Genomic DNA, 54,997 nt, shown 5'->3' on the forward strand with positions numbered 1-54,997 from the left:
TCTTGCCGATCCTGGTTCCCAGCATCTGCAGATAGAAGCTGTAGAGCGGGCTGCCGCGGAACAGCACGACTGGGGCGGTGCGGATCAAGGTCTTGACCACCCAGAAGCGGTAGTAGCGCAGGCCCCAGATTGGGAAGGCTTCCGCCTTCCAGCGGCCGACGAGTACCCATTTCGCCAGGACGGCAAAGCCCGTCATGCCGAAGAACACGCCGGCCGAGAGCGCGACGCACCTGATATAGAGCTGCAGCGGATCGTCGAGCGTGTCATACATCCAGTTGAGGCCGATGTTGAGCGCCCACAGGCCCGCATAGCTGTAGACCCCGTAAAACAGCAACTGCGCCATTCCGCAGGTCCAGTAGGCAAAATTCGATGCCTGGCGGGTGAGAACAGGCTCGTTGGTGGCGGTCGTCACCTCTTCCGAGACGCTCAGGTGCTTGGCCAGGCGCGCCACCGTCGGATGGAGATAAATGTCGCGCATGGACGTCGTCGCCCATTCCTTGCGGGTGCGCACACGGGCGCAGAAATGCGCCATCAGCAGCGAGTTGGCGCCGAGATCGTCGAAGAAATTGTCCTCGACCGAGACCTCGTCGAATTTAAGCACCGCGGCCAGCGCCTCGGCCAGGAAGCGTTCGTCGTCATTGCCGGGCGCAACCATCTCGCGGTCGGCGGAAAGCCGCACGCTGGTCGGCTTCGGCAGCTGGCGAAGGTCCACCTTGTTGGAGACCGTCATCGGGATCGCCGGCAGCTCCTCGAGATAGGAAGGCACCATGTAGTCCGGCAGGCGACGCTTCATCGTCTGGGCGAGATCGGCGCGCGAGAGCGCCGGCTGGCCGGCCTTGGGCGCGTAATAGGCGACGAGTTCGACGCGGCCGGGCTCGATCTCCCAGGTGGTGACGGCAGCCTGCGCGATCTCGGGCTGGTCCAGCAGTACCGCCTCGATCTCGCCGAGCTCGATGCGATAGCCGCGGATCTTCACCTGGGTGTCGATGCGCCCGGCATATTCGATCTCGCCGTCGCCGTTGATCCGGCCAAGGTCGCCCGTGCGGTAGATGCGCTGCGAGGGGTTGTTCGGCAGGCCGATGAAATCGGCGATGAACTTCTGTTCCGTCAGGTCTTGCCTGTTGAGGTAGCCGACCGCGAGCCCGATGCCGGCAATGCCGATCTCGCCCAGTTCGCTGGGCTCGGCCAGTTCCGGCAGCGACGGGTCGAGGATGACGATGGAATAGGTGGGCAGCGGCGCGCCGATGGTGACGGGCTTGTCCGGCGTCAGCGCACCCATCGTTGCGGTGACGGTCGCTTCCGTCGGGCCATAGGTGTTGAGGATCTGCCGCCCCGGCTTCGACCAGCGCACAACCAGATTGTGCGGGCAGGCCTCGCCGCCGACCAGGAGCGTGCGCAGGCTGGGCACATCCGATGTCATCGACGACAGCAGTGTCGGGCTGCAGGCCATGCAGGTGATTTCATGATGGCGCAGGAAATCCGCCAGTTCCTCGCCGACGAGCGGCATCTGGCCGGGCGCTGGCACCACGGTCGCGCCGGCGACGAACGGCACCCAGATCTCCTCGGAGGAAAAGTCGAAGGCAATCGTCATGCCCTGGTAGACGCGATCGCCCGGCCTGTAGCCGTAGGATGCGGCGGCGACGCGGATGAAGTTGACGAAGCTCTGATGCCGGATGGCCACGCCCTTCGGCCTGCCGGTCGTGCCCGACGTGTAGAGGATGTAGCAGATGTCTTCCGCCGGCGCCTCTTGCGGCTTCAGCGGCGCGCTGGACTGTTTGGCGATCTCGGCGGCGGCGCCGTCGATCAGCACGTGGGGAACCGGCAGTTGGTCGGCCCGCGACGCATAGGTGGCGATGGTGACGATCAGGCTGACGCTGGCGTCTTCGATGATGAGCGCCATGCGCTCCTGTGGAAAGGCGGTGGCCAGCGGCACGAAGGCAGCGCCTGCCTTCACCACGGCGAGCAAGGCGACATAGGTCTCCGCCGAGCGGTCGAGAATGAGCCCGACCCGGTGGCCCGGCCGCACGCCGCGCTTGATCAGCACACGGGCGAACTGGTTGGCGCGGCTGTCCAGCTCCTGATAGGTCCAGACATTTCCGTCGGAGATCACTGCCGGCAAGGTGGCGAACGTTGCGGCGAGCTCTTCGAAGACCGTGTCGAGCCGCTCGCCGGGTTGGCCTGCCCGCGCGAAATCGGCGCCGGTCAGAATCTGGCCATGCGCGGTCAGGGTCCGCTGAGCGCCCCTTACAAGGGTATCGACGCCTGCCAGCCCATTCTGGGCCAGCCCAGTTTCGGGCTGCGCGCCTGGTCTTGCCGTGTCCCTGTCCAGGGCAGCAATGTCGATACCGTAATCCATTTCCATACTTTCTCGTCCTGGCCGCGTATCGCCCGGCTGTTCATGCCGCTGTTCGAGCAGGCATTTTCGGCTGTGCCGCTGCTGCAATTTGACCCTTGTCGATGGCGGACCGAAGCTTCCGAAAAGGAAATCCGCGCAGTCCCCCGCGGGATGGTTATGCCATGCGATCTTTTCGCCAGTTTTTCCGAATTGTTGAAACTTGTTTCTGAATTGTGTCTGGGCGCTCCTCCTGCCTTGCCCCTGATGGTCTTTTCCTGAGGTGATGCCGCCGCCTTTCACCCAGGCTCTGCCAGGCCGCGATCCCTCAAATCCGCCCCTTCCAAAAAATCTCACTGCCCTCGGGAATAAAGCACCGCCTTGCCGGGTCTTCCCTTCAGCGGGGCCAATCCGGCCCGCGACGCGAAGAAACGAAACAAGGATTTACCTGAAATGACCAAGCTCGCTCTCAGCGTGGCTGCGATGTTGCTTGCCTCGAGTGCTGCCTTTGCCGGCAGCGACCATGGTGCCAACAACTCCAACCAGCCTGTCGCTTCCGTCGACACCAATGCCACCGCCTCGATCCCTTACACGGCCTATGTCGATGCCAAGACGACCGGACCGAGCCGGCCGGCGACCAAAACTGATGCGGACGAACCCGGCCAGGGCATCTGGGGCCGCTGAGTTCAGGGGCGGGACAGCCTCGAGGTCCCGACCCGATCCGCGATCAGGACGGGGGGCCATGTGGCGTGGCCCTCCGTCGACCGCGATCTTTTGCCGCCACCGCAACCCACAGGAGACCACAATGTTCAGCATGACACGCCGCACAGTGCTTCAATCCGCCGCCGCCGCTGCCGCTTTCGGCCTTGCCGGCAAGCTTGAATTCACCCGCCCCGCATTCGCCGAGACGTCCGTCGAGCCGACCGTCGGCTTCTACAAATACACGGTCGGCGATATCGAGGTCACCGCCATCTATGACGGCATCTGGAAGAAGCCGCACGACCCGGCCTTCATCAAGAATGTTTCCGTCGACGACACCAAGGCGGCGCTTGCCAAGGCAGGGCTGACCACCGACTTCATGCCCATCCCGCTCACCGTCGTCGTGCTCAAGATGGGCGGCAAGCTGATCATGATGGATGCGGGCTCCGGCGTCGGCCAGTGGCAGGCCAACGCCACGCATCTGCCGGCCAACATGGCCGCCGCCGGCATCGACTACAAGGCGATCGACACCATCATGATCTCGCATTTCCACCCCGACCATGTCTGGGGCTTGATGGAGAAGGGCACCAACACGCCGGTGTTCCCCAATTCCGAGCTGATCGTCAACGCCACGGAATACAATTGGTGGACCGATCCGAGCCGGCTGGCCAAGCTGCCCGAAGGCCGCAAGCCGGCGGGCAAGCGCATCGCCGAGAACTTCCCGAAATGGAAGAACTGGAAGCTGGTCGAGGACGGCGCGGAAGTGGCGCCCGGCATCCAGATCATCGCCGCCCCCGGCCACACGCCGGGACATTCGGTGTACCTCGCCAATTCCGGCAAGGAGCAGCTGATGATCTCGGCCGACACCATGTATGTGCCGGCCCTGCTGGCGCCGCATCCGGAATGGCAGGGCAGCTACGACCAGGATGGGCCGACCGCGATCACCACGCGCCACAAGATCATCGACCGGGTGATCGCGGACAATATCCGCATTTCCGGTTCGCACTTCCCGTTCCCCGGCACCGGCGTCTTCGTCAAGGACGGCAGTGCCTATGGCTTCACGCCCGTTCAGATATGAGACCGTTTGGAAACTCTACTCTGGCGGCCATCTGAAGGCGTTTTCCGCGCTTCCCCGCTCTACTGCGTCGACGCAGTAGAGCTGAGCTCACGGACCCGAACGTCCGCGGCGCTCCGGTTCTCGAACCCACCATCCTATGACTCGCCAGAGCGAATTTCGAAACGGTCTCTCAACGCTAACGCACAAACCAAGCGAGAAAGACAATGAAACAGCTTCTTTTGGGCAGAAACGCCCTGTTCGGTCTGCTCGGCGCCATCGCCGTGCTGACCGTCGTTCCCGTCGCAACGATCATGCCCGCCTATGCGGTGGATGATATCGAGGGCGCCGACGCACCCGATCTCACCGCCGTCCAGGCCAAGATCGCCGCCAAGGATTACAAGGGCGCGCTGGCCGATCTGCGCGACCTCGCACAGGACAACCAGCAGGCCGACGTCTACAATCTGCTCGGCTTCACGCTGCGCAAGACCGGCGACGTCACCACCGCGCTGACCTATTACAACAAGGCGCTGGAGCTGAAGCCCGACCACAAGGCCGCCCGCGAATATCTGGGCGAGCTCTATGTCGAGACCGGCGACATGAACAAGGCCAAGGAGCAGCTGGCCTCGCTGCAGAAACTCTGCCCCGCCGGCTGCGAGGAGCTTTCCGACCTGCAAAAGGCCATCGACACCAAGGTGACGCAGTAAGCGGTGACCCGTTCCAACTCCCCCACGGACGTGGCTACGGCATGAGCTTGGCCGTGCGTTGGGGGAACCACGTGGCAATCAAGCCTCGAGCTGATCAGTCGCGGACGGGGGAGAGGTGGCCGCCAAGCGGCCGAGTTGGGGACTGGCACTGACCGATCCAGTCCCCACCACTGTTTGGGCGCTCGTGGCTGGCGCCCATTGCCGGAGCCGGCGCCTCTCCCTCGAGCCGGCTCCGGCCTTTTCGAACATCACATCCGGCAGGCGCCGTTTTCGCGCGTCGCACGGCGCGCGGCGCTTGCCTGTGCTCAAAGATTGGAGGCTGACCATGACACCGAACGAAATCGCCGCGAAGCTCACCGGCCTCGCCACGAAATACCACATCAGGGACGTGACCCTGCTTGCCGGCCGCCTGCTCATGTCCTTCATCTTCCTGCATGAGGGCGTGACGCTGGCCACCCATTTCGACGGCGCCGCCAAGGCGATGGCCGCGCAAGGCGTCGGGCTGCCGTTGTTCGTCGCCACCATCGCGCTGCAACTGGGGGCAGGGCTATCGGTGGCTTCAGGGCTGCTGACGCGGCTGGGCGGCATCGGGCTCGGCCTGTTCTGCCTGGCCACGGCCTTGCTGTTCCACGTCAACTTCGCCAGCCAGAACGAGCTGCTGCATTTCGAAAAGGACCTGGCCATATCAGGCGGCATGTTCGTGCTGGCCGCCGTCGGCGCCGGCCGGATCTCGCTGGACTGGCTGCTGGCCCGCCACCTGCAAAAGCGCCAGCGCGACAGGGAAATGGTCAAGGCATTGCTGGCCGTGGAGAGCGAGTTCTCCATGGACGTGCGGCTGCCGGTTTGAGGCAGCAAGGGCTGCCGCCTTGCGCCTCGCCAGCCGCTCCAGTGCCGACCCCTGCAACACGCTCGCCCGCTGGAACCAGTCCCGGTGCTCCGCATTCTATTAGCGGGGACGCAAGGAGTGTGTGATGAAAGCGGTTCTGGCACTGGTCGCAGGCTTCGTCCTCACCCTTGCGGTCTTCGCCAGCGGGCTGGCTTTCGCCGCCTGGCTGATTCTGGCCAAGCCCGTGCATCAGGCCAGGCCCACCGACAGTGTCTCGCAACTGTGGACCAAGGACGCACAGCCCGTGGACAAGGCCGCGCCGGCCCTGGAGCGCGTGGCCGCCGCGCAGCCTCCCGCACCCGACGCCGCCGCCAGGGTGCAGTCGGTCGACCCGACCAAGACAGCCGCGGTGGCGCCCGGGGCAGACGAGCAGCAGGCCAGGCTGCCGGCTGCCCATGTCAGCTGGTGCGCGGACCGCTACCGCTCCTACAACCCCGACGACAACAGCTACATGTCCTACAGCGGACAGCAGCGCCCCTGCGTCTCGCCCTATCTCGACAACAGTGCCGACGCCGGCCAGGCCGCGCAGCAGCCCGACGAAGTCAGCTATGACGAGGGCGGCGCGGCGCCGCTGGTGGCGACAGCGGACCTTTCGGACGACCACGTCCAATCCTGCTTCAACCGCTACCGCTCCTACCGTCCCGACGACAACAGCTACCAGCCCTATTCCGGTGGTCCGAGGCGCCAGTGCGAATAGGCGACGCGCGCCGCTTGCCATGGAAGGTGCGGGCAGAACTTCGCTTCACGGTTTAGGCGGAGGCTCCCGATTTAGGGCGCGCAGCGCTTTGCGGCCGCATTCCACGCAAAATTCCACTCTTTGAGCGGTTCTTACCACGCCCTTTCCCACGCCCGCACAAACACCACACCCCTACAAGACGCCCCAACAGCGCAACAATGAACCGAGTGCGCTGAAACCTGCAGCCGCAGGGATCCTGTGGGGGTCGCGGTTGGCCGGTTTCGCCCGAGACCATGAACACACAGCCTCACGAACGCGATGCGGGCGGCGCGTCGAGGCCGATGTCAACTTGTAGAGATGGAGACTTGAAATGAAGAAGATCATTCTGACTGCTGCTGCGTTCCTGTTCGCCTCCGGCATGGCTTTCGCCGGCTCCGACCATTTCGGCTCGGACTTCGTCCCGGCCGCCGGCAGCTACCCGACCACCCATTCGATGATGTCCTCCAAGGCGGTCGACCCGAGCGTCACCAAGAGCATCACCGGCAGCGCGGCGGGACAGTCGATCCTCGACATGCCGGCCGAATACGGCCAGGGCATCTGGGGCCACTGATATCAAGGCTGCCCAGTACGGCCTGTATCCAGGTGGCCGGCTTGCCCCGCCGCCTGGATCATTTTGCGTCCTGCCCGGCGCCTCGCGCCCTCCCACCGATCCGGCAGTTCCACCCGGACCAGCGATCACGCAGATTTTTTGGATCAATCCCATCACCGCGGCGTTCATCCCTGACACGAAGGAGGAACGACAATGGGCGACGAAAGGCACGAGAAGATCCAGAAGCGCGCATACCAGATCTGGGAGCGTGAAGGCGGCGGCGATCCCGAGCATCATTGGCACCGGGCCGAGGCCGAGATCGACAGGGAAGCGGCTCTGCCGCTGACGGCCGACGACGCCTTGCCGCAGACCCGTGAGATAGCCAGCACCGACGTTCTGGAGGTCGAGGAACTGGCCATGCGCACCGGCATATCCGGCGACGAGGCGCAGGCGCTGCTCGACCGCCTCGGCACCGACCGCGCCGCAATCGAGCAGGCGGCGCGCGGGCTGAAGGCCAGGAAGGGCGCCAAATCCTGATCGGGGAGAGCGAAGATGATCCGCAAACTCAAGGATGGCAAATATCGGCTCTATTCACGCAAGAAGGATGAGAAGACCGGCAAGCGGCGGAACCTGGGGACATTCGAGACGCGCGAGGCGGCGGAGAAGCATGAGCGCGAGGTGCAGTATTTCAAGCGGCATTGAGGGGGCGCCTGGCCTCTGCAGCGCCGGGTGTCCACCTCATCCCTTGGCCGGCTCTTCGTAGATGCCAATGATGAGGAGCCATGCGCCTGAAATCAGGAAGGCGAACAGGACGATGGTTCCAAGGGCCGCGATGTAAAGGCCCACGCCGCGCCCGAGAATGAGGAAAATCGCGCCTGCAACCTCGGCCAGGTAACACATCGTGCCGCCCGCCAACCGCGGCCCGGTCAACCCGATGGTGCTCATCCCCGCCTTGATGGCCACGACATATCCCCTGACGAAGATGAATGTCGCTATGCCCCAGAGCAAAAGCCATTCGAGGCCGAGTGCCGGAAGATATTGACCACCCAGAAGCGCAAGGCTGCATGCCATGAAAATCGCGCTGAAGCCCGACAGCATGTTGATTGCCCGGTTCTTGTGCGTCGTGTTGCGGACAATGCGTTCGGGATTGATCGAGATCGCAACGAAGATCAACCCGGCAAGCCCCGCGGCGCCGCCGCCCACCATGACGAAGAAATCAGTCCATTGATCCAACATGACTTGCCCCCGAGCTTCAGCCGGCTCGATGGAAGCTAGCATGGCTGCGTTCCCGAACTCCACGGGCGGGATAACTGATCGCGGGGTTTGTCGTTCCCACGTTCGGACCGGCGCGGCGTTCACCCCGACGGAGCAGGCAGCGCTCGGGCTGAAGGCCAGGACGGGCGCCAAATCCTGATCAGGGAGAGCGAGATGATCCGCCAACTCAAGGACGGCAAATGCCGGCTTTATTCAAGCAAGACGGATGAGAAGACCGGCAAGCGGCGGAACCTGGGGGCGTTTGAGACGTGTGAGGCGGCGGAGAAGCATGAGCGGGAGGTGCAGTATTCAAGCGGCATTGAGGGAGGGCTGTTCGGTGCGTACCTCTGGCGACCGCGATGGCGACACGCTGCAAGCTTGCGTGACCGATTTACTCTTAATTCCGCTAAAGCACACGGCAGCTTTGCGTCTCATGCCGTCATTCGGGCCGACTTGGCGCTTGTCTGGACATAGGGATCGACGTGAAAGCGAGACGGGCGCATGCATGTATCGCGTCGAGCGCTGCCATCGGATTGGGCATGCCAATCATTGAACTGGCCGCGGACGAAGCGGAGTCGCTCCGCCCGTCACGCCAGATTACGTCAGCTCATAGTAGAAATCACAAATCAGGTCCGCGACCTTGACGGCCTCGAAATCCGTCATGTGTGCGGCGGTCTCAACAGCGACCGTTTCCATATCGTCTTGATCGATAGCAAGCAGATCCAGTATTTTCGCAAACTTGAACTTGAGTTCCGGGTCACCATCGAACTCATCGATCGTAACGTCCAGAATGTTCGTATTTGCGTCGATCAGGCGCGTTTGAACACTGTCGGAAGAGGCTGCTAGCGTCCTGATCGCCGCAAAAAAGTGCTCGCGCGCGTTGGCATATTTGTCGTCCATTTTTGATACCTTTATGGGTGAAGCGCTGCGCCTTGGACGTGAGACGCGCACCGCGACTTACGCTTTTGGCATGGCCTGAGTCAACGACACAGACGCGGCCCGTCGCGCGCCGATATCCGTGAGCGGCCGGACTGCAGGCGACCATTCAGACAACGCTTCACCGCATGTTCGAGCTTCAAAGGACGGCAAGCGCCTCGACCAAAACTGGATTGCAAAGACTGGGGACGGTGCTGATGGAGATGCCGGACGATGATGAAGACACACGGCCGTGCATTGCAGCCGGAACGCTGGGCACTTCAGGAAATAGGCGGCGTTTGCAGGGCCATCTTCAAAAGCAGGGCGGAAGGCCTGCGTTTGCGAACCCGCTGCGAACCGGCGCAGCGGGTTGCTATGTGCCTTTTCGCTAACGAGCGCTCAGTCAGGCATAGGCCGGCTCGCGATTGGCCATCACATACGCGCCACTTTGCCCGCCACCTGGCACGCGCGGCGCGACGGCGGCGGGGCAAGGCGGCGGATCATCATCATCGTCCCTGCCGGTAAAGCGCCGTCTGCGCGGCGATCCATTGATGCGCCGGTCATGGCGATCGAACGCCACGGTCCACGGCATTGCCCGACGCGAAAGAACCTTGCCGGCGGGGCCGACTTGATTCAGCGCCTTCAGGCATCGCAAGATATCGTCGACGGGAACGATCTTGCCATTGTCCAGTTTGCGTAGGGTGGGGCGATTTTCGACGGCATGCGCATCCGATGCCCATGATGCGAGCAAGGCGCGCTTTTCGTCCAAGGTCATGCGTGGATGCTTGAGCACATCGCCCGGGCTGTCGAGAAGGCAAAAAAGACCCTCGAAACGCCCGGTGCGCCGGGTTGGGGCACGGAATGTTTCAGTCTGCTGATTCATCTCCAATCTCCGCAATCGAGGCCTCCCGACCGAAGCCGGGAGGCGACCGCAGTGTTCGTGTTGAAATATCGGCGTCAGGCAACCTTACGCGGTTTCTCGACGTCCTGGCTGATCTGCTTGTTGACCGCCATAGCGTCGCCAGAGCCGATGTTGATGCGGCGAGGTTTCAGTTCCTCGGGGATTTCCCGCACGATCTCGACGCTGAGCAGGCCATTCTCCAGGGACGCAGCGACGACCTTCATGTGGTCGGCCAGCTTGAACACGTGTCTGAAGTTGCGCAAGGCAAGGCCCTGGTGCAGCACCTGACGCCCCTCCGTGTCGGTGGATTTCTGGCCGACAACCACGAGTTCCGGGCCATTCTGCGTCAACTCCACCTCTTCGGAACTGAAGCCGGCAATAGCCATGGCGATACGGTAGTCGTTTTCACCGGTCTTCTCGATATTGTAAGGCGGCCAGTCGGTCCTGGCGTTGTTTTCGAGCATGTCGAAAAGACGATCGAATCCGACGGTGGTTCGATAAAGCGAGTCAAACGTTCTCATAGCCACATTCTCCTTGAAGCAACATGGGTACAAGGTGCGCCGCCCAACGGCGCCGCCCGTCGTCGAGCCATACAGCCTCGACGGCGAACGATTTGGGAAGCGCCGAAAAACGCTTCAAGGCCCCTGCGCAAAAAAATTTGAGCCTCTTGATGGTACGAAAAACCGCTGCCGGGAGGAGAGCGGCGAGACGACCTCGCCAGCTTGACCATATGCCTTCTTCAGCAGCATCGCACGACCTCACATCCACGCGAGGGTACTGCCTCATGTGGTCCGGAGAATCGCTCAAACCAGCGATTCAAATCTTGCAGCGTCGACCGGTCGACCGAGCAGAAATCCCTGCCCGAAATCACAGTCCATGTCGCGCAACAGCGTGCGTTCCACCTCTGTCTCTATTCCCTCGGCGACGACATGAAAGCCGAGTTCCCTGGAAATCCTGATGATGGACTCGATGATGACCCGCTTGGAACGGCTTTGCGCTAGTCCTTTGACAAAACCGCGATCGATCTTGATCTCCGTAAGGGGGAAATCTTCGAGGTAGCGCAGATTGGCGTAGCCGGTTCCGAAGTCGTCGATGGACAGGCCGACGCCCAGTTCGCGCAGATGTCTCATGATCAACAGCATTTCCGCGGAACTTTCGACCATCAAGCTCTCGGTGAGCTCTAGCTTGATCCATGCAGCATCGGCGCCGCTGGCGGTGAGCACATCGGAGACAAATTTCGGCATGTCGCGAAGCTTGAACTCGAGCGGCGAGACATTGAACGAGAAGACTATCGGCACTTGTCGGCCCCGGTTCACGCGCGCGGCAAAGTCCGCGACGGTGCGAAGTCCTCGGGCGCCGATATCGAGTATAAGACCCGTATCTTCGGCATGGCCGATGAACTTGTCCGGCGACTGCATCCCAAACAGCCCATGGTGCCATCGCAACAGGGCTTCAGCACCGACAACCGTTCCCGTGGCGAGGTCGACCTGCGGCTGGTAGTGAAAATCGAACTCGTCATGTTCCAAGGCCTGCTGCATTTCGCTGGTCATGCGCAGTCGGTTTCGCGCACGCTTATCGTCCTCGGAACTGAATGCGCAGATATCGAGGAACGCCGACGACTTCGACCGATGCAAAGCGGCACCGGCACGACGAACCAGCGTTATGGCGTCCGTCGTCTGGTTGCCAACGACATAGCCCATCGCGAAACGGATCCTTATCGTTGCGCCCGCAACGAGATAGCGCGGCGCCAGGGACTGCCGGATCATTTCGATTGCCGCTTGGGCCTCGTCGGCATGGCCAAGCGGCTGAGCGAGCGCAAACTCATTGGATCCCGTGCGGCAGATCAGTGCAGCGCCTGTGTTGGTCAGGCGTCGCGCAATCTGCATCAGCACCTGGTCGCCAACGTCATATCCGTACCCTTCGTTGATGTCATGGAAACGAGCCATGTCGATCTTGACAAGCAAGATCCGCCGTTCCCCTTGACGCAGCAGGATGTCGACGTCCTCGACGAAGGCGTATCTGTTGAGAACACCGGTGAGCATGTCGGCGCGGGTGCTCTGGGCAATTTGCGCGGCGGCGACCCTGCTCGCCGTCACGTCCCGCATCAGTCCGATATAGTGCGTCGGCTCGCCACCAGCGATGCTCATAGGTGCGAGGCGGAGTTCGTTCCAGAACCAGCTACCGTCCTTGCGGTAGTTCTTCAGCGTGACGGCAACATCCTCACGCCGGGCGATGGCTTCACGAATGGACTGGATTTCGGGTTGAAGGCGATCACTGCCTTGCAGGAAGCGGCAGTTTCTCCCGATCAGTTCGTCGCTGGAATAGCCGGTGATGTCCTGGAACGCGCGGTTCACGTAGACCAGCGCCATACCCTTTTCACGCAGATCGCTGATGGCCAAACCATCCCTCGATAGATCGGGCAGCCGGGCCGCGATCTCTTGCGGCACGCCATAGCGGCGCGGGTTCGCGACCGCAGTACTGCGGATCAGATTGCCGAACCCGGCCTTGAAAATCTCTGTCATGTTGGGGCGACGGCTGATAGTGTCCGGAGATGCATGCCCCCATAGATGGCCAGCTATAGCGCATATTCTACTGGCACGATCAACAGGTTCCGTAGCGGAATGGCCGACGTGGCGTGGGCCGCCGTCGGCTGCGACTGATTTAGCGGCTCAGTGACGTACTCGTGCACCGGAAAGCGGCATCGACATGAACGATGAGCCTGCCCACGCGCTCCGCAAGTCCGGCATCCGCGTCATGGGCGAGATGTGCTGGGGCACACACATCTGCGTCTTCTACGAAGCGGAACAGGACCTGCTTGCCACAAACGCTTCCTATTTCGCGGCCGGGCTGGAGAACAACGAGTTCTGCATCTGGGCGGTCTCCGATCCGATCGACGCAGAGACGGCGAAGGATGCGCTACGGCAATCCATCCCCGACATCGATGCGCGCCTGGTGGCCGGCCAGATGGAAATCATTGCTGCTACGGACTGGTACCTACCTGGCGGCGAGTTCGACATACAGCGCATCACCGGCGGCTGGAACGAGAAGCTGCGCGCAGCGTTGGAACGGGGGTATGCCGGGATCAGAATCAGCGGCAACGCATTCTGGATCGGGACCAGCCACTGGCAGGAGTTTTGCCAATACGAGCATGAACTCGACCACTCGCTGGCGGGTCAGAAGATGCTCGTTTTGTGCACTTATTCCCTGTCGGAAAGCAGGGCAGTGGACCTGCTCGATGTCGCACGAGCACATCAATTCACCATCACCCGGCGAAACGGAGAATGGGAATTTCTCGAGACGCCGGAGCTCCAGGCTGCCAAGCAGGAAATCAGGAAGCTGAATGGCGCATTGAATATCCTGGCGGACACCAGCCGCGCCACTTTCACGGCTCGCGAGCGTATCGTGCTCGCCCAAATCGTCAGGGGCTATTCGAGCAAGGAGATTGCTCGCACCTTGAAAATTGCCCCACGAACGGTCGAGTTCCATAGAGCCAACCTTCTCAAGAAAACCAACGCGCGGAGCACGGTCCAGCTCTTGCACATGGTTCTTGGCGAGTAGCACAAGTCCGGGGTTGCTTCTGCGATGGAAGCTGGACCGGAGCCTGCGCTCCAACGCGGCCTGCGAGTGCTGTTTTGCCCGGTGATGAAAACTGCGATATGCGATGCGTTTCCGGGCAGGCTCTGCGGGTCTAACGTCCGCTGTCACTTCTCGGCAGCCACAAGTCGCCAGTCCGCTTCCGGCCCCTATCAAGACATTCAGGGTGTTGGGGGTAGCGGCCGCAACTGGCGTTTGGCCCGACCTTCCAATTTCTCGAAGACTGCCAAGTCGCACCCCCTCGTTAACCATTCGTTAACCATTCCCTCGCTAGCGTTTACCTCTCAGTAAGGATTCGCCAGCCGTGACCTTTGCCGCTCCCCTCGAGGCCAAATCCATTCGCTTTCGTGCCCGTTCTTTCGTCGCTTTCACATTGACCCCGGAAGCGCCCATGGTGGAGTGGCTGCAGGGGCTGGATCATTGGATCGGCAACTCGCCGGGCTATTTTGCCGGGCGGCCGGTGCTGCTCGATCTGAACACGCTGAAGCCGCAGACGAGCGAGATCGCGGCACTGGTGGCGGAGCTGGGGACGCGCGGCATCCGCATCTATGCCATCGAATTGGAAGGGGCCGCGCTCGGGCCCGACCTGCCGCCTCTGCTGGTCGGCGCCAAGGAGGCGACGACGGAGGGGCTGCTGCCTGGCCGCAAGGGCGGGCAAGAGGCTTCCGGCAAGGAAGGCAAGGCCGCCGAGGGCAGGGCGCCGGACCACCGCGTCGATGCTGGCGGCGTTGCCAAGCGAAAGGCTGGCGCAAGCAAGACTGAGGAAAGCGTGCCGCAGGTTTCGCATTACGATTCGGGCACGCTGATGATCAAGACGCCGATCCGTTCCGGCCAGGCGATCATGCATGCGCATGGCGATGTCATCGTGCTGGGCTCGGTCGCGTCCGGTTCGGAGATCGTCGCCGCCGGCTCGATCCATGTCTACGGCACGCTGCGCGGGCGCGCTTCGGCGGGCGCGTTGGGCAACACCGCCGCGCGCATCTTCTGCCGCCGCAACGAGGCCGAGCTTCTGTCGGTCGACGGCTGGTACATCACCGCCGAGGAGATGGAAGGCGTGTCGCGCGGCAAGCCGGTGCAGGCCTTCCTCGACGGCGACGGCCTGCGCGTCGAGACTTTGAGTTGAAGCGGCTTGGGAGCTGACGACCGCTGACTGAATAAAGGTCGGCGAGCCGGCCCGAGACAACAAACTGATAACAACGGAGGCTTTTTTCATGGGCAAGGTAGTGGTGGTCACATCGGGCAAGGGGGGCGTCGGCAAGACCACCTCGACGGCGGCGCTCGGTGCCGCCGTGGCCAAGACCGGCAAGAAGGTGGCGCTCGTCGATTTCGACGTCGGCCTGCGCAACCTCGACCTGATCATGGGCGCCGAACGCCGCGTGGTGTTCGACCTCGTCAACGTCATCCAGGGCACGGCCAAGCTGTCGCAGGCGCTGATCCGCGACAAGCGGGTCGACACGCTGTTCCTGCTGCCGGCCTCGCAGACGCGCGACAAGGACTCGCTGACGGAAGAGGGCGTCGGCGAGGTTATCGACAAGCTGCGCTCGGTGTTCGACTATGTCTTCTGCGACAGCCCGGCCGGCATCGAGCGCGGCGCGCAGCTCGCCATGCGCTTTGCCGACGAGGCGGTCATCGTCACCAATCCGGAAGTGTCGTCGGTGCGCGATTCCGACCGCATCATCGGCCTGCTCGACGCCCGCACCATGCGCGCCGAACAGGGCGAGCAGATCGCCAAGCACGTGCTGGTCACCCGCTATGACGCGGGGCGGGCCGCACGGGGTGAAATGCTCAGCATCGACGATGTGCTGGAAATCCTGTCGGTGCCGCTGCTCGGCATCATCCCGGAGAGCCAGGACGTGCTGCGCGCCTCCAACCTCGGTGCGCCGGTGACGCTGTCGGAGCCGCTCAACACCGCGGCCAAGGCCTATATCGACGCCGCAAGGCGGCTGGAAGGCGAGGATCTGCCGGTCGTCGTCCCCTTCGAGCGCAAAGGTTTCCTCGACCGTCTGTTGGGAAGGAGGGCGGCATGATGAACGTGTTCGACCTTTTCAAGCGGCGCTCCAGCGCGCCGGTGGCGCGCGAGCGGCTGCAAGTGCTGCTCGCCTATGAGCGCCGCAACCGCAGCCAGCCCGACCTCGTCTCCATCCTGCGCGAGGAGATCATGGCGGTGATCGCCAAGCACGTGCAGATCGACCAGGACTACCTGCAGGTCTCGATGGACCGCGGCGAGACCATGTCGACGCTGGAGATCGATATCCAGATCCCCAACAAGAGCGCCGTGCCGATGGCGATCGCGGGCTAGCGCCGACGCCATTTCCTCGCCCCCGCAAAGCGGGGGGTCCGAAGGACGGGCGAGACCCGTGGCTCGCCCCGGCAAGGTGGCCGCGAAGCGGTCGGAGAGGGGGCAGCGCGGCGCTCGCCGGTTCCCTCTGAATTCATTGAGGCCGAGCCATTCCCCCGCTCCGTCTCGGGCTTCGCCCGAGCCACCTCTCCCCCACATTCGTGGGGGCGAGGAACCCAGATTCTGCGAGGCCAGCGCAGCCCCGCACCCTCACGCCGCCGTCTGCGCGAGGCAGCGGATGACCAGAGCGAGGGGAGGCCGGCGCCGCATCTGGAGAGTAAGCGATGGGCACCGGCCCGGGCGGATCGACAGGTCCGCCGCGAAGGAACGGTAGCGAGTCCGGGCACCGCATGGCATTGGTGCGATCGCGCAGGGTGCCAGCGGCACGTCATGGGCCCTTGATTCGGATGGCCGAGCGGCGCACCAGGAATCGCGGTCCCGGCCCTTGTCAGTCCTGCGGTTCATGCTGGTAGAGCTCGTCCATCGAGAGTGATGCCAGGGCGCCGAAGGGGGCCTGCTTCTTCACCCGGCCGCCGCTCAGGATCACCACGTCGTCGCAGAACGAGATGGTGCTGTAATGGTGGCTGATGACGATGGTCGTGCGCCGTCCCGCTCTCGACTTCAGCGTCTCGACGATGGCCGCTTCCGACAGTCCGTCGACCGCATTGGTGGCTTCGTCGAGGATGAGCAGATCGGGGTCGCGCACCAGCGCCCTGGCCAGTGCGATCCGCTGCCTCTGTCCCGCCGACAGATTGACGCCCCTGTAGCCGACCAGCGTCTCGTAGCCCTGGGGCAGCCGCTCGATGAATTCATGCGCCTCGGCCAGCCTCGCGGCGCGCTCGGCGTCTGCGAGCGTCGCCGCGTCCTGCCCGTAGCTTATGTTCTCGAAGATCGTGCCGTCGACCAGCTCCAGCTCCTGGCTGGCCAGCGCGATGTGGCGCCGCCACTGGTTGGCGTCGATGCGGTCCAGTGGCGATCCATCGACGAGGATCCTGCCCGTGTCCGGTTCCACGAAGCGGCACAGAAGATTGACGATCGTCGTCTTGCCGGCGCCGGAGCGGCCGATCAGCGCCGTCGAGCGGCCACTGTTGATTTCGAACGTCGCCGCATGCAGCACCACTTCACGCTGGTCCGTGCCGGAATAGGTGAATGTCACGTCATCGAACTTGATGCCCCGGCGCAAACCGTGGAACGGCCCGTCGCCTTGCGGCGGCTTGGGCTTGCCCGTGGGATCCAGCATCCATGTCACCTCTTCCAGCGATCCGCTCAGGCCCTGCAGCTGGCTCCACGATCCCTGCAGGGCCCGCATATGCGGCTGCAGCCTGTAGAGCAGGATGACGAAGGCGATGATCAGCGGGAAACTCACCTGCGCCAGCCAGGCGCCGATCACCACCGCCAGGAACAGCATGGCGTGGAGAACCTCCGTCAGCGGCGGCAATGCGCCCTGGCGGACCTGCAGGACGAAGGAGGCGCGGCGAACCGCATCGGACGCGGTGTCGAAGATCGCCTTCTCCCGGCCCTCCTGGCCGAAGATGCGGATCAGCCGCCCGGCATGCACCAGATGCAGCATCTGCGAGGCGAGATGGCTGTTGCGCGAAGCGACGCTGCGGCTGGGCTCCTTCAGATTGGCCGAGAGGATGGCGTGCGCGATCTGGACGAGCGCCAGTCCGAACGTGACCAGCAGCGTCATGCGCCAGGACAACAGCAGCAGGAAGGCCAGGAGGATGATGGCGGCCGATGCGCTGACGATCGACGACAGCATGATCTGGATGGCATCGGACGCCCGCCAGGATTCGTTTGAGATGATGTTGAGCAGCCGTCCGGGGCTCTGCCGCAGGAAGAAGGGATAGCCGACCCGCAGCAGCTGCTCCGACAGTGCGCTGCGGATCGAATGGCTGGCCTTGCCGGAGATGAAGGTCGTCAGCAGCGTGTTGGCGAAGCCGAAGATGTTCTTCAGGACGATCGAGCCGAGGATGGCGGCCGAAATGACGACGAGCCGGTCGCGATCGCTGAAGCCCGATCCGACTTGCTGGAGAACAGCGGAGAAGCCCGCCATTCCCGTCGCATCGCCATGTCCCATGATGATGCCCAGCAGGGGGATGATCAGGCCGATGCCGAACCCTTCGAGGGCAGCGCCGACCAGGCCGAGGACGACCACGGCCGGAACCAGGCGCAGTTGCCGCGTCCCGAAGGCGCGGAACAGCATCGGCAGGCTAGGCGGGAGCAATGGCATCAGGCCTCGGCATTGGCTTGTTGGTCCTGCCGCACCGGCTCGGCCTGCGGTCGTCTCGCCAGCAGTGCGTATCTGGCCGCGCCGAGCACATTCATGCCGACGATCGGCCAGTGCGACAGATCGAGTTCGCGATCGAAGGCGGGCCCGCCCGCCAATTCCCGCAAGGCGCCTCTTGCGGCCCAGTAGAAATGGCGAAGCAGCCAGGGCGCATGGCGGGCATGTTTCAGGCAGAGCCCGCCATTGCCCAGGCTGTAGTCGCGGTGGAGCTTTTCGATGGCTTTGCGATCGCGCCGGCCATGGTGGTGGAATATCGTCATGTCAGGCACATACTCGACCGGGATGCCGAGCAGCACCGCCCGCACGAGGTAGTCGGTATCCTCCGCCGACCGCAATGGCCCGCCCGCGCCGAAGCGCTCGTCGAAATCGCCGATGCGGGCCGCGACGTCGCGGTGCATGGTCATGTTGCAGCCCAACACGAAGCCGCCGGGATGAATATCGGGCGTCAGCCGCTCGCGCACCCGCGATCGCTTGATCGTGAAAGGCAGGTCCCTGGGATCGCCAAGCTCGACACGGCCTCCCCGGATGAGCCCCTGTTCCCCGGAAGAATAATGTCGCTCCAGATCGCGCAGATAGTCGCAATGCACGGCGCAATCATCATCGACGAAGACCAGCACGCGCCCCCTGGCGCGCCTCAACCCGGCGTTACGGGCCGCCGCCAGCCCGGGGCGTGGCTCGTTAACGGGCGTGAATGGAATGTCCGACTTGGCGGCGATGCTGGCCAGCCGTTCCGCCGTGCGGTCGCTCGAGCCATTGTCGACGACCACGAGCTCGGCCGCGAAGCCGGCATGCGCACGGCACGCGGCCTGCACCGACTTGATGCAAGCCTCGAGCACCGCGACGCGGTTGCGCGTACAGATGATGAAGCTGACTTCCGGCGCCGATCGGTCCGGGCGCGGGCCGGCCGGGGCGCCGCCCAGCGCGGTCGATCGCTCGCGCCGCAGAGGCTGGTGGGCTTTGATCGTCATTCCTCTAGCCCACCTGATGAGATGCCAGAACCGCCGCGGCGGGCGCGGATTTGAAGAAATATTCCACGGCGTCCGCTTGCTTGCCGGCCGACAGCGAGGCGAGGCTCAGCCAGGGTGCCAAGGCGCCCGGCCGCAGCGCATATTTCTCGCGCCGCCGGATGGCGTTCCACTTCGCGGTCCGCGTCAGCAATTCATGCGTCAGGGGCGGCTGCCTTTCGTCGGTCACGAGCTGGTAGAGGAAATAGAACAGGTTGAGAGCGCCGGCCTCGAAGCTCGGCCGCGTCTCGGCCGGCAGGGAGCGGATCTGCTGCTCCAGCGCGACGATGAAGTCGGCCGCACGGGTGACCGTGTCGAAGCTGACCGCTTCGCCGATGTCGCGCAGGTCCCACGTGGCTTCCGCGAGGCCCTCGCGCTCGAGGTTCTCGGCCACGATGCGCAAATGCGTCCTGCGCATCTCCTTGCTGTGCCGGCTGGTCACGCTTGCCTGATGGACGCGGTAGACGACAAGGTTCTCGGGCATCATGGCCGCCGGGTAGCGAGCGGCCAGCCGCCTGAAGAGATCGAAATCCTCGGCGTGCCTGTAGGTCGGGTCGTAGTGGAGAGCGGCGTCTTCGACGACCTTCCTGTTGTAGACGACCGTCGGGTGCATGAAGATGGTGAAGAACATCGCCAATATGGGCATGCGGCCGAACCGGAACACCGGATCGGGCTTGCCCCTGGCGATGCGGCCGCGGATCAACATGTCGACGCCGGCGCCGCAAAAGCCCAGCTCGGGCCGCTGCTCGAACAGCGCCACCTGGCGCGACAGGCGCCAGGGATAGGCGACGTCGTCGGCGTCCATCCGCGCGACCAGCTCGCCGCTGGCGACCGCCAGCCCTTCGTTGAGCGTCGCGACGAGGCCGCGGTTTTCGCGCGAGATGATCGAGACGCGGCTGTCGGCCTGCCGGTATCGCTCGAGGATCTCGAGCGAATTGTCGCTCGAGCCGTCGTCGATCGCGACGACCTCCAGGCGGCGGTAGTCCTGCCGCAGGATGCTTCCAAGTGCTGCGGCAAGGTAGGGGCCGGCATTGTAGACCGGCAGCAGGACGGAAACGAGCGGCGCGGCGGTCATGGTCTTGCATCCGTCCGCGGGAGGTCGAGAGATGGCGCGCGGCCGTCGGGCGATCCGCCGGGATAGGCCTCCACCGGCCTCGCAAACCAGCCGGCACGGCCTGCCTGGGCTCGCCGGACATAGGGGAAGTGGCGCTTGAGGCTGTTGAGCGGCCTTTCGAAAACCAGCCAGGAAATCGCGGCCACGACAATCGTGGCAATGCTTGCAACCAGGAACCGTCCTGACCCTTGCTCCGAGACATTAAGTGGAATCCAGGGCTGCGACTTGACGGCGAGCGACAGCAATATCGGATGATAGAGATAGACGCCGTAGCTGATACGGCCGAGGGCCAGCAGCGGCGGCAGCTCCGCAAACCTGCCGGGGATGCCGCCAAGGCCGCGCGAACAGGCGGCGACCATGGCCATCAGCGGCACCAGGGGCAGGACTTGCAGCAGCAGCCAGCGGGCCCACTCCAGCGTCGGATCGGGAGGTGCCGGGACAAACCACTCGATCATCAGGAACGCGGCCGCGAAGGCAGGCCAGCCCAGCCGCATCCATTGCGGCAAGCCGGCGCCCCTCGACCGCCAGCAGGCAAGCAGCGCGCCCGACGCCAGCGCGTCCATGGATGCCGGCGGCAGCAGGTCGCGCGCCAGCGCCGGAGTGGCGGTGACCGGCCAGTAGAAGCGATAGGCCAAGGACAGCGCGATGACGCCGATGCAGATCTGTTCGAAGCGCCGGTATGGGGCCAGCAGGACCACAAGCGGCCAGGCAATATAGAACTGCTCCTCGATGCTCAGGCTCCAGAAATGGCAGAGAACCCAGGGGTTCCAGTCATTGCGCAGCGCATACCAGAAATTCGACAGGTAAAGCGCATGCCAGACCAGCGATCCCCTGGACTGCTCCAGATCGAACAGCCAGACGAAACCCAGCACGGCAAAATAGGGAGGGAATATCCGCAGCGCCCGCCTGATGTAGAAGGACCGCAGCGCGGGGCCGGCTTCAAACGCGGCGGCCGAACGCGCTTCCAGGAGCAGGCGGGTGATCAGGAAGCCGCTCAGAACGAAGAACAGCCGCACGCCGATATGGCCCCAGAACGAAGATCCTCCCGCCGCGTAGAAATGGGAATACATCACCATCGTCACGGCGATGGCCCTGAGCGCGTCCAGCTGGATGTCGCGGGCGTTTGCCATCAGCGGCTTCCACGGGGGGCCGGATGTCCGCGATGAGGCTGGCAGAGTGCCGTTTCGAGCGGCAGACCAATGCACGCGAAATTCGCCGGGGCGCCATCAAACCCGCGCTGTGCGAGCCTGCCTGGGTCGATCTCGCAATCGACGGACGGACGGCTCAAGTCGGTCAACCCGGCGGAATCCTTCACGGCGTATGTCCAGTCGCAAAACGAGTCCCCCGGCGGATGGTTCGGTCACCGCATTGTGCAGCGCAACACAAAAAATTTAGCGACCTGAAATACTTATGTGAGCAAGGCCAAAAATTGGCAAAAATCCGCAATTGTTTCGGATTCTGGAAATTCCCCATAGCTTTTCAACTTTTTGGTTGGAGTTGTATCGGCTTGCTCGCCTTAGTTGATCAGAAACATTTCTGCTCGAGCAGATAGGAAGCATCGGAATTTTCGTTAAAAAAACCTCGAGATTTAAGAATCTACATTTTACCTATTTTGGTTCATTCGGAATCATCCGGCGAATGAACTGGAATCGTTAGCTTTTTGCGATGCAGCATAGTAGCCTTCTTTCGTTGGCTTACCACGCGGCTTGCTTCCCTCAAAAGCAGGCATCCGGCCAAGCTGCAGGTTGCTGGAAAGGCCTTTCATACGGCAAAACCATGGCTCGCCAGCGCCTCACAGCGCCGCGAGGTGACCTCCAACTTGCGATATATGTTTTTGATACGGCGCACGGCGTCGTGAACAAAATGTGTAACCAAAATCGGGGGCCGTCCGTTTATGATGCGACGGAGGCCATGCGATGTCGCGCACCTACGATCTTGCATCCGATGTTATCCGGCGTGTCTATGAAAGGCGCATAGACGCGCCGGCGATTCTCGATACCGCCAGCGAATTTCCCAACGCGGCGAAGTTCACCGGCGCCTGGCGCGACATCCGTGATGAAGCGCTTGGCGTGCGTCTGGGCAAGGTCCCGCGCTTCCACGACATCATGCCGGAGCAGGCCGATATCTCGGCCAATGACGGGCGCGACTGGCGCATGTTCGTGCTCAAGGCCTATGACATGGCGGTGCCGGAGAACCTGGCGCGCATGCCGGTTCTCAGCCGCTTGCTTGCCGAATGCCCGGAAGTCAAATCGGCGGCTATCTCGTTCCTGGCGCCGCGCAAGCACATACCCAGCCATCGCGGGCCGTTCCGCGGCATCATGCGGTTTCACCTAGGCCTGGTCATCCCGCGCCAGGCCGATGGCCGCCCGGCAACCATCATGATGATCGACCATCAGGAAGAACGGATCACCGACGGCGAAGGCATGTTGTGGGACGACACCTATCCGCACGAGGTGATCAACAACGCCGATGAAGCGCGCATCGCCCTGCTGCTGGATGTCTGGCGTCCGGGCATGCCCTGGGACATGGAAATACTGTCCCGGATGATCGTGCGCGGCGTGCAGGCGGGCATGCGCCGCCGGGGCGTGTCGTTCAGCGGCTGAATCGGCGAGGGCGCCAGCGCGCCCGCACTGTCTTGACCCTATCAAGCCGCCTTCACTGCCTCAGGACAGGCAAGCCGGTTCGGCCTATCCCGATACTGCCGCGTCTGCATATCGCGGCAGGGAAGGACAAACCAAAGTGACATCGATGCCGGTTGCCAGTCGCGAAGCGGCGCCCTTGCCCGTCGCGGCGCTGATGGGGGCCATGGTGTCGATCCAGATCGGCGCCACCTTCGCCAAAACCCTGTTCCCGCAGATCGGTGCACAAGGCACGACGACGCTGCGGCTGGTCATCGGCGCGCTGATGCTGATCGCGGTGCTGCGGCCCTGGCAGATGCGGCCGACGCGCGCCACCTTGCCGTGGCTGGTCGCCTATGGCGTGACGCTCTGCGCGCTCAACCTGCTGTTCTATGCAGCCCTTGCCAGGATCCCGCTCGGCGTCGCCGTGGCGCTGGAATTTTCCGGGCCGCTGCTGGTGGCGACGCTGACCTCGCGGCGCGCCAGCGACTTCGCCTGGATCGCGCTTGCCCTGGCCGGCATCATCCTGTTGTCGCCCTTCATCCACTCCTTGCAGCCGCTCGATCCGACCGGGGTGATGCTGGCGCTGGCGGCCGGCGGCTTCTGGGCGCTCTATATCGTGCTGGCGCAGAAAGCGGGTGCGGAGCTTGGCACCCGCACCACCGCCTATGGGATGGCGATCGCCGCCGTGCTGGTGCTGCCCTTCGGCGTGGCGCAGGCGGGAATGGGGCTGCTGGCGCCGTCGATCCTGGTCAGCGCGCTGCTCGTCGGCCTGTTTTCCAGCGCGCTGCCATTCTTCCTGGAGATGGTGGCGCTGACCCGCATGCCGGCCCGCATCTACGGCACGCTGACGTGCCTGGAGCCGGGACTCGGCGCGCTGGCCGGCTTCCTGTTCCTGCACGAAAGCCTGACCCCGCCGCAACTGGCCGGCATCGCCGCCGTCATTGTCGCTGCCGCCGGGACGGCGCTGACCTCGAAGCCGCCGGTGCCGTCGCCGGAATAAAGGTGGACGCTAGGACCGCCCGGCGACGTCAATTTTGGCGCGAGCCGGCGCCCTGTTGTCGTCAGAACTTGACGCTGAGGTTGGAGCCCGGTCGCACAGTCGTCGCAAAATCGCCGCTCTTGCCGGGAATCGTACGGCTGGCAGCTGCGTGGCACGCGGGGGAGAAGCCATGATGAGACTACCGATCATGGCGGGCCTCGTTCTGGCAGGTTCTCCGGCGTGGGCAGGCGACATACCCTATGCGCCCTCGGCCAATGTCCCCGACTATGTCGCGACGATGACGGTGCAACCATCGGGAAATTCGGCCGGATCCCATACGAGGATCGTCACACATCATGACGGCTGGGTCCGTGTGGACGAACTCGGAACTGTCATCTACGGAAATCCGGCAAAGCAAATAACGGTCTCGTTCCTTAGGGATTCAAACTATTCCTCTGTTTCGGTAAACCGTCGGACGTCGACGTCCTACGAACGAATTCGCGCAGTAACGGAAACCGGCCAGACCGAGACGCATGCCGGCGAGCGATGCGACGTGCGGGACGTCGTGCGGCGCGATCCGGACAAGCAGGTTCCTAAACTGCAATGGCTGAGTTGCCTGACGGCTGATGGTATCGAGATCGCCACGAGGGTGTTTGTGAACGGCTCGCTGTTTCAATCGACGGCGATTGTCAGACTTGATCGGCGCCCCGTGTCCGCCGAGAAGGTCGAGCTGCCTGCCAATTTGCTGGAGGTTGCCCAATGGCTGCACTTCGACCATCCGCCACCCCAAGCTGCAACCGCTGTCAAGCGCCCACCGGATTTTGCCATGCACATGCAATGGCAAGGTGCGGTCAGGGCATTGCGGCGGCACGATCCATGGACCTACGATGAAACATCGTATCCCGATGGACGGCGAACCCTAAATATCCGCAACGACCAAACGGGGCAGGCACTATCCTTCGGGGCCGCCAAGGGCGGTGCGTTTGAGCGTCTCTCCATATGCGAGAAATGTCAGTTGGCAGATTCGCCGGCTATTCACCTCGGCCGCAATGTCATCCCGGAGAGCATGGGCCGCATGGACAGTGTTCTCGGCGAGGCGTGCGACTGGTTCGACATGGCTCCGGGTACGTTTGACATAAACCTTTCGCAATGTCTGACGCAGGACAAAATCCCGCTAAAAATCGGCAGTGGTGGAGCGTGGGGGCCACGTGAGGAATTTGTCGCCGATGAGGTTCAGCGCCGAGAACTCAAGCCCGAAGAGATTCTTCCACCCAGCGATGTCCTGAACCGGTCGAACTGGGATTTTCCAGGATAGGCGGGGAGATAAACCGGATGACGGCACTTCATTGCCGCCAGGGCGGCACCGGCGCGAAGCGCTTGCTGATCCAGTCGGCGAAGGCGCGGGTCTTGGCGGCCTGTCCCTTGGCTGAGGGCACGACGACATAGACCGCGCCTTCGTCGGCCAGCGTCCACTCCTCCAGGACAGGCACAAGGCGTCCGTCGCCGAGCTCGCGGCCGATCAGCCAGTCGGTGCTCATCATCAGTCCGAGGCCCTGCACGGCGGCCTCCACCAGCACCTCGGCATCGTCGCTGACCAACGGTCCGGAAACCTCGACGCGTGCGCGCCGGCCCTCGCGGTCGGTCATCTCCCAGGCCGGAAATGTCTGGAAGCCGCTGAAGCCCAGGCAGGAATGCTCGAGCAGCGCCTGCGGCGTCCGCGGCCTGCCTCTTCGGGCGAGATAGGCGGGGGCGGCGCAAAGCAGCCGGCGCCGCGTCGCCACCTTGCGCGCCACCAGGCGCGAATCCTCCAGCGCGCCGAGCCGCACGGCGACGTCGAAATTCTCGGCGACCAGATCGGCGAAGCGGTTGGAGAATTCGGCCTCGATGCGGATATCGGGATATTCGGCCAGGAATTGCGGCAGCAGCGGTCCGATCCACATGCGCCCGAACGTGCCGGGCAGCGCCAGCCTGAGCAGGCCGCGCGGGCTGCCGTCGGCATGAGCCGACGCGGCGGCCTCTGCCTCGTCGACGGAGGCGAGGATGGCGCGCACGCGTACCAGGAATTCGGCACCGGCTTCGGTCAGCGACACGCTGCGTGTCGTGCGGGAGAGCAGCCTGACCCCCAGCCGCTCCTCCAGCGATTGCAGGCGCCGCGACAGGATGGTCGCGTCGCGCCCGACACGCACTGCTGCCCTGGTGAAGGAGCGCGCCTCGGCGATGGCAGCGAAGGCCGCCATTTCGGCAAGGGCCGCCGGTTCGTGAGATTGCTGCATTTTCCGCATTACTCAAATGCAAAATGAAACGATTATATAGGAATAGCGCAGCAGATAGGTTCACTCAACCATCAATCGTCCCACCGGAGTGAAAACCATGAAAGCCATCGAACTGAGCCAACCCCGGCTCGACGCCTTCCGCGCCGCCACCGTCGCCACCCCCGAACCGCAGCGCGGCGAGGTGCTGATCCGCCAGCGTGCGGCAAGCCTCAATTTCGTCGATGTCGCGGTGGCGAGCGGCAATTATCCCGGACCGAGCTTTCCGCTCATCCCGGTCGCCGACGGCGCCGGCGAGATCGTCGCGCTGGGCGAGGGCGTTACGAGTTTCAGCACGGGTGATCGCGTCGTCGCCCATGCCAAGCCGCGCTGGATCGGCGGCCGGCCGCGGCCCTACGAGATGACGCAGATGCGTGGCGTCTCGCTGCCGGGGTCACTGGCCGAATATGTCGCGCTGCCGGCCAATTCGCTCGTGCCGGTCCCGGCGCATCTCTCCTTCGAGGCTGCATCGACATTGCCGATCGCCGGCACCACGGCATGGAACGCGCTGCGCACCGCCAATGTCGGGCCGGGCTCGGTGGTCGTGCTGCTCGGCACCGGCGGCGTCTCGATCTTCACCCTGCAGCTTGCCAAGGCCGCCGGCGCCACCGTCATCATCACCTCGTCATCGGACGAGAAGCTGGAGCGGGCGAAGGCGCTGGGCGCCGATCATCTCATCAACTACCGCGCGACATCAGACTGGGACGGCAAGGTGCTGGAACTGACCGGCGGCCTCGGCGCCGACCTCGTCGTCGAGACCGGCGGCACCGCCACCTTCGCCCGCGCCATCAACGCCACCGCCCCCGGCGGCACGCTGTTCACCATCGGTTTCGTCACCGGCGCCGAGGCCACGATCAACCTGTTGCCGATCATCATCAAGGCGCCGAAGGTGATCGGCAACAACACCGGGTCGGTGTCCGACCTTCGCGACGCCGCCCGCGCCATCGGCGCGGCCGGGATCGAGCCGGTCGTCGACAAGGTGTTTTCGCCTGGTGACGCGGCCGAAGCCTACGCCCACATGGCCGCCGGCGGCCTGCATTTCGGCAAGCTGGCGTTCGGATTGGAGTGGTAGGGGCGAAAGCGGACGAGCGCGTAATCTCCAGCGCAAAGGGAGATTACGCGCTCCACCCTCAGATCAGCTTCTCCAGCGTGATCGGCAAATCGCGCACCCTCTTTCCCGTCGCGTGGAACACCGCATTGGCGATCGCGGGCGCGACACCGACGATGCCGAGTTCACCGACACCCTTGCCGCCGAGCGCCGAGGAGTGCAGGTCGGGAATGCCCACCGAGATCACCTCGATGTCCGGGATGTCGGCATTGGTCGGCACCAGGTAATCGGCGAGGTTGTTGTTGACGATGCGGCCATAGCGACGATCCATGATGCCTTCTTCCAGCAACGCCTGGCCGATGCCCATGATGATGCCGCCCTTCCATTGGCTTTCGGCGAGCTTCGGGTTGTAGAGCCGGCCGGAATCCAGTGCCGACACCACGCGCGACACGCGCACCGTGCCGAAATCCTCGTCGACGCGCACCTCGATGAAATGCGCGCACCAGGAATAGCGCGAATAGTCGCCCTCGGTGTGTGGCAGCGCCATGGCGATGGTGGTGTAGTTCTTGTAGCGGTCCTCGGCGGTCGAGTTGGCCGGCATGGTGTCGCCGGTCGCCTCTATGCGGTCGCGGCCGACGCTTTTGAGCAGTTCGGCGATCGAGACATCCGGGCCGTCGCCGCGCGGCGAAGCGATGCGGCCCTTTGCGACGACCAAAGTGTTGGCCTGCAGCGCGTGGAAGGGCGAGCGCGGATCGCTGATGGCAAGCCCGACCAGCTGGTCGAGCGCCGAGGTCGCCGCCTTATGAACCGCACCCGTCATCACGCCGGCCAGCCGCGAGCCGCCGCTGACGCCGGCTCGGGCAAAGCGGGAATCGCCGAGTTTCACCACCACATCGTCGGCCGGCACGCCGACCGTCTCGGCGGCGGTCTGCGCAAGGATGGTGTAGGTGCCCTGGCCCATGTCGATCGAGGAGCTTTCGACCTCGACCGAGCCGTCGGCCAGGATGCGCACGACAGCCTCGCCATAGGCGCGCCGCACCGGATAGGTGCCGGCGGCCACGCCCCAGCCGATCAGCTGGTTGCCGTCCCGCATCGAACGCGGTTTTGGCGAGCGCCTGGACCAGCCGAAGTGTTCGGCGCCCGCGGCAAAAGCCTCGCGCAACTGCCTGGTCGACCAAGCTTTTCTGGTGTGCGGGTCCTGTTCGGCATAGTTGCGCAGGCGGATTTCCAACGGATCGATGCCGACCTCATAGGCAAGCTCGTCGATGGCGCTTTCGATGCCGAAGGCCGAGGGGTTTTCGCCCGGCGCGCGCATGGCGCCCGGCACCACGGAATTGACCCGCACGACATTCTGCTTCGAGGAGAAATTCGGCGTCGCGTACATGATCGAGGTGACCGAGCCCAGCGGCTCGACCCACATGCCGTCGATGGATGTTTCATTGACGCCGCGATGCACGATCGACTGGATCATGCCGTCGCGGTCGGCGCCGATCGTCACCGTCTGGCGCGTCGCGGCGCGGCCGCCATAGCCGGTAAAGGTCTGCGGCCGCGTCATCACCAGCTTCACCGGCCGTCCCAGCATCTTGGCGGCACTTGCCGCCACCGCGCTATGGCTGAGCGCCAGCGCCTTGGAGCCGAAGCCGCCGCCAATATAGGGCGAGACCAGCCGCACATTCTCGAACGGCACTTCGAACCATTCGGCATAGGTGCGGGCCATGCCGTCCAGCCACTGGCTCGGCTCCCACACGGTGAGATGATCGCCTTGCCAGTGCGCGATCAGCCCATGCGGCTCCATCGGCGCCTGATATTCGCGCGGCGTGTTGTAGGCGGCGCAGATGCGCACCGGCGCGGCGGCGAAGGCGGCAGGCGCGTCGCCCCATTCCTTGGTCATGGCATCGATCGGAATGCCGTCGCCGGCCTTGCCGTCGCTGAGGTCGACGATGGCGGGCGTCTCGTCATAGCTGACCTTGACCAGGGCCGCCGCGGCGACCGCCTGCTCGAAGGTATCGGCGACGACCGCCGCGACGTGCTGGCCCGAGAAGGTGATGTCGCGCGCCAGCGGGCAGTAGGGCTTGTCCGGCGGCGGCGTGCCGAACCAGTCCGACGCGGTCCGGAGGCTGATGATGGTGTCAGGGGTCAGCACTTGCAGGACGCCCGGCGAGGCTTCAGCGATTGCCGTGTCGATCGCGCGCACCTTGCCCGAGGCGATCGTGCTTTCGACCAGCACGGCGTAGGCCAGTCCTTCGAGCTGCTGTTCGACCGCGTATTTCGCGGCACCGGTGATCTTGGCCGGGCCGTCGACGCGCGACAGCCTGCCGCCGACGGCTTCCGTCAGTGCGCCGTCGGAGGCGTCGCCCCGTTTCGATTCACCAACTCTGATGTTGTGAACGGTCATGCCGTCTCTCCCAATTTGAGGATGGCGCGCGCGACAACGCGCGGCGCGAGTTCGATCTTGTAGTGGTTGGCGCCATGGTCGACGGCGCCTTCGATGGCGAGCAGGCTGGCGGCGCGGACGGTTTCCGGCTCCAGTGCCTTGCCCTTCAAGGCGTCTTCCACGGCACGGACACGCCAGGGCTTGGTCGCGACGCCGCCAAGCGCTATGCGAAGATCCCGAATGGTGCGGCCATCGGCTTCGAATTCGATACCGACCGCCGCACTTGCCGCCGCGAATTCATAGGATTGCCGGTCGCGGATTTTCAGATAGGTCGAGCGGCGGGCGGCGGCGGAGCCGGGGATTTCGATGGCGGTGATCATCTCGCCCGGCTCGATGGCGTGTTCCCTGTCGGGCGTGGTGCCGGGCAGCAGGAAAAAGTCGTCGACCAGAAGCTTGCGCTCGCCCAGATGAACTGTTGCGTCGAAGGCGACCAAAGCGGTGGCGAGGTCGCCAGGATACATGGCGATGCAGGCCTCGCTGGTGCCAAGCACGGCGTGTCCCCGGGTGACGCCGCCGATCGCCGAACAGCCGCTGCCGGGCTTACGTTTGTTGCAGGCGGCAAAATTCGCGGGATCGCGGAAATAGGGGCAGCGCGTGCGCTGCATCAGATTGCCGCCGATGGTCGCCATGTTGCGGATCTGCGCCGACGCCGCCTGCCACAGCGCTTCGGAGATGGCGGGGAAGCGGCTCTTGATATCGGCGTGGTCGGCGACATGGCCCATTTTGGCAAGCGCGCCGATGGTGGCGCCGCGTTCATTCACGTCGATCCGGTCGAGCCCCTTGAGATGGGTGATGTCGACCAGCGTGTCCGGCTCGGCGACGCCGCATTTGGCGAGGTCGATCAGCGTGGTGCCGCCTGCCAGCAGCATGGTGCCGGGCAGGGCGGCCGCCTGGCGTGCGGCATCGGCAGACGTGGCGCGAAGATAGGAAAAATCCCTCATGATGCGAACTCCTGAGCTGCCTGGCGCACGGCGGCGACGATGTGCGGATAGGCGCCGCAGCGGCAGAGATTACCGGCCATGTATTCGCGGATTTCCTCATCCGAGCCGGCATGGCCCTCGCGGATGCAGGCCACCGCCGACATGATCTGGCCCGGCGTGCAATAACCGCACTGGAAGGCGTCCTGCTCGAGGAAGGCAGCCTGCACGGGATGCAGTTCGCCCGCCCGTGCAAGCCCCTCAATGGTGGTGATGGCGCGGCCTTCGGCTTGCGCGGCCAGCGTCAGGCACGCCAGCACGCGCTCGCCGTCTATGTGCACGGTGCAGGCGCCGCACTGGCCATGGTCGCAGCCTTTCTTGGTGCCGGTCAGGCCGAGCCGCTCGCGCAAGGCATCGAGCAGCGTGACGCGCGGCTCGAGCTGCAATTCGTGATGCTGGCCGTTGATGTCGAGGTGGACGGGGATTTTTGTCATGGGCGTCTGGCTCCAGTTGCTTGACGCTGAGGGGAATGAATTGGTGTCGGGGCGGAGGAGGGCAAGGGGCGCGGAGGAGGGCAAGGGGCGCGGAGGGCTAGATGTTGGCGGCCTTCGCCAGTCTCCAGTGGGTAACCGCTTTGTCTTGCGGGTTCGAAAGAGGTGACATACGGGGTTCCCTGCCTATATGATGAAAGCACTCCACTTAAAGCGGAGGTGCCTCCGTTTATTACGTGGGGGCTGGCCTAGCCGGGTTCAAGTCCCCATATTTTGTCCGTGGAGAAAAAATTGGCCGAAGCCGTCATCGCTGAAGACGCCGCCGCGGAAACCAAACCGCTGCGCGCGGATGCCCAGCGCAACCGCGACCGGCTGGTCGAGGTGGCGGCCTCGGTGTTTGCCGAGCGCGGCATCGATGCCTCGCTGGAGGAGATCGCGCGCCGCGCCGGCGTCGGCATCGGCACGCTCTACCGGCATTTCCCGACGCGCGAGCATCTGGTCGAGGTGGTCTACCGCCGCGAGGTGGAGGCGCTTTGCGCCGCCGCCGGCGAGCTTGCGGCAAGGCATCCGTCCGATGTCGCCCTGGAGGAGTGGATGCGGCGCTTCGTCGACTACATCGCCACCAAGCGCGGCCTGGCGACCAGCCTGCGCATCCTGCTCACAACCAATTCGACGCTGTTTTCCGACACGTCGGGGCGGGTCTCGCAGGCCTTGCGGCAACTGGTCGAGGCGGCGGTGGCCGACGGCACCATCCGCGGCGATGTCGATGCCTCCGATGTGCTGCACGCCCTGTCGGGCATCTATTCCGCGCCCGATACGCCGGAGTGGCGTGACCGTTCGCGGCGGCTGGTCAAGCTGTTGATGGATGGGTTGCGGTTCGGGGCGGGGAACCCCGCCAAGGCCTGACGGTCTCCAAGACCGGTCTCAGCGAACCAAGAAACCTCGTAGACAGACGTCTCCGTTAGCCATGGCAGGCCGAGCCCGCGCGCCGCACTTGCATCTGAATGCGAGCGGTTGTTAAAATCCTCACATTTCAGGATGCACAGGCCCAACGCATGACTGCTCGCAAGGCGCAAAGGACAGCCCGGTTGATCGATCTGCTGTCGCAGCGGCGGGTCATCCATCTCAGCGAAGCGGCGGCGCTGCTCGGCGTCTCCGAGATGACGGTGCGGCGCGACATCGCCACCAACCAGGGGCAGATCGCCTATCTCGGAGGGCACATATTGGCGGCGGCCGAGATCGAGGCCGATATTCCCTACGAATTGGCGACCGCGGCCGACAGCCATGCGGCGGCCAAGCGCGAAGCCTGCGCGCATGCGGTGCGCAAGATACGGCCCGACGAGACGATCTTCATCGACTGCGGCACGACGCTGATCCATCTGATCGATCTCATTCCCGAAAATTATCAAATAACGGCAATATGTTACGCCATGAATGTCGCGGAGCGGCTGAGCCGCAGGCCCAATGTCACCATCATCATGCTGGGCGGCGTCTATCATCCAGCGTCGGCGTCATTCTCGGGCACGCATGATTTCGACATTTTGAACAGCGTCGGCATCAACGCGGCCTTCCTGTCGGCCGCCGGCGTCGATGCCAAGCGCGGTGCCACCTGCGAGCATTTCCACGAGGCGGTGGTGAAGCAGAAGGTGATGAGCCTGGCGCGCGAAAATTACCTGGTCATCGACTCGAGCAAGATCGGCAAGCTCAAGCGCGCCTTCTTCTCAGCCATGGACGGCTTCGACGCCATCATTACCGAGCACGGCGAGGTCGGGCCGGATTCATTCCTGCCGCAGGCCTGACTCCGTTTGACATTTCACTGGTCTGATGGAAAAGTCACAAAAAAAGTAAGAGAAGTCCCAAAAGGGGCTCGACAAGGGTAGGGGACGCGTCAACGGGAGGAAGTGCGGGCGTCATGATCGAACAGGGTTCGATTGCGCCATTTTCCGGGACGCCCTTGCTGCGCGTCGAGGGCGTCAGGAAGCGGTTCGGCGGCGTCAATGCGCTGCGCGGCGTCAGTCTCGAAATCCGCGCCGGTGAAGTGCACGCACTGCTCGGTGAAAACGGCGCCGGCAAGTCGACGCTGATCAAGATCCTGAGCGGCGTGCATGTGCATGATGGCGGCTCGATCGAAATCGACGGCAAGCCTGTCTCGTTTTCTTCGCCGGCCCAGTCGCGCGATGCCGGCGTGGCCGTCGTCTATCAGGATCTGAGCCTGGTCGAGTCGCTCTCGGTCGCCGACAATCTGCTTCTCGGACGAGAGCCGAAGACGCGGCTCGGCTTCCTGAAAAAACGTCAGCTGGTGGCGCAGGCCGAAGCCTTCCTCAAGTCGCAGAACATTCCGCTCGATGCCCGCGCCATGGTCGGCTCGCTGCCCTTCGCCTATCGCCAGATGACCGAGATCGCCAAGGCGCTGATGGGCGATGTCCGCCTGCTCATTTTGGACGAGCCGACCTCGGCGCTGACCGATGATGAGGAGAAGATCCTGTTCGAGGCGATCCGGGCGGTCGCGGCGCGGGGCGTCGGGGTGATCTATGTCACGCATCGCCTCAACGAAGTGTTCCGCATTTCCAACCGGGTGACCGTCTTCCGCGACGGGCAGAACGCCGGCACCTTCTTCACGGCGCAAACCAATATGCGGCAATTGGTCGGCGCGATCGTCGGGCCGGATCACGCTGTGCTGAAAGCAGATGGCGATGCACCTGGGCAAGACACGGCGTCATCGGCCGGTTCATCTGAAAAGCCCGTGCTCGAATTGAAAGGTGTCAGCAATGACCGGCTCGACGGGGCCAGTCTCGAATTGCGCGCCGGCGAAATCCATGGCCTTGCAGGGCTGATCGGCAGCGGACGCACCGAAATCCTGCAGACCATCTTCGGCCTGCGATCCGTTCAATCGGGCGAGGCCAGCCTGGACGGTGTCTCGCTGAAGGGCACAGACCCGGCAGCGGCGATCGGGCTGGGCATCGCGCTTGTGCCGGAGGACCGGCACGTCCAGGGCCTGGTCCTCGAACATTCGATCGAGCGCAATCTGACCTTGCCCCGCCTGCCTTATTTCTCGCGCCTTGGCTGGCTGCAGCGGCGGCCGGCGAGCGAACATGCCAATGCGGCGATGCGCCGGCTGGCCGTGAAGGCGCCGAGCGCGTCGACCATGGTGAAGAACCTGTCGGGCGGCAACCAGCAGAAAGTGGTGTTCGGCAAATGGAACGAACCACGGCCGCGCGTGCTGCTGCTCGACGAGCCGACGGTCGGGGTCGATGTCGGCGCGCGCGAGGAGATTTACGGCGTCATTCGCGCCGCGGCAGCGGCCGGCAGCGGCGTGCTGCTGGTGTCTTCGGACCTCTCCGAACTGCTGCAGCTTTGCGACCGCATCTCCATCGTCGTCGATGGCCGGATCACCAGGACGGTCGCGCGGCCGGACTTCTGCAGCGCCGAGGATCTTCATCACCTCATTCAACTTTCGCAGCCATCGGAAGAGCACGCGGCATGACCGACATCCAAAGCCCAGCGAAAGCCGCAGCCAGCCAGCCAGGTGGTCGCTCGGCCTTGCAGCATCTGCTCCAGGGCGACCGGCCCTACATGCTCTACGTGGCCTTCGCCATCATGCTGATCGTGTTCAGCCTGGCGTCGCCCTGGTTCCTGTCGATCGACAATTTTCTCAACATCGGTCGCCAGACGACACTGGTCTCGATCATCGCGGTGGGCATGACATTCGTCATCATCTCCAGGCAGATCGACCTGTCCGTCGCCTCGACGCTGGCACTTTCGGGCATGAGCGCATCGCTGGCCATGGCCTTTGTCGCCAACAGCTGGGTCGTCGGCGCCGTGGCGGGGCTGGGCACCGGGGCGCTGATCGGGCTGCTCAACGGTGTCTTGACCACCCGCCTGGAAATCCCGTCCTTCCTGGTGACGCTGGGCACGCTGAGCGGCGCGCGCGGCCTGGCGCTGATGGTCACCAACACCAAGCCGGTCATCATCACCAACGAGTATTATTTCGCGATCTTCGGCGAAGGCTCGGTGCTCGGCATACCGGCGCCGATCCTGTGGACGCTCGGCGTCACCATCGCCGGCATCTTGCTGCTGCACTACAGCGTCTATGGGCGGCGGGTTTACGCGGCGGGCGGCAACCCGACGGCAGCACTCTATTCCGGCGTCCATATCAAGCAAGTCACGACGCTCGCCTTCGTGCTGACCGGCACGCTCGCCGGGCTGGCGTCGCTCATCCTGTCGGCGCGCTCGCACGCGGCGCGGCCCGATGTGGTGCAAGGCATGGAGCTCGACGTCATCGCCTCGGTCATCCTCGGCGGCTGCAGCCTGTTCGGCGGCCGTGGCTTTGTGCTCGGCACGCTGCTCGGCAGCCTGATCATCGGCACGCTCAACAACGGACTGGTGCTGCTCGGCGTCAGCTCGTCACTGCAACTCGTCATCAAGGGAGCAATCATCGTCGCCGCGGTCGCGTTCACGAGGAGGTAAGGCGCACGCGGAAATCAGCAGAAGCCGCCGACTCCAAACGGCAAAACAAATATCAACAATCAACGGAGGAAGTCATGAAGAAATCGGTTCACTCGCTTTTCTGCACATTGAGCCTCGCCGCCAGCGCCTTCGCGCTGTCGACGTCCCTGAGCGTGGCGCAGACGCCGGACACTTGCGTTACCGGCGTCGACATGGCGACGCTCGGTCCCAAGGGCATTGTCGGCCAAGGCCCGCATGGCGAGAAGGCAGCCTCGCCCGACGAGCTGAAATTGACCGACGAAGAGGCCGCCAAGGTCAAGGCCGGCAAGTTCAAGGTCGGCATTTCCATGCAGACGGTGAACCTCGACTGGTCGCAATTGCAGGTGCAAGGCATCAGCGAAACGCTGGCAAAATATGGCGTCACCGTCACCGGCGTGGCGTCGGCCGAGTATCAGGTCGACAAGCAGATCGCCGATATCGAGAACACCATCCAGCAGCATCCGGACGGCATCATCTCCATTCCCGTCGATTTCACGGCGACGGCGCCGACCTACAAGAAGGTGGGCGAGGCCGGCATCAAGCTGGTGTTCATGGACAGCATCCCCGTTGGCCTCTCATCTCCCAAGGATTTTGCCTCGATGATCTCGGCCGACAGCCAGGGCAACGGCCAGATCGCGGCGCAGATCCTGGCGTCCTGCATGCCCAAGGGCGGCACGATCGGCCTGGTCAATTTCGGCGTCGACTATTTCAGCACCAATGAGCGCACCAAGGGTGTCGGTGAGTGGATGAAAAAGAACCGTCCCGACATCGTCATGAAGCAGGTCGACTTCACCGATCCCTCCAAGGTCTCGCAGATCTCCGGCGATTTCCTCACCGGCAATCCCGATGTGAAGGGGCTGTTCGCGGTATGGGACCAGCCGGCGCTGGACACGCTGTCCTCGATGCGCGCGCAAGGCATCGACATTCCGATCACCACCGTCGATCTCGGTCTGCAGTCGGCGATCGAGATCGCCAAGGGCGGACCGCTCAAGGCAACCGGCTCGCAGCGCCCCTATGACCAGGGCGTCGCCGAGGCGCTGGCGATGATGAAGGCGCTGATCGGGCAACCCACGCCCGCTTGGGTCGGCGTGCAGTCGCTGCCGGTGGTGCAGTCCAACGTGCTGGAATCCTTCAAGACTGTCTTCCACAAGGATCCGCCGGCTGAACTCGTCGACGCCTGCAACAGCGCCAAGCCGAAGTGCAATTGAGATAGCGGCATGGGCGCGGGAGAGATCCCGCGCCCACAATAGCCGGAACGGCCATTCATCCCGGGCGTGGGGCATGCTAGGCGTCAATAGCTTGATTTGCCTGTTATCCACGTTTTCGAGGGCATGCGATGTATGTAGGCCGTTCCTACAAACTGATCGATTTCGCGCTGTGGTCGCGGCGCAGCGTCATCTACATGGTGGTGGTGAGCGGACTGGCCGTCGCGGCCTACCGTCTTCCGGGCATTGCCGGGTTCTCGGTGCCATGGTCTGTCGTGCTCGTGCTCGGCACCACCGTGTCTCTCGTCGCCGGCTTCAAGAATTCGCAGGTGCTGACCCGCAGCGGCGAGGCGTTGCAGGCCTTCACGCAAATCATCGCCAGCAGCCGGATGTGGTCCAATTTCTGCCGCGACTTCCTCGACGCGCCGACGGCGAGGCAGCTCATCTACCGTCATATCGCCTGGATGACGGCACTGCGCTTTTCGCTGCGGCGGCCGATGCCCTGGGAATCGATGGGGAAGGCGGCCAATATCGAGTATATGCGGCGCTACCGCATCAGCGAGGACAAGGGCTCGCTCGCCGAGGAATTGCCGCCGCTGCTGGCCGAACAGGCCGACAAGGTGCTGAGATCGCCGCAGCCGGCGCTGGCCCTGCTCGAAATGCAATCGGTCCAGGTCAACGCGCTGTTCAAGGACGCCAAGCTCCCCCCGCAGATATACGTCGAACTGACGAAGCTGATCCGCGACTTCCACGATCAGCAGGCGCGCTGCGACCGCATCAAGAACAATCCCTATCCGCGCCAATACGCCATCGTCAGTTCCATGTTCGTGATGATCTTCTGCACGCTGCTGCCGTTCGGCGTCGTTCCGGTCTTCGCGGAGATGGGCAAGCTGGGCGGTGCGCTCGGCACATTCGGCATCTGGCTGACGATCCCGTTCAGCACGCTGCTGGGCTGGGCCTACATGTCTCTCGACCAGGTCGGCGAAAGCAGCGCCAACCCGTTCGAGGGCAATGCCAACGACGTTCCGATCTCGCAGATCTGCCGCGACATCGAGATCGAGCTGCGCGCGGGCCTTGGCGAGGCTGACCTGCCGAAGCCCTTGCTGCCCGTCAACGATATCGCGACCTGAAGTGCCTGATCTGGCGCGGCTACGCTTTCGCTTCGACGAGGATCACCAGCGATTCCGGCACCACGCCATCATGCGCCATGGCGTCGGCGGCCGCCTTGCTCTGCATTAGCGCGGCCATCTTATCCATATCCGGCACGTCCATCATCACGGCCACCCGTTTCGGGTTCTGCGGATCGACGAAGGTGCGGATGTTGGTGATCCCCAGCGAGCCGAAAAGCTCCTTGCGCTTGGGTGAACTGAGCCAGTGCTTGCTGTCTTTCGAGATGTTGTGATGGCCGATTACGGTTGGCATGGCATCCTCCCCAGGGTGAAGCCGGCGGTCGATATCGCCCGCCTGATGCTGCGATCCACCTGTACGGGCCAGTGAGCGCCGTTTCCCGTAGACTGTCAATTAGCTGTTGCTGATGGAGCTGTCGCGACGTGGAGTCACCGACAGATCAGGGCTGCGAACGATGTGGCGTGCGTTCCACCCGTGCCTGGAGTTATGAATTGTAAGCCATTGCTGCCGGTTGAGGATATCGAAACCTAGGCGGGACTGACGCCTATTCCGAGATTGCTCGATTGCCGATCGCGACGCCACCCCAGTCCTCAGGCGCGACGTCGGCGATCGACTGAGAGAACGTCCAGTGGTGGCCGGCGAAGTCGCGACAGGAATATTGCCGCTCGCCATAGGGGAAGCTGACCGGCGGGCTCAGGATCACGGCACCGTGGCGCACAGCTCGCTTGTGATGGGCATCGACATCCATGACACGCACCATCACCGCTAACGGCGCGCCGGCCTGCTCCGGTATCGGTTCGCCCTTCTTCGATCCGGCGACAATCAACGCTCCCTCACCGAAGTCGAGTTGGTGGCGGTGGTTGCCGATGATTAGCCTCTGTTCGAACCCGAAGACGTGGCAGAGCCAGCGGCTGGCCGTCTCGACATCGGGATAGGCGAGCACTGGTATAATCGTGCTCGCGGGCATCGACCGATTGGTGATCATGTCATCTCCCGTCGCGTTTGGTGCAAGGGCATGAAGGCTGTGCGCGAAGCGCCCAGCGCCTCAACTATAGGGCGACCAGCACTGCTGGCGGGGTCCGCTATAAGGCTGATAGCTGTTGTCCCAGGCGCGGTAGGAAACGTAGCGCTCATGGCACCAGCGTACGTGCGCCGCTTCCAGACGCACCGCGGGACGCGGCAATGGCGCGACAGTCGCCGCCGCGACACCGGCGGCAAAGGCGGCGGCGGGGAACCAGTAGCCGTTGTAGTAGCGGTAGCCCGGCCGCACGCGGACATAGCCGCGATAGCCGTTATAGTAGTAGCCGCCGCCGACGACGTAGAAGCCGCGCCGGAACCACACCGGCGTCGGCGCTGTGGTGGCCGATGCCGGGGCAGAGGCCGGCACGACCGGCAGGGCCTGAGCCGGCGAGGCCAGCACCGAGGCGCCAATCATCAAACCGCAAAATGCCGCAAGCGTCCGTTTCATCATGTCTCTCCTGTGGGATGGGTTGTCTAGGGGATCACTGGCGCCGGAGCGCCCGCAGTTCGGAGATGGAAAGCGCACCGTCGCCATTCGTGTCCGCCCGCAGCAACCGGTCGGGAATGAAGGCGGCAAACTCGTCGCGCGAAATCTTGCCATCGCCATTGCGGTCGATGCGGCTGGCCTGTGCTCGGAAGTCGGCGAATTGCGCGGCCTGGAAGTCTCGCTTCGACTTCACCTGCTCGACGGCAGTGCGCACTTCGCCCGCGTCGAGCAGACCATTGTGGTTGGCATCCATCCGGTCGAACATCCGCGCCCGCGCGGCCTGGATTTCGCTGAACTCCAGCTTTCGGTCGCCGTTGGTGTCGATACGCCGGAAGAGTTCCCTGGCGCCGCTGCCGTCCGCCGCACAGGCGCTGCCAGCGCCAAGCAGCAGGCCGGCAAGGGCTATGACGATCTTGTTCATGCTGGTCTCCGCATTGGGTCGGATGGTCCGCCGCGGACCGTCCTTGCAGAGCCTTCTACGCAGGCCCTTTTGTGCTCCTACGCGCGATCGGGAGATTTTTCTCGAGATGCTGCGGGCGCAACTGCCGAGCGATGCCGCGACGCAGATTGGCGCGTTCGAAAAGAATCTCCCGTGTCGAGCGTAGGGTCCGGCCCGGTGCTGCGTATCGGTCAGCAGTCGCCCCCCGCGACCCGACCACGAAAGGATCATCATCATGAAACGTTCAGCACTCATTGCGGCCTTGCTTGTCGGACTTGTGCCGCTCCGTGCGGCGCAGGCACAAGACATGCCGGGCCAGCGCATCCTGCAACGCATCGATACCAATGGCGACGGCGCCATCTCCAAGGACGAGATGACGGCCGCCCGCGAGCGGCTGTTCAGGCGGCTCGACCGCAATGGCGACGGCGTCATCGACGAGAAGGAGATCGACAGCGCCCGCCAGGCGATCGAGGATCGCGCCGAGGTGGCGCAGGCGCGGCTCGGCAATCGCTGGCGCCGCCTCGACACGAATGGCGACGGCAAGGTGTCGCAACAGGAATTTGCCAGCAGCATGCCGTTGTTCGACCTCATTGATCGCAACGGTGACGGCAGGCTTTCCGCGGACGAGATCGCAACCATCCGCAAGCTGATAGCCGAGCGTGCCAACTAATCGGCAGCGATCATTCCCTTTACAAAACAAGGAGTACGACATGTTGTTTTCAGTAAAGATTCCGGCGCTCTGTATCGGCGCGGTGCTTGCCTGGTCGGCCGCTTCGCCGGCCTCGGCCGAGGAGTGGCGGCGTCCGACCGCGCATGGCGGCGAGATCAGCCGCAGCGTGACCCGGGACGGCAATGTCTATACCGGCTCGACCACCCGCACCGGGGCCAATGGCGGTGCCTACACATCGAGCTCCAAATGCATTGGTGGCGTTGTTGATCGCTGCGCCAGAAGCTATTCTGGCACCGGCCCGAATGGGCAGACCTTCTCCGGCAAGCGTGTATCGGCGGCGGGGCCGTTTCGAGGCCGTTCGGCAGGTAGCTTCACCGGTCCTAACGGCAAGACCGTCTACGGCATTCGCCGCTGGCGCCGCTGACATCTGGTGATGGATTTGAGCCCGAAATTCGTTTCTGCGCCGATCCGGATCGATGCGAGGTTCGGACTCGCCATCGAAGTCTTGCCAACCGGTGGCCGCCACCGTGCAGCATGACGAGCCCAGAGGCGACGACGAGCTTCTGGCCCGCATCGCCGGGGGCAACCAAAGCGCGCTGTCCGAGCTCATCGCTCGCCATGGCCGCGGGTTGCGAATGTTCGCGGCGCGTTATCTCGGCAATGCCGGCGACGCCGAGGATGTGGTGCAGGAGGTGTTCGTGACCGTCTGGAAACAGGCCGCGCGGTTTGATCCGGCCAAGGGGCGGGCTTCGACCTGGCTCTACCGGATCACCGCCAACCGATGCATTGACCAGCGTCGACGCAGGGCGCTACGCAGCTTCATCGGGCTGGACGACATAAGGGATGAGGTCGCCGCGCCGGAGGCGGACGCCGAGGCGACGACCGCGGCGCGGCAGGAACTGGCGATCGTCCGCGACGGGCTCTCGCGCCTGCCGGAACGGCAGCGCATGGCGGTACTGCTGAGAGCCGTCGGCGACCTCGACATCGCGGCGATCGCCGAGGTGATGGGCGGCAGCATCGGCTCGGCCGAGCAATTGCTGGTGCGCGGACGGCGTGCGCTCAGGGATCATTTGGCAATGGCGGCCGTGAGCCGCGAAAGGGAGTCCTCATGACACGGGACGAATTCGAACGACACAGCCTGCGCTTTGGCGCTGCGGTCGAGACATGGCCGGCGCCTTTCCGCCAGCAGGCGCTGGCGCTGCTGGCGGCCGAGCGCAAGGACGACCCGGATGCCGCGCTCGATCGTCTCGTGCTCGAAGCGGCGCTGACCGATGGCGACGACCAGGCACTGGCGCGCAAGGTGCTGGCCCGTATCGAAGCCGGCTCGGCACGCCCGTCTCTCTTGCCGCGCCTGCTCTTCAGTCCGGCCGGGTTCGCGGCCTGCGTCGCTGCCGTGCTGGTGGCGGCAACGTTGGCAGGCTACCAGGTGGCGCGGCTACAGGATGATCCGTCCGATACGGAGCTTCTGGCGCTGGCGTCCGGTTCGTCGCTGGCCGATGGCGGTATCGCGGCCGACGCGGAAGGGGAGGGCTCGCTTTGAAGCGTCCCTGGATATGGACGGCGACGCTGGTGCTGCTCGCCCTTTCGCTCGCCGTCAACTTCTTCCTGGTCGGTTATGCCATGCACGGGTTGCGCCAGGGCGCGGCGGCGCGCGTACTGTTGTCGGAAATTGCCAGCAGCTATCCGCCCGAGGTGAGGAAGGAGTTCCGCGGCATTCTGTGCGACAACCGCTCGCGCACCTTCCAGGCGTTGCGCGACTTGCGCAGTGCTCGCGCCAATCTGGCGGCGGCACAAACCGCCAAACCCTTTGATGAAGCGGCGGTGAAGGACGCGATGGCGGCGGTGCGCAGCGCAACGACCAACCTTCAGGCGACCATGCAGGATTATCTCCTGACCGCGCTGAAGAACGTTAACGCCAAGCCCGCCGCGGGAGGCTAAGCCGCGACGGCCCTACTGACGGCACAATCGTCGCCGACCTATGTCGATGTCCAACCGGCTTGCGATCGCAAAGATGGAACAATGCGGCACGACAGGCTTGTCCTGACCCTGATTTGGCGCGAGCTCTCGGCTGGCCTGCGCTCGATGCGCCGACGCGATCTCGTTTGGATCGTCGCTGGCGGTGGGGCGTTGCTCGCCTACGCCATTGCCGACATCGTCGTCGCCTTGCATGCGGTATCCGCCACCCTGCGTCAGGCGCAGGCGCTGTGGGCGGTCGGCTTGCCGGGGGTGCTTCTTTGCCTTGGCGGCTTCGCCGGCAGCGCGATCGCAAGACTTTGCCTGTCGCGCGCCTTCGCGCCGTTCCTGAAAGCATTGCCTCTTTCACTCATGGAGCGCCGGCGCATGGCGGCCGTGGCGGCATGTGCGCTGGGCGTTCCCCTTGCCTTCATCGCGGCGGCGGCCGTGGGCCTTGGGTGTTTCGTCATCGCAAAACCACTGGCGCCGGCCTGGGGTCTCGGTGCCGTGATGCTGTTTGGCGCCGGCTTTGGCGCGGCGGCGGTGCTGCGCCTGCGGAGCGCTCGCGACCTGGTCCTCAGCGATAGTGCCGATCCGGTGAGCGATCCGGGCGGGCGCAAGCCTTGGCTCGGCGCCTTCGATCGTTCGACGCCGGCCTGGCTCTCAAGCTGGGCCTGGGACCTGCCCGCCGGGCGCGTAAGGCTTTCATGGCGGCTGGCGGGGGCAGCCATCCTGTTCGGCCTCGCGGCAGTCGTTGCCGGCTCCATCAGCCTTGCCCGCCATGATGCCGTGCCGGCGGCGATGGCCGGGCTGACCGGCGGCCTTCTGGTGTTCATGTTGAGCGCGCGGTTCCATCCACTCGGCTCGCCGGTGCTGCGCACGGCTCCGCTCGGCTTCGTCAGGGCCTGGCTGCGCCTGGCGCGGCTGCCGCTGCAATTGTCGCTCGCCTTCTTCCTCCTGCCGGCGGGAGCCGCCCTGGCGGCGGAACCGTCGGCCTGGGCGATGCCGCTCGCCAGCGGCTTCTGGCTGCTGGCGCTGAACGGCGCCTATGCGGTGTTTGCCGCCTATTTCATGACCGCGCCGTTCGTCGCGGCGCTGACCTTCCTCAGCGCCATCGCCTACGCCAGCTACGAGACGCTCGAATATGGGCGCACGGTGCTGATCGGTTTTGCCGCCCTTGTGCTGTTTCTGTGGCACCAGGCGCAACGGAGATATCGCCATGGATAGCAGCATCGATCCTGCCGAAATCCTCGCGGTTCGCGGGCTCAGCGCCGGCTATGCTGGCCGCGCGGTCGTCAGCGGCATCGACCTGTCGCTCGACAGGGGCGACATCCTCGGCCTGCTCGGCGCCAACGGTTCGGGCAAGTCCACCTTGCTCAGGGCCATCACCGGCCAGATTCGGCCGCTCGGGGGGACCGTGGCGATCGATGGCGCCGACCTTGTCAGGGCACCGGAACGCGCCAAGTCAGGCTTCGGCCTTGCCGTGGATCCATTCGACCTGCCGGCGGCGCTGAGCGGGCGGCAATATCTCCAACTCGTCGCCTCGATCCGCGGCTGCGCCGAAGACGACTGGCCTGGCGTCGATGTCACTGATCGGCTTGGGCTCAATCGCTGGATCGAACGGCCGATAGCCGAATATTCGCTCGGCACGCGGGCCAAGATCGCCATTGCCGCGGCCCTGCTCGGCACGCCACCGCTACTGATCCTCGATGAGTCCCTGAACGGCCTCGATCCGCTTGCCGCCTTCGAGGTGAAGCGCATCATCCTGGCCCTGGCTTCCAATGGCCGCCATGCCGTCATCATCTCCACCCATGTCGTGGAAGCAGTGCCGGGCCTGTGCAACCGCGCCATCCTCCTGGCCGATGGCCGCATGGCACGCGCGTGGCACGCAAGGCAACTGGCCGAGGCCGGCCAGATGCCCGGCGCCTTCGAAGCCGAAGTCATGCAGGCGCTGGCGGTCCAGGCGGCCGATGGGTGATGGCACGTCGCGCCTGGACGGCTGAAACCCAGGCGTTTCGCAACGGCTGCGGTCACGCAGGGCTCAAACCTCCAGGCAGACCTTGCCGAAATGCTTCCGCGCTGCGTAGTGCGTGAAGGCGGCGGCTATCTCGCGCAGCGGGAAGCGACGGTCGATGACGGGCTTGATGCGATTGACGTCTATGGCGCGGATCATGTCCTCCTGGTCCGCCCGGCTGCCGATCGAAATGCCGCTGATGCGGATCTGGTTCGAGAATATGGCCGGGATCGAGACATCTGCCGCAAAGCCGGTCAGCACGCCAATCAGGGCGATGTGGCCGCCTGTCCGGCAGGCGGCTATGGACTGCGCCAGCGTGGCGGGGCCGCCGACTTCGATCACGTGATCGACGCCGCGGCCATCCGTCAGCTCCCGAACCTTGCGGCTCCAGTCCGGCACGGCCTTGTAGTTGATGACGGCGTCGGCGCCGAGGCGGCTCAGCCGCTCCAGCTTTTCCTCGTCGGAGGAGGTGGCGATGACCCGGGCGCCGGCGGCCTTGGCGAATTGCAGCGCAAACAACGACACGCTGCCGGTGCCCAGAACCAGCACCGTGTCGCCGGGCCTGACCTTGCCGGATACGACCAGGCCTCGCCAGGCGGTGACGCCGGTGCAGGTCAGCGCCGCGGCTTCCCCGTGCGTATAGCCCGCGGGAGCTTTGGTGAAGGCCTGCGCGGGCATGCAGACATATTCGCTGGCGAAGCCGTCGAAACTCTCTCCTGGAATGTCGCGCCTGGTGGCGGGCGTCATGTCGCCGTCAAGCCACCGGGGATAGAAGACACTGACGACGCTGTCGCCGGGCTTGAGCGCATCGACTTTGCTGCCGACGGCGATCACTTCACCCGCACCGTCGGACAGCGGCACGCGGCGGTCGGCCAGCTTTGTCTTGCCTTGCACGGCGAAATCGTCGCGCATGTTCAACGAGCAGGCGCGGATCCTGACCATCACGTCACCAGGGCTCGGCTGCGGCGGATCTTCCTCGACCAAGTCGAGCCTGTCCAAGCCACCCGGCGCTCGTAGCCTGACCAGCCTCATTGTCTTCTCCGAAATGTGGGATGTTTGATGCAGGCGCGCCGGCTCTATCGGACCTGGCGGCCGGAAATCACCCGCAGCCAGGGTGCCAGATGAAAGGCGCTCATCAAGAGATACATGGCCGGCATCCCGGTCAAAGACGGGCCGGTCAGCGGGGAGGCGCCCATGCACAGCATGGCCGCGTCGCCGCCTTGCAGGCAGGACAGCAGGGCCATCAGGGCGAAGGTGGGCGCCGCGGCGAGGCAGAGCCAGTCGGCGACGCCAAGGGTGGTGGTGCTTTCACGGGTCGCGCTGGCGGTGCTTATGTGGGTATCGCTCATGATCTTAATTCCTTGATGGTCGCGGTCCTTCAGGATTTGGGCTCCTCTCCCTCGCCAAGAGCGAGGGAGAGGAGCGCTTTCCTGTCCAGTCCCTGCTTACTCACCCTTATCCCTGAAGGCGGCTTCGCCGGCGGCGGCCACTTCGGCCCATTTCTTGTCCGCCCCGGCTTCGTAATTGTCGTGCCAGTTCCACCAGCTGTAGAGCGGGGTCTGGGGATAGCCTTCGGGCGAATCCTCCCAGATCTCCTGGCGGCCGAGCGGGGTAGCGTCGAGATAGCTCCAGACCGTGCCCATCTGCTCGTCGCCGCGGCTGTTGATGAGATAGGTGCGGAAGACGCGGTCGCCGTCATGGATGAAGACGTTGTGGCCGTGCCACTCGTCGACGCCGAAATCCTTGTCGAAGCTGTCGGTGATCGTGTACCAGGGCATCTCCCAGCCCATCCGCGCCTTCAGCCTGACAATGTCGGCCTGCGGTGCCCGTGAGGCGTAGGCCAGCGTGGTGTTGCGGGCGTTGAGATGGGCGAGGTGGCCGACCTGGTCGGCGCCGAGTGAGCAGCCGCGGCAGGCATGATCGGGCCAGCCATAGACGCCCGGCTCGAAGAAGGCGCGGTAGACGATCAGCTGGCGGCGGCCTTCGAACAGGTCGAGCAGGCTTGCCTTGCCGTTGGGGCCTTCGAATACATAGGCCTTGTCCACTTCCATCCACGGCATGCGCCGGCGTTCGGCGGCGAGCGCGTCCTTGGCGCGCAGCGTCGCCTTCTCCTTCACCAGCATCTTTTCGCGGGCAGCGTCCCATTCCTGCCGCGAAACGATCGGTGGGGTCTTCATCGTCATGTGCTTGGTCATTGGTCTTCTCCTTTGTCAGTCATGGTGCCGTCGCGGGCCGTGATCGCCTTGGGATCCAGGCTAGAGCGATGAGGCTGGGTGAGGTGAGTTACATCTGCGACGGGATTTGAATCATCCGGCACGGCGCAGCAGGGGTGGCGGGGGCGTGCGGTGTGTTCGAGATTGTCGGTTGCAGGCATTTTCAACTATCCCTAATGAGATGCTTACTATTAATACCTGAGATGCTCAGGCTAACGAGTGCCGGAATTGGCGTCAACGGTGCCGATGGCGGCCTCAGCCACATGGCTAGGTCTCCATCGGGCCAACGCCGCTTGCTGACCGGCGGTGGTGATTTAAGTTAGGGCGCAAACGTGCCGGGGTGGGAGTTACAAGTGTGACGGGATTTGAATGGACTCGCTGATCACCGCGGCGGCGCTGGCGCTGGCGGCGGGTGATCCGCTCGGGGCGCTCGACCGCGTCGCCCTGCGCGAGGACGCGCCGGCGCTGGCGCTGCGCGGCATCGCCATGGCGCAGCTCGGCGACTTCGATCGCGCCAAGCTTCTGTTGCGGCGGGCCGCGCGCGCCTTCAGCCCGAAAGAAGCTGTCGCGCGCGCCAGATGCGTCGTCGCGGAGGCCGAGATCGCGCTGGTCTCGCGTGACCTGGGCTGGCCGGCCAAGGCGCTCGACGCGGCGCGCACGACGCTGGAAAAGCATGGCGACCGGCTGAACGCGGCGCATGCCGGCCACCTCAAGGTGCGGCGCCTGCTGTTGATCGGCCGGCTCGACGAGGCCGAGCACGTGCTGGCCGGGCTCGACCCGACGCCGCTGCCGCCGGCCGCGCGGGCCGCGCATGAGCTCGCCGTCGCCGGCATCGCCATGCGGCGGCTCAGAACCCGGCCGGCGCGCGCGGCGCTGGAATGGGCGCGCAACGCCGCCCGCCAGGCCGGCATTCCAGGCCTTATGGCCGAGGTCGCCACCGCATCCCTGGCGCTGGAAACGCCGGCGGCGCGGCTGATCACGCAAGGCAGGGAGCAGCCGCTGCTGCTCGAAGAGGTCGAGGCGCTGCAGGCATCGCCGGCGCTGGTCGTCGATGCCTTTCGCTACACCGTGCGCGCCGGGGACCGAACAGTCTCGCTGGCGAGCCGGCCGGTGCTGTTCGCGCTGGCGCGCGCACTCGCTGAAGCCTGGCCCGGGGATGTGTCGCGAGAGGAGCTCGTGGCGCGGGCCTTTGGCGGCAAGCATGCCGATGAATCGCACCGCGCCCGGCTGCGCGTCGAGATCGGCCGGCTGCGCGCCGAGCTTGCAGCACTTGCCGACATCAGCGCCACCAAGCGCGGTTTCACGCTGGCGCCGGGCCTGGCGCGCGCGGTGATGGTGCTGGCGCGGCCGATCGAGGAACGCCACGCCGCCGTGCTGGCCTTGCTCGCCGATGGCGAAGCCTGGTCGAGCTCGGCGCTGGCGCTGGCGCTCGGAACCGGCCAGCGCAGCGTGCAGCGGGCGCTGGAGCCGCTCGCCGAGGCCGGCAAGGTGCAGTCTTTCGGCCATGGCCGGGCGCGCCGCTGGATGACGCCGCCGGTGGCCGGATTCACGACCACCTTGTTACTCCCGGCGCCGCTGCCAAACGGCTAAGGTGTGGCGATATTCAGGTGAGGCCGGTCTGCAAACGGCGGCTTCCTGCGCTTCCGGTGCTCACGTACGAAAAGTACGCTCCGCTCCGGTTCTCGGAAGCCACCATTTTCGACTCGGCCTGACCTGAATCTCGACACACCTAAATCCCGTAACGTAGATCAGCGGATGACGACCACGAGGATCAAGACATGAAGCATTCACCGGCCGAAATCCTGCGCGAATACGGACCCTTTCCCGGCGTGGAGCGGATACATGGGGTGAGCTTCGACGGCGAGAACGTCTGGTTTGCCTCGGGCGACAGGCTGAACGCCTTCGATCCGCAAAGCGGGCAGACGCTGCGTTCGATCGATGTCGCCGCACACGCCGGCACCGCCTTTGACGGCCGGCATTTCTTCCAGCTCGCCAATGATCGCATCCAGAAGATCGATCCCGATACGGGCGCGGTGCTCGCCACGATCCCGGCGCCCGGCGGCGGCCGTGACTCCGGGCTGACCTGGGCCGAAGGCACGCTGTGGGTGGGGCAGTACCGCGAGCGCAAGATCCACCAGATCGACCCCGAGACCGGAAAAATCCTGCGCAGCATCGAATCCAGCCGCTTCGTCACCGGTGTGACCTGGGTGGATGGCGAATTGTGGCACGCCACCTGGGAGGGCGACGAGAGCGATCTGCGCCGCGTAGACCCGAGAACCGGCAAGCTTCTGGAGAGGCTCGACATGCCGGCCGGCATGAGCGTCTCGGGGCTGGAATCCGACGGCGCCGACCGCCTGTTCTGCGGCAGCACATCCACTCCGGTGGTGCGGGCGGTGCGCCGGCCGAAATGAGCCGGTTCCCCTGACGAAGACATCAAGTCTGTGAAGTCGCCGGCGAATTTGTCCGCCGGCGACTGGTCGTCGTCCCGGCACGTGCCTAGATAGGCTGGGTCGGGCGACCGCCCGGACATTTCTTCGCAAAGGATCCGACCATGCCAGAACTGATGACGTTGAACGACGGCACCGCCATTCCCCAGCTAGGCCTTGGCGTGTGGCAGGTCGATCACGGCATCACCGCCGATGTGGTGGGCTGGGCGATCAAGGCCGGCTACCGGCTGATCGACACCGCGCAGGGCTACCGGAACGAGGAAGGCGTCGGCGAGGCGATCCGCGCCGCCGATGTGCCGAGAAGCGAGCTGTACATCACCTCGAAGCTGCGCAACGGCGCGCATGAGCGCGACGCGGCGCTCCGCGCTTTCGACGACACGATGGAAAAACTCGGCATCGAGCAGCTTGACCTGTTCCTGATCCACTGGCCGGTGCCCAGCCGCGACAAATATGTCGAGGCCTGGAAGACCCTGATCGAGCTGAAGCAGGCCGGCCGCATCAAGTCGATCGGCGTTTCGAATTTCAACAGGGATCATCTGGAACGCATCATCGGCGAGACCGGCGTGGTTCCGGTGGCCAACCAGATCGAGCTGCATCCGCGCTTCCAGCAGCGCGCGCTCAGGGAATTTCATGCCGGGCATGACATCCAAACGGAGAGCTGGAGCCCGCTCGGCAGCGGCCGGCTGCTCGGCGACCCGACGATCGCGGGCATTGCAGCGAAGCATGGCAAGTCCGCCGCGCAGACGATCATCCGCTGGCATCTCCAGCAAGGGCTGATCGTCATCCCCAAATCGATCCACCAGGACCGCATCGCGGCCAATTTCGACGTCTTCGACTTCGAACTGGACACGCAGGACCTGAAGACGATCGCGGGCATGGATTCGGCCGACGGACGGGATGGACCGAACCCGGCGACGGCGGCGTTTTTGTTTTGAGGTCAGGCTCTTGCCAAAGCAGCAGTGCTAATAAGGGCGCGCCGACGGCAAAACTGCCGATCTCCCCCTTGTGGGGGAGATGCCCGGCAGGGCAGAGGGGGGGCGCTGGCCCGCCGGCCTCTCAGGATCTGGTTCCTCGCCCCCGCGAAGCGGGGGGAGAGGTGGCCGCGAAGCGGTCGGAGAGGGGGCCTTCGTAAGGCGCTGGCACTCCTGCCGGAGCATTCCAGCACAGGTCAGCGCCATTCCGCTATCCGTCTCGGCTTCGCCGAGCCACCTCTCCCCACTTCGTGGGGCGAGGAACCCAAGCTGGACTTCTGTCCTGCCGGACGTTCGTCGTTCAGAAAGCCAAGCGATTGGCTTTCTGTCCGCTACGCGGACCACTCCTCAACCCCCACGAGGGGGGAGATCGGCGGCTTCACCGTCCGCGCTCGCTAAATTCCGACCCATCCTAGGGGACAGATCGGCCGCTTACGCCTTTGCGCTAAATCCCAGACCCGTCCAGTTGTTGCGCGTCGTCGCCTTCCCAGGGGGCGGGCATCGAGCCGCCGCGGCTGAGGTTGGCCGAGGGCATGGGCATCCAGCATTTCAGCTCGGGTTCGGCATATTCGACGACGCGGCCGGGCGAGGAATCCGATGCGCGCCAGCCTTCACCGGCGAACTGGTCGCCGCGCGACCAGTAGGCGAGGTCGACTTCCGCAGGCCCCTGTTCGGAGGGTCGGACCGTGACCAGGATCCGGCTGCCGTCCTTGGGTGCCGTCGACATGTGGCGCCACCGTTCGGGCTCGTCCATCGCAATTCCTCCTGCTTTGGTGCGAGATGAAGTGTCGCCTTGCCATCGATGGTGGTCAACCCACACTTTGTCGGATTGCACCTGCCGGACGCGTCCTTGGTCTGGCATGTTCGCCAGGACCAGGAGTGACACTCATGAATGACAAGGTCGAGCCGAAGCCGGGCGGAATGAAACTCTATTTCAGCCGCAATCCCAATCCGCGCCTGGCGGTCGCGGTGGCGCGTCATCTCAAGGCGCAGGTGACTTTCGAATTCGCCTCACCCTTTGCGCCGGGGCAAGCGGAGCGATTCCGGCCGCTCAATCCCAATCTCTCCATTCCCATCCTGGCATGGCCTGGCGGCAGCCTGTGGGAGGCCGACGCCATCGCCTGCCGGCTGTCGCGCGCGGCGCGTTCCGATTTCTGGCGCACCGGCGAGGACGAGCCCGAGATGATTCGCTGGCTGAGCTGGGGCAAGGAGAATTTCATGCGCGCCTGCGACACCGTGCATTTCGAGCGCGGCACCAAGCAGCGCTATGGCATCGGGCCGATCGACGAGGACAAGGTCAGGGAAGGGCTGGAAGAGTTCCACAAGGGGGCCGCGATCCTGGAGGCGGAACTGGCCGACCGGCAATGGCTGGTCGGAACGTCGCTTTCCTATGCCGATTTCCGCATGGCGGCCTTCCTGCCCTTCAACGATGCCGCCCGCCTGCCGCTCGATGACTATCCCGCGCTCATCAGCTGGTATCGCCGGCTCGAAGCCATCGAGGCCTGGCGCGACCCGTTCAAGGGGCTGGATGCACCGCCCCTGGCACCGGTGCCGAGGCAAGCTGCGGCGCTGTAACGGGTAGGCTGACGACCGGCGCATACAGAAACGAAACTTGAAGACGCCGGCCGCCATTTGGGGCGTTGGGGTGCATCTCGTTGGGGCGCGATGCAAGGTCAGGCTAAACGGATGGCCGGCCTCCGCAACCGCAACGCCGGCCCATGGTGAACAGCTGGTTACTATCCACAGGGGCGGCTGATGGCGGCCGTTCCTGCCGACCCTTCCCTCACAACTGTGCGCAACACCGGGCTGCCGGCCATCGGTGCTCGACGGGCCGCGCCTGGGTTGCTAAGCCCCATGCCGCGCAGGAGACCTTTTTGAGTCGAGACATGACCGTTGCGATCGAGATGGGACACACCACGGCGGGCGCCCCAGCGAACCTCGATCTCGAGGAACTGCTGGCGACCCGCCTTCTGGTGCAGGGCAATTCGGGCTCCGGCAAGTCGCATCTGTTGCGCCGCCTGCTCGAGCAGAGCGCGCCCTGGGTGCAGCAGACCATTGTCGATCCCGAAGGCGACTTCGTCTCGCTCGGCGAGCGCTACGGCCATCTGGTGATCGATGCCGAGGAGCATACCGAGCGCGGCCTGCAGGCGGCCGGCGAGCGAGCGCGCATCCACCGCGTCTCCACCGTGCTCAACCTCGAAGGGCTCGACGCCGAAAACCAGATGCGGCGCGCCGCCGCCTTCCTCGGCGGGCTGTTCGAGGTCGCGCGTGACCATTGGTACCCGATGCTGGTGGTGGTCGACGAGGCGCAGCTGTTCGCGCCGGCGGTGGCCGGCGAGGTTTCCGACGAGGCGCGCAAACTCTCGCTCGGCGCCATGACCAACCTGATGTGCCGCGGCCGCAAGCGCGGGCTCGCCGGCATCATCGCCACGCAGCGTTTGGCCAAGCTCGCCAAGAATGTCGCGGCCGAAGCCTCCAATTTCCTCATGGGCCGCACCTTCCTCGACATCGACATGGCGCGTGCCGCCGACCTCTTGGGCATGGAGCGGCGCCAGGCGGAAGCCTTCCGCGATCTGGAACGCGGGCAGTTCATGGCGCTGGGGCCGGCGCTGTCGCGGCGGCCGCTCGGCCTGCGCATCGGCCCGACCGACACCAGCCCGCGCAACGGCACGCCGCGGCTGATGGCGATGCCGGAGGCGGCGCTGGAGGACGCCCGCGCGATCATCCTGGCGGCGCCGCCGCCAGAGACGGTGCGCACGCCGCGCCGGGTGGCGTCGCCCGACCTGCTCGACCAGCTGATGGCGGCAAAGTCGGCGGCGCTGGAAATCCGCCCCGAACCGGCGGAGCCGCAAATCAGCGCCGAGGACCTGGCGGAGCGGCGCGAGCGGGTCGACCGCGTGCTGCGCGCCATCCTGGCGCAGCCCGATGCGGGTTTTCGCGTCATCGGCGTGCTCTACCAGGAATTCGTGGTGCGCTGCCGCATCGAGGGCCTCGCCTCGGTGGTGCCGGACCTCGCCGAATTCCGCCGCATGCTGACGCGCGCCCGCGCCGGGCTCGGCTCCGAGACGACGCAGGACGATGCATGGCGGGACGTTTCCGTGCGCGCCTCGCTGCTGCCCGACGACATGCAGGGCGTGTTCATGATGATCGCGCGCGCGGCCAAGGAAGGCTGGCCGTGCCCGAGCGACGCCGCGATCGCGCGCGCCTACGGTTCGCACTCGCTGCGCCGCGCCCGGCGCCTGCTGACCTATATCGAGGAGCAGGGCCTGATCGTCTGCCAGCTCGACGGCACGGGAAGGCGCACCGTGACGCTGGTCGAACTCGCCTGGGCCACGGCCCCCGGCGACCCCAATGCCGAGGAGGCGCAGCAGGGGAGCCTGGCGCTGTGAGGGCGGCTGTGGCGCGTGCGACTCCCGGCGCGACATCGATGCACGGGGCAAGACAAGGCTGACCGGTCAGCCCGCCGCCGCAATGCCGGCGTGGTGGCTGCCCAGCTGCCATAGGGGCAGGGGGAAGCGGCCGTGCTGCACTTCGAGCAGGCGGAATCCGGCCCCGCCGATCAGCCGCAGCGGATCGCGGTTGAGGTGGCAGCCGCCGGCGATCGATCCCCACAGCCGGTTCAGGCGCTCCTGCCAGCGGCGGCAGCGCGGTCCCTCGGCCTGGCCATGCTCGATGAAGATCAGCCGGCCCGTCGGCTTCAGGATCCGGCGGATTTCGCTCAGCGCCGCCTCAGGGTCCGGAATGGTGCAGAAGGCATAGGTGACGACCACCGTGTCGGCGATGCCGTCGGCCAAAGGCAGGCTTTCGCCTCCGGCCCGGATGCATTCGACGGCGAAGGGCATGGCGCGGCTCTTGGGTGCTGCGAGGCCAAGCATGGTGCCGTCGGGGTCGATGCCGACCAGCCGCTCGACCCTGGCGGCGTCGTAATAGGGCAGGTTGAGGCCCGAGCCGAAGCCGACCTCCACGACGACGCCTTGCGCAAGCGGGATGACCCGCTTGCGCATTTGCGTGAAGGCGCCGGCCGAACAGCCGGCATGGACGAAATACGGCGCGACGCAGCGCGCGTACCAGGAGAGGCAGGTCTGGCACATGGCTCAGCCTCCATGTCTGGTGTTGGCACCTGAGGTAAGCCGTTCTGGCGTGTGATGGCTTGATGTATTGACCGGTGACATTTCTCGCTCCAAGGGAGTTGATCGGGCCGGATCGGCGCGATTTCGCGGGGATGGATAGAAGGCCGGCGTCCCCTCAACGTCCTCTACTTGCGCGGCCGCGTGCGGATCGATGGAGCTGATACAACTCAGGCTGCTGGGGTTTCCGGAGTTCCGGCTGGACGGGCGGCGGATAGAGCTCGCCTTGCGCAAGGCGGCCGCGCTCGTCATCTACCTGGCCGAGGCCGGCGGACCGGTGGCGCGCGACGTCGCCGCCACGCTGCTGTGGCCCGAGGCCGACGCGGAAGCCGCACGCGCCCGCCTGCGGCGCACGCTCTACAAGATCCGCGTCGCCTTCGGCGAGGAGATCATATCAGCCAGCGCGGCATCGCTCAGCCTGCGCCCGGCAGTCGAGGCCGACGCCATCGCCTTCGACCATGCCTGCGACGCCGGGCGTCTCGACGAGGCCGCCGGCCTCTACAGCGGCGACTATCTCGCCGGCTTTTCGCTGCCGGATTGTCCCGAATTCGAGGAATGGGTGTTTTTTCGCCGCGAGGCCTTGCGGAGCCGGCTGGTGCAGGCGCTGGAGCGGCTGGTGGAAGCCAGGATCGCCGGCGGCGCTGCGCGGACTGCCGTGCTGCACGCGACGCGCCTCGCCGCCCTCG

The 54,997-nt window shown here is 64.8% G+C and carries 59 protein-coding genes (2 of these 59 cut by a window edge); 36 read left to right on the plus strand and 23 right to left on the minus strand.

The window, feature by feature from the left end:
• On the minus strand, positions 1-2,356 hold the 5' portion of the coding sequence (locus tag D3242_RS29785; RefSeq protein WP_223217906.1) for a Pls/PosA family non-ribosomal peptide synthetase. The gene continues 1,775 nt to the left of window position 1, outside the view; 2,356 of the gene's 4,131 nt are visible here — the first part of the coding sequence; it begins with the start codon at positions 2,354-2,356; its stop codon lies beyond the left edge, outside the window.
• Positions 2,357-2,785: 429 nt separating this feature from the next.
• Between D3242_RS29785 and D3242_RS29790 the strand changes: the two genes are divergently transcribed.
• The 8 genes from D3242_RS29790 (at position 2,786) to D3242_RS29825 (ending at position 7,645) form a co-directional block, all read left to right on the plus strand.
• Positions 2,786-3,016 carry a DUF680 domain-containing protein gene (locus tag D3242_RS29790; RefSeq protein ID WP_019859444.1) on the plus strand — a complete coding sequence of 77 codons (231 nt, stop codon included), beginning with the start codon at positions 2,786-2,788 and terminating at the stop codon, positions 3,014-3,016.
• Between the two features lie 121 nt (positions 3,017-3,137).
• Positions 3,138-4,109, plus strand: coding sequence for an MBL fold metallo-hydrolase (locus tag D3242_RS29795; protein WP_064981900.1), 972 nt, complete (start codon positions 3,138-3,140; stop codon positions 4,107-4,109).
• A 203-nt stretch (positions 4,110-4,312) separates the two neighbouring features.
• Complete coding sequence (locus tag D3242_RS29800) at positions 4,313-4,792, plus strand: tetratricopeptide repeat protein (protein ID WP_020628939.1); 480 nt, start codon at positions 4,313-4,315, stop codon at positions 4,790-4,792.
• Between the two features lie 325 nt (positions 4,793-5,117).
• Positions 5,118-5,639: a DoxX family protein gene (locus D3242_RS29805; RefSeq protein WP_064981898.1), complete on the plus strand. Its 522-nt coding sequence runs from the start codon at positions 5,118-5,120 to the stop codon at positions 5,637-5,639.
• A 121-nt stretch (positions 5,640-5,760) separates the two neighbouring features.
• Positions 5,761-6,375 carry a BA14K family protein gene (locus D3242_RS29810; RefSeq protein ID WP_064981896.1) on the plus strand — a complete coding sequence of 205 codons (615 nt, stop codon included), beginning with the start codon at positions 5,761-5,763 and terminating at the stop codon, positions 6,373-6,375.
• Positions 6,376-6,724: 349 nt separating this feature from the next.
• Positions 6,725-6,964 carry a DUF680 domain-containing protein gene (locus D3242_RS29815; RefSeq protein WP_019859439.1) on the plus strand — a complete coding sequence of 80 codons (240 nt, stop codon included), beginning with the start codon at positions 6,725-6,727 and terminating at the stop codon, positions 6,962-6,964.
• 192 nt (positions 6,965-7,156) lie between these two features.
• Positions 7,157-7,480 carry a DUF2934 domain-containing protein gene (locus D3242_RS29820; protein WP_038648089.1) on the plus strand — a complete coding sequence of 108 codons (324 nt, stop codon included), beginning with the start codon at positions 7,157-7,159 and terminating at the stop codon, positions 7,478-7,480.
• Between the two features lie 15 nt (positions 7,481-7,495).
• Entirely contained in the window at positions 7,496-7,645 is a 150-nt protein-coding gene (locus D3242_RS29825; RefSeq protein ID WP_013894378.1) for a hypothetical protein, read from the plus strand.
• A gap of 36 nt (positions 7,646-7,681) precedes the next feature.
• On the opposite strand, the gene D3242_RS29830 is transcribed toward D3242_RS29825, so the two are convergent.
• A complete protein-coding gene (locus D3242_RS29830; RefSeq protein ID WP_147377509.1) occupies positions 7,682-8,242 on the minus strand; it encodes a hypothetical protein in 561 nt (186 codons plus the stop codon).
• A 129-nt stretch (positions 8,243-8,371) separates the two neighbouring features.
• On the opposite strand from D3242_RS29830, the gene D3242_RS29835 reads away from it, so the two are divergent.
• Complete coding sequence (locus D3242_RS29835; protein ID WP_064981895.1) at positions 8,372-8,671, plus strand: hypothetical protein; 300 nt, start codon at positions 8,372-8,374, stop codon at positions 8,669-8,671.
• 123 nt (positions 8,672-8,794) lie between these two features.
• On the opposite strand, the gene D3242_RS29840 is transcribed toward D3242_RS29835, so the two are convergent.
• The 4 genes from D3242_RS29840 to D3242_RS29855 form a co-directional block, all read right to left on the minus strand.
• Positions 8,795-9,097 carry a hypothetical protein gene (locus D3242_RS29840; protein WP_019859434.1) on the minus strand — a complete coding sequence of 101 codons (303 nt, stop codon included), beginning with the start codon at positions 9,095-9,097 and terminating at the stop codon, positions 8,795-8,797.
• Between the two features lie 418 nt (positions 9,098-9,515).
• On the minus strand, positions 9,516-10,010 hold the full coding sequence (locus D3242_RS29845) for a hypothetical protein (RefSeq protein WP_202379909.1): 495 nt from the start codon (positions 10,008-10,010) through the stop codon (positions 9,516-9,518).
• 59 nt (positions 10,011-10,069) lie between these two features.
• Entirely contained in the window at positions 10,070-10,534 is a 465-nt protein-coding gene (locus D3242_RS29850; RefSeq protein ID WP_064981893.1) for an Hsp20 family protein, read from the minus strand.
• A gap of 282 nt (positions 10,535-10,816) precedes the next feature.
• Positions 10,817-12,535, minus strand: coding sequence for a putative bifunctional diguanylate cyclase/phosphodiesterase (locus tag D3242_RS29855; protein ID WP_064981892.1), 1,719 nt, complete (start codon positions 12,533-12,535; stop codon positions 10,817-10,819).
• A 184-nt stretch (positions 12,536-12,719) separates the two neighbouring features.
• Between D3242_RS29855 and D3242_RS33825 the strand changes: the two genes are divergently transcribed.
• From D3242_RS33825 to minE, 4 genes are all read left to right on the plus strand, one after another.
• A complete protein-coding gene (locus D3242_RS33825; protein WP_064981890.1) occupies positions 12,720-13,571 on the plus strand; it encodes an MEDS domain-containing protein in 852 nt (283 codons plus the stop codon).
• A 340-nt stretch (positions 13,572-13,911) separates the two neighbouring features.
• Positions 13,912-14,730 (plus strand): septum site-determining protein MinC, encoded by an 819-nt coding sequence (minC, locus tag D3242_RS29865; protein WP_064981886.1) that lies wholly within the window; start codon positions 13,912-13,914, stop codon positions 14,728-14,730.
• Positions 14,731-14,818: 88 nt separating this feature from the next.
• Positions 14,819-15,634 (plus strand): septum site-determining protein MinD, encoded by an 816-nt coding sequence (minD, locus tag D3242_RS29870; protein WP_064981884.1) that lies wholly within the window; start codon positions 14,819-14,821, stop codon positions 15,632-15,634.
• Positions 15,631-15,906: a cell division topological specificity factor MinE gene (minE, locus tag D3242_RS29875; RefSeq protein ID WP_010910548.1), complete on the plus strand. Its 276-nt coding sequence runs from the start codon at positions 15,631-15,633 to the stop codon at positions 15,904-15,906. The genes minD and minE overlap by 4 nt, the downstream gene beginning before the upstream one ends.
• A gap of 487 nt (positions 15,907-16,393) precedes the next feature.
• Here the strand turns inward: minE and D3242_RS29880 are convergent, their stop codons facing one another.
• From D3242_RS29880 to D3242_RS29895, 4 genes are read right to left on the minus strand one after another with little or no spacing between them, the layout of a single operon-like run.
• Positions 16,394-18,178, minus strand: coding sequence for an ABC transporter ATP-binding protein (locus D3242_RS29880; protein ID WP_038648075.1), 1,785 nt, complete (start codon positions 18,176-18,178; stop codon positions 16,394-16,396).
• Positions 18,178-19,203, minus strand: coding sequence for a glycosyltransferase family 2 protein (locus D3242_RS29885; RefSeq protein ID WP_038648074.1), 1,026 nt, complete (start codon positions 19,201-19,203; stop codon positions 18,178-18,180). Before D3242_RS29885 ends, D3242_RS29880 begins: the two co-directional genes overlap by 1 nt.
• 4 nt (positions 19,204-19,207) lie before the next feature.
• Complete coding sequence (locus D3242_RS29890; protein WP_064981882.1) at positions 19,208-20,314, minus strand: glycosyltransferase family 2 protein; 1,107 nt, start codon at positions 20,312-20,314, stop codon at positions 19,208-19,210.
• Positions 20,311-21,483, minus strand: a complete 1,173-nt coding sequence (locus D3242_RS29895; protein WP_064981881.1) for an acyltransferase family protein — start codon at positions 21,481-21,483, stop codon at positions 20,311-20,313. Before D3242_RS29895 ends, D3242_RS29890 begins: the two co-directional genes overlap by 4 nt.
• 786 nt (positions 21,484-22,269) lie before the next feature.
• Between D3242_RS29895 and D3242_RS29900 the strand changes: the two genes are divergently transcribed.
• The 3 genes from D3242_RS29900 to D3242_RS29910 all read left to right on the plus strand — a co-directional run bounded on the left by D3242_RS29900 (position 22,270) and on the right by D3242_RS29910 (position 25,268).
• Positions 22,270-22,956, plus strand: coding sequence for an aspartyl/asparaginyl beta-hydroxylase domain-containing protein (locus D3242_RS29900; RefSeq protein ID WP_038648068.1), 687 nt, complete (start codon positions 22,270-22,272; stop codon positions 22,954-22,956).
• Positions 22,957-23,092: 136 nt separating this feature from the next.
• On the plus strand, positions 23,093-23,974 hold the full coding sequence (locus D3242_RS29905) for an EamA family transporter (RefSeq protein WP_038648065.1): 882 nt from the start codon (positions 23,093-23,095) through the stop codon (positions 23,972-23,974).
• Between the two features lie 172 nt (positions 23,975-24,146).
• Positions 24,147-25,268, plus strand: coding sequence for a hypothetical protein (locus D3242_RS29910; RefSeq protein ID WP_223217907.1), 1,122 nt, complete (start codon positions 24,147-24,149; stop codon positions 25,266-25,268).
• Between the two features lie 28 nt (positions 25,269-25,296).
• On the opposite strand, the gene D3242_RS29915 is transcribed toward D3242_RS29910, so the two are convergent.
• The gene (locus D3242_RS29915) at positions 25,297-26,226 is read right to left on the minus strand and encodes a LysR family transcriptional regulator (protein ID WP_019859421.1); all 930 of its coding nucleotides are present in this window, start codon (positions 26,224-26,226) and stop codon (positions 25,297-25,299) included.
• A 97-nt stretch (positions 26,227-26,323) separates the two neighbouring features.
• Between D3242_RS29915 and D3242_RS29920 the strand changes: the two genes are divergently transcribed.
• Positions 26,324-27,334: a zinc-dependent alcohol dehydrogenase family protein gene (locus D3242_RS29920; RefSeq protein WP_064981879.1), complete on the plus strand. Its 1,011-nt coding sequence runs from the start codon at positions 26,324-26,326 to the stop codon at positions 27,332-27,334.
• A gap of 58 nt (positions 27,335-27,392) precedes the next feature.
• Here the strand turns inward: D3242_RS29920 and D3242_RS29925 are convergent, their stop codons facing one another.
• From D3242_RS29925 to D3242_RS29935, 3 genes are read right to left on the minus strand one after another with little or no spacing between them, the layout of a single operon-like run.
• Positions 27,393-29,705 (minus strand): xanthine dehydrogenase family protein molybdopterin-binding subunit, encoded by a 2,313-nt coding sequence (locus tag D3242_RS29925; protein WP_064981878.1) that lies wholly within the window; start codon positions 29,703-29,705, stop codon positions 27,393-27,395.
• Positions 29,702-30,685: an FAD binding domain-containing protein gene (locus D3242_RS29930; protein ID WP_064981876.1), complete on the minus strand. Its 984-nt coding sequence runs from the start codon at positions 30,683-30,685 to the stop codon at positions 29,702-29,704. The genes D3242_RS29925 and D3242_RS29930 overlap by 4 nt, the downstream gene beginning before the upstream one ends.
• Positions 30,682-31,155, minus strand: a complete 474-nt coding sequence (locus D3242_RS29935) for a (2Fe-2S)-binding protein (protein WP_081295939.1) — start codon at positions 31,153-31,155, stop codon at positions 30,682-30,684. The genes D3242_RS29930 and D3242_RS29935 overlap by 4 nt, the downstream gene beginning before the upstream one ends.
• A gap of 276 nt (positions 31,156-31,431) precedes the next feature.
• Here D3242_RS29935 and D3242_RS29940 point away from each other — a divergent pair, with 276 nt between their 5' ends.
• The 6 genes from D3242_RS29940 (at position 31,432) to D3242_RS29965 (ending at position 37,972) form a co-directional block, all read left to right on the plus strand.
• Positions 31,432-32,058, plus strand: coding sequence for a TetR/AcrR family transcriptional regulator (locus tag D3242_RS29940; RefSeq protein WP_019859416.1), 627 nt, complete (start codon positions 31,432-31,434; stop codon positions 32,056-32,058).
• 149 nt (positions 32,059-32,207) lie between these two features.
• The gene (locus D3242_RS29945; protein ID WP_038648057.1) at positions 32,208-32,951 is read left to right on the plus strand and encodes a DeoR/GlpR family DNA-binding transcription regulator; all 744 of its coding nucleotides are present in this window, start codon (positions 32,208-32,210) and stop codon (positions 32,949-32,951) included.
• Positions 32,952-33,064: 113 nt separating this feature from the next.
• Positions 33,065-34,636, plus strand: coding sequence for a sugar ABC transporter ATP-binding protein (locus tag D3242_RS29950; RefSeq protein WP_064981874.1), 1,572 nt, complete (start codon positions 33,065-33,067; stop codon positions 34,634-34,636).
• Positions 34,633-35,619: an ABC transporter permease gene (locus D3242_RS29955; RefSeq protein WP_038648052.1), complete on the plus strand. Its 987-nt coding sequence runs from the start codon at positions 34,633-34,635 to the stop codon at positions 35,617-35,619. The genes D3242_RS29950 and D3242_RS29955 overlap by 4 nt, the downstream gene beginning before the upstream one ends.
• Positions 35,620-35,693: 74 nt before the next feature.
• The gene (locus D3242_RS29960; protein WP_064981872.1) at positions 35,694-36,845 is read left to right on the plus strand and encodes a substrate-binding domain-containing protein; all 1,152 of its coding nucleotides are present in this window, start codon (positions 35,694-35,696) and stop codon (positions 36,843-36,845) included.
• Between the two features lie 128 nt (positions 36,846-36,973).
• A complete protein-coding gene (locus tag D3242_RS29965) occupies positions 36,974-37,972 on the plus strand; it encodes a bestrophin family protein (protein WP_019859411.1) in 999 nt (332 codons plus the stop codon).
• A gap of 19 nt (positions 37,973-37,991) precedes the next feature.
• On the opposite strand, the gene D3242_RS29970 is transcribed toward D3242_RS29965, so the two are convergent.
• The 4 genes from D3242_RS29970 to D3242_RS29985 form a co-directional block, all read right to left on the minus strand.
• The gene (locus tag D3242_RS29970) at positions 37,992-38,264 is read right to left on the minus strand and encodes a hypothetical protein (RefSeq protein WP_019859410.1); all 273 of its coding nucleotides are present in this window, start codon (positions 38,262-38,264) and stop codon (positions 37,992-37,994) included.
• A 250-nt stretch (positions 38,265-38,514) separates the two neighbouring features.
• A complete protein-coding gene (locus D3242_RS29975; protein ID WP_019859409.1) occupies positions 38,515-38,955 on the minus strand; it encodes a VOC family protein in 441 nt (146 codons plus the stop codon).
• Positions 38,956-39,015: 60 nt separating this feature from the next.
• On the minus strand, positions 39,016-39,441 hold the full coding sequence (locus tag D3242_RS29980) for a BA14K family protein (RefSeq protein WP_064981870.1): 426 nt from the start codon (positions 39,439-39,441) through the stop codon (positions 39,016-39,018).
• 31 nt (positions 39,442-39,472) lie between these two features.
• Positions 39,473-39,898 carry an EF-hand domain-containing protein gene (locus D3242_RS29985; RefSeq protein WP_019859407.1) on the minus strand — a complete coding sequence of 142 codons (426 nt, stop codon included), beginning with the start codon at positions 39,896-39,898 and terminating at the stop codon, positions 39,473-39,475.
• Between the two features lie 253 nt (positions 39,899-40,151).
• On the opposite strand from D3242_RS29985, the gene D3242_RS29990 reads away from it, so the two are divergent.
• The 7 genes from D3242_RS29990 (at position 40,152) to D3242_RS30020 (ending at position 44,517) form a co-directional block, all read left to right on the plus strand.
• Positions 40,152-40,586: an EF-hand domain-containing protein gene (locus D3242_RS29990; protein ID WP_019859406.1), complete on the plus strand. Its 435-nt coding sequence runs from the start codon at positions 40,152-40,154 to the stop codon at positions 40,584-40,586.
• 40 nt (positions 40,587-40,626) lie between these two features.
• A complete protein-coding gene (locus tag D3242_RS29995; RefSeq protein ID WP_038648036.1) occupies positions 40,627-41,010 on the plus strand; it encodes a hypothetical protein in 384 nt (127 codons plus the stop codon).
• 91 nt (positions 41,011-41,101) lie between these two features.
• Positions 41,102-41,698, plus strand: a complete 597-nt coding sequence (locus D3242_RS30000) for an RNA polymerase sigma factor (protein ID WP_038648034.1) — start codon at positions 41,102-41,104, stop codon at positions 41,696-41,698.
• On the plus strand, positions 41,695-42,126 hold the full coding sequence (locus tag D3242_RS30005) for a hypothetical protein (RefSeq protein ID WP_038648032.1): 432 nt from the start codon (positions 41,695-41,697) through the stop codon (positions 42,124-42,126). Before D3242_RS30000 ends, D3242_RS30005 begins: the two co-directional genes overlap by 4 nt.
• Before the next feature lie 29 nt (positions 42,127-42,155).
• Positions 42,156-42,524 (plus strand): periplasmic heavy metal sensor, encoded by a 369-nt coding sequence (locus tag D3242_RS30010; RefSeq protein ID WP_223217701.1) that lies wholly within the window; start codon positions 42,156-42,158, stop codon positions 42,522-42,524.
• An 81-nt stretch (positions 42,525-42,605) separates the two neighbouring features.
• Complete coding sequence (locus D3242_RS30015) at positions 42,606-43,766, plus strand: hypothetical protein (protein WP_064981867.1); 1,161 nt, start codon at positions 42,606-42,608, stop codon at positions 43,764-43,766.
• Positions 43,759-44,517 (plus strand): ATP-binding cassette domain-containing protein, encoded by a 759-nt coding sequence (locus D3242_RS30020; protein WP_064981865.1) that lies wholly within the window; start codon positions 43,759-43,761, stop codon positions 44,515-44,517. The genes D3242_RS30015 and D3242_RS30020 overlap by 8 nt, the downstream gene beginning before the upstream one ends.
• A gap of 63 nt (positions 44,518-44,580) precedes the next feature.
• On the opposite strand, the gene D3242_RS30025 is transcribed toward D3242_RS30020, so the two are convergent.
• From D3242_RS30025 to D3242_RS30035, 3 genes are all read right to left on the minus strand, one after another.
• Positions 44,581-45,585 (minus strand): zinc-dependent alcohol dehydrogenase family protein, encoded by a 1,005-nt coding sequence (locus D3242_RS30025; protein WP_064981863.1) that lies wholly within the window; start codon positions 45,583-45,585, stop codon positions 44,581-44,583.
• Positions 45,586-45,629: 44 nt separating this feature from the next.
• Positions 45,630-45,902 carry a hypothetical protein gene (locus D3242_RS30030; protein WP_064981861.1) on the minus strand — a complete coding sequence of 91 codons (273 nt, stop codon included), beginning with the start codon at positions 45,900-45,902 and terminating at the stop codon, positions 45,630-45,632.
• A 96-nt stretch (positions 45,903-45,998) separates the two neighbouring features.
• Positions 45,999-46,748: a DUF899 domain-containing protein gene (locus D3242_RS30035; RefSeq protein WP_010910518.1), complete on the minus strand. Its 750-nt coding sequence runs from the start codon at positions 46,746-46,748 to the stop codon at positions 45,999-46,001.
• Positions 46,749-47,135: 387 nt separating this feature from the next.
• Between D3242_RS30035 and D3242_RS30040 the strand changes: the two genes are divergently transcribed.
• The 3 genes from D3242_RS30040 to D3242_RS30050 all read left to right on the plus strand — a co-directional run bounded on the left by D3242_RS30040 (position 47,136) and on the right by D3242_RS30050 (position 50,148).
• Positions 47,136-48,356: a helix-turn-helix domain-containing protein gene (locus tag D3242_RS30040; protein ID WP_019859398.1), complete on the plus strand. Its 1,221-nt coding sequence runs from the start codon at positions 47,136-47,138 to the stop codon at positions 48,354-48,356.
• A gap of 188 nt (positions 48,357-48,544) precedes the next feature.
• Positions 48,545-49,177 (plus strand): Vgb family protein, encoded by a 633-nt coding sequence (locus tag D3242_RS30045; RefSeq protein ID WP_019859397.1) that lies wholly within the window; start codon positions 48,545-48,547, stop codon positions 49,175-49,177.
• Positions 49,178-49,317: 140 nt separating this feature from the next.
• Positions 49,318-50,148 carry an aldo/keto reductase gene (locus D3242_RS30050; RefSeq protein WP_064981860.1) on the plus strand — a complete coding sequence of 277 codons (831 nt, stop codon included), beginning with the start codon at positions 49,318-49,320 and terminating at the stop codon, positions 50,146-50,148.
• A gap of 481 nt (positions 50,149-50,629) precedes the next feature.
• Here D3242_RS30050 and D3242_RS30055 read toward each other — a convergent pair whose 3' ends face one another.
• A complete protein-coding gene (locus D3242_RS30055) occupies positions 50,630-50,938 on the minus strand; it encodes a hypothetical protein (protein WP_019859393.1) in 309 nt (102 codons plus the stop codon).
• Positions 50,939-51,105: 167 nt separating this feature from the next.
• Here D3242_RS30055 and D3242_RS30060 point away from each other — a divergent pair, with 167 nt between their 5' ends.
• Together D3242_RS30060 and D3242_RS30065 are read left to right on the plus strand one after the other, a co-directional pair.
• Positions 51,106-51,759, plus strand: coding sequence for a glutathione S-transferase family protein (locus tag D3242_RS30060; protein ID WP_064981977.1), 654 nt, complete (start codon positions 51,106-51,108; stop codon positions 51,757-51,759).
• A 311-nt stretch (positions 51,760-52,070) separates the two neighbouring features.
• The gene (locus D3242_RS30065) at positions 52,071-53,573 is read left to right on the plus strand and encodes a helicase HerA domain-containing protein (RefSeq protein ID WP_064981858.1); all 1,503 of its coding nucleotides are present in this window, start codon (positions 52,071-52,073) and stop codon (positions 53,571-53,573) included.
• A gap of 66 nt (positions 53,574-53,639) precedes the next feature.
• On the opposite strand, the gene D3242_RS30070 is transcribed toward D3242_RS30065, so the two are convergent.
• Entirely contained in the window at positions 53,640-54,275 is a 636-nt protein-coding gene (locus tag D3242_RS30070; protein WP_064981855.1) for a class I SAM-dependent methyltransferase, read from the minus strand.
• Positions 54,276-54,465: 190 nt separating this feature from the next.
• Between D3242_RS30070 and D3242_RS30075 the strand changes: the two genes are divergently transcribed.
• Positions 54,466-54,997, plus strand: part of the annotated coding region (locus D3242_RS30075) for a bifunctional AfsR/SARP family transcriptional regulator/alpha/beta hydrolase (protein WP_120145565.1) (this coding region is incomplete at its 3' end). 945 nt of the annotated region lie beyond the right edge of the window; 532 of its 1,477 annotated nt are in view.

The sequence above is a fragment of the Mesorhizobium jarvisii genome, assembly GCF_003601985.1.
GTDB lineage: Bacteria > Pseudomonadota > Alphaproteobacteria > Rhizobiales > Rhizobiaceae > Mesorhizobium > Mesorhizobium jarvisii.

Excerpts from the sequence above, each read along its gene's own strand:
- D3242_RS29790 (WP_019859444.1), top strand. The coding sequence starts at position 2,786 with ATGACCAAGCTCGCTCTCAGCGTGGCTGCGATGTTGCTTGCCTCGAGT.
- D3242_RS29795 (WP_064981900.1), top strand. The coding sequence starts at position 3,138 with ATGTTCAGCATGACACGCCGCACAGTGCTTCAATCCGCCGCCGCCGCT.
- D3242_RS29800 (WP_020628939.1), top strand. The coding sequence starts at position 4,313 with ATGAAACAGCTTCTTTTGGGCAGAAACGCCCTGTTCGGTCTGCTCGGC.
- D3242_RS29805 (WP_064981898.1), top strand. The coding sequence starts at position 5,118 with ATGACACCGAACGAAATCGCCGCGAAGCTCACCGGCCTCGCCACGAAA.
- D3242_RS29815 (WP_019859439.1), top strand. The coding sequence starts at position 6,725 with ATGAAGAAGATCATTCTGACTGCTGCTGCGTTCCTGTTCGCCTCCGGC.
- D3242_RS29820 (WP_038648089.1), top strand. The coding sequence starts at position 7,157 with ATGGGCGACGAAAGGCACGAGAAGATCCAGAAGCGCGCATACCAGATC.
- D3242_RS29825 (WP_013894378.1), top strand. The coding sequence starts at position 7,496 with ATGATCCGCAAACTCAAGGATGGCAAATATCGGCTCTATTCACGCAAG.
- D3242_RS29835 (WP_064981895.1), top strand. The coding sequence starts at position 8,372 with ATGATCCGCCAACTCAAGGACGGCAAATGCCGGCTTTATTCAAGCAAG.
- D3242_RS29840 (WP_019859434.1), bottom strand. The coding sequence starts at position 9,097 with ATGGACGACAAATATGCCAACGCGCGCGAGCACTTTTTTGCGGCGATC.
- D3242_RS29850 (WP_064981893.1), bottom strand. The coding sequence starts at position 10,534 with ATGAGAACGTTTGACTCGCTTTATCGAACCACCGTCGGATTCGATCGT.
- D3242_RS29855 (WP_064981892.1), bottom strand. The coding sequence starts at position 12,535 with ATGACAGAGATTTTCAAGGCCGGGTTCGGCAATCTGATCCGCAGTACT.
- D3242_RS33825 (WP_064981890.1), top strand. The coding sequence starts at position 12,720 with ATGAACGATGAGCCTGCCCACGCGCTCCGCAAGTCCGGCATCCGCGTC.
- minD (WP_064981884.1), top strand. The coding sequence starts at position 14,819 with ATGGGCAAGGTAGTGGTGGTCACATCGGGCAAGGGGGGCGTCGGCAAG.
- minE (WP_010910548.1), top strand. The coding sequence starts at position 15,631 with ATGATGAACGTGTTCGACCTTTTCAAGCGGCGCTCCAGCGCGCCGGTG.
- D3242_RS29880 (WP_038648075.1), bottom strand. The coding sequence starts at position 18,178 with ATGCCATTGCTCCCGCCTAGCCTGCCGATGCTGTTCCGCGCCTTCGGG.
- D3242_RS29885 (WP_038648074.1), bottom strand. The coding sequence starts at position 19,203 with ATGACGATCAAAGCCCACCAGCCTCTGCGGCGCGAGCGATCGACCGCG.
- D3242_RS29890 (WP_064981882.1), bottom strand. The coding sequence starts at position 20,314 with ATGACCGCCGCGCCGCTCGTTTCCGTCCTGCTGCCGGTCTACAATGCC.
- D3242_RS29895 (WP_064981881.1), bottom strand. The coding sequence starts at position 21,483 with ATGGCAAACGCCCGCGACATCCAGCTGGACGCGCTCAGGGCCATCGCC.
- D3242_RS29900 (WP_038648068.1), top strand. The coding sequence starts at position 22,270 with ATGTCGCGCACCTACGATCTTGCATCCGATGTTATCCGGCGTGTCTAT.
- D3242_RS29910 (WP_223217907.1), top strand. The coding sequence starts at position 24,147 with ATGAGACTACCGATCATGGCGGGCCTCGTTCTGGCAGGTTCTCCGGCG.
- D3242_RS29915 (WP_019859421.1), bottom strand. The coding sequence starts at position 26,226 with ATGCAGCAATCTCACGAACCGGCGGCCCTTGCCGAAATGGCGGCCTTC.
- D3242_RS29920 (WP_064981879.1), top strand. The coding sequence starts at position 26,324 with ATGAAAGCCATCGAACTGAGCCAACCCCGGCTCGACGCCTTCCGCGCC.
- D3242_RS29925 (WP_064981878.1), bottom strand. The coding sequence starts at position 29,705 with ATGACCGTTCACAACATCAGAGTTGGTGAATCGAAACGGGGCGACGCC.
- D3242_RS29930 (WP_064981876.1), bottom strand. The coding sequence starts at position 30,685 with ATGAGGGATTTTTCCTATCTTCGCGCCACGTCTGCCGATGCCGCACGC.
- D3242_RS29935 (WP_081295939.1), bottom strand. The coding sequence starts at position 31,155 with ATGACAAAAATCCCCGTCCACCTCGACATCAACGGCCAGCATCACGAA.
- D3242_RS29945 (WP_038648057.1), top strand. The coding sequence starts at position 32,208 with ATGACTGCTCGCAAGGCGCAAAGGACAGCCCGGTTGATCGATCTGCTG.
- D3242_RS29950 (WP_064981874.1), top strand. The coding sequence starts at position 33,065 with ATGATCGAACAGGGTTCGATTGCGCCATTTTCCGGGACGCCCTTGCTG.
- D3242_RS29955 (WP_038648052.1), top strand. The coding sequence starts at position 34,633 with ATGACCGACATCCAAAGCCCAGCGAAAGCCGCAGCCAGCCAGCCAGGT.
- D3242_RS29960 (WP_064981872.1), top strand. The coding sequence starts at position 35,694 with ATGAAGAAATCGGTTCACTCGCTTTTCTGCACATTGAGCCTCGCCGCC.
- D3242_RS29965 (WP_019859411.1), top strand. The coding sequence starts at position 36,974 with ATGTATGTAGGCCGTTCCTACAAACTGATCGATTTCGCGCTGTGGTCG.
- D3242_RS29970 (WP_019859410.1), bottom strand. The coding sequence starts at position 38,264 with ATGCCAACCGTAATCGGCCATCACAACATCTCGAAAGACAGCAAGCAC.
- D3242_RS29975 (WP_019859409.1), bottom strand. The coding sequence starts at position 38,955 with ATGATCACCAATCGGTCGATGCCCGCGAGCACGATTATACCAGTGCTC.
- D3242_RS29980 (WP_064981870.1), bottom strand. The coding sequence starts at position 39,441 with ATGATGAAACGGACGCTTGCGGCATTTTGCGGTTTGATGATTGGCGCC.
- D3242_RS29985 (WP_019859407.1), bottom strand. The coding sequence starts at position 39,898 with ATGAACAAGATCGTCATAGCCCTTGCCGGCCTGCTGCTTGGCGCTGGC.
- D3242_RS29990 (WP_019859406.1), top strand. The coding sequence starts at position 40,152 with ATGAAACGTTCAGCACTCATTGCGGCCTTGCTTGTCGGACTTGTGCCG.
- D3242_RS29995 (WP_038648036.1), top strand. The coding sequence starts at position 40,627 with ATGTTGTTTTCAGTAAAGATTCCGGCGCTCTGTATCGGCGCGGTGCTT.
- D3242_RS30005 (WP_038648032.1), top strand. The coding sequence starts at position 41,695 with ATGACACGGGACGAATTCGAACGACACAGCCTGCGCTTTGGCGCTGCG.
- D3242_RS30015 (WP_064981867.1), top strand. The coding sequence starts at position 42,606 with ATGCGGCACGACAGGCTTGTCCTGACCCTGATTTGGCGCGAGCTCTCG.
- D3242_RS30020 (WP_064981865.1), top strand. The coding sequence starts at position 43,759 with ATGGATAGCAGCATCGATCCTGCCGAAATCCTCGCGGTTCGCGGGCTC.
- D3242_RS30025 (WP_064981863.1), bottom strand. The coding sequence starts at position 45,585 with ATGAGGCTGGTCAGGCTACGAGCGCCGGGTGGCTTGGACAGGCTCGAC.
- D3242_RS30030 (WP_064981861.1), bottom strand. The coding sequence starts at position 45,902 with ATGAGCGATACCCACATAAGCACCGCCAGCGCGACCCGTGAAAGCACC.
- D3242_RS30035 (WP_010910518.1), bottom strand. The coding sequence starts at position 46,748 with ATGACCAAGCACATGACGATGAAGACCCCACCGATCGTTTCGCGGCAG.
- D3242_RS30040 (WP_019859398.1), top strand. The coding sequence starts at position 47,136 with ATGGACTCGCTGATCACCGCGGCGGCGCTGGCGCTGGCGGCGGGTGAT.
- D3242_RS30045 (WP_019859397.1), top strand. The coding sequence starts at position 48,545 with ATGAAGCATTCACCGGCCGAAATCCTGCGCGAATACGGACCCTTTCCC.
- D3242_RS30050 (WP_064981860.1), top strand. The coding sequence starts at position 49,318 with ATGCCAGAACTGATGACGTTGAACGACGGCACCGCCATTCCCCAGCTA.
- D3242_RS30055 (WP_019859393.1), bottom strand. The coding sequence starts at position 50,938 with ATGGACGAGCCCGAACGGTGGCGCCACATGTCGACGGCACCCAAGGAC.
- D3242_RS30060 (WP_064981977.1), top strand. The coding sequence starts at position 51,106 with ATGAAACTCTATTTCAGCCGCAATCCCAATCCGCGCCTGGCGGTCGCG.
- D3242_RS30065 (WP_064981858.1), top strand. The coding sequence starts at position 52,071 with ATGACCGTTGCGATCGAGATGGGACACACCACGGCGGGCGCCCCAGCG.
- D3242_RS30070 (WP_064981855.1), bottom strand. The coding sequence starts at position 54,275 with ATGTGCCAGACCTGCCTCTCCTGGTACGCGCGCTGCGTCGCGCCGTAT.